This is a genomic window from Streptomyces sp. NPDC012466 (assembly GCF_042955215.1).
In the GTDB taxonomy this organism is placed as follows: domain Bacteria; phylum Actinomycetota; class Actinomycetes; order Streptomycetales; family Streptomycetaceae; genus Streptomyces.
Genome location: NZ_JBIBEQ010000016.1, coordinates 1 through 57671, shown reverse-complemented (window position 1 = coordinate 57671; position 57671 = coordinate 1). Strand labels below are relative to the sequence as shown.

Genomic DNA, 57671 nt, shown 5'->3' with positions numbered 1-57671 from the left:
GATGCCGACGATGGCCTTCTCGGCGAACTCCTCCAGGGAACCGGCACCGGCATAGGTGCAGGAGGAGCGGACGCCCGCGATGATCGAGTCGATCAGGTCCTCGACGCCCGGGCGGGCCGGGTCGAGGAACATGCGGGAGGTGGAGATGCCCTCCTCGAACAGCGCCTTGCGGGCCCGGTCGTACGCCGACTCCTCGGAGGTGCGGTTGCGCACGGCACGGGCGGACGCCATGCCGAAGGACTCCTTGTAGGCGCGCCCCTGGGCGTCGTGCTGGAGGTCGCCCGGGGACTCGTAGGTGCCCGCGAACCAGGAGCCGACCATCACGTTGGACGCGCCGGCCGCGAGGGCCATGGCCACATCGCGCGGGTGGCGGACGCCGCCGTCGGCCCACACGTGCTTGCCGTACTTCTTCGCCTCGGCGGCGCACTCCAGGACGGCGGAGAACTGCGGCCGGCCCACGCCGGTCATCATGCGCGTGGTGCACATGGCGCCGGGGCCGACACCGACCTTGACGATGTCCGCGCCCGCCTCGATCAGGTCGCGCACGCCCGCGGCGGCGACCACGTTGCCCGCGACGACCGGCACCTGCGGGTCGAGGTCGCGCACCAGCTTCAGGGCGCTGATCATCGACTCCTGGTGGCCGTGCGCGGTGTCGATGACGAGCGCGTCGACCCCCGCGTCCAGCAGCTGCTGCGCCTTGCCCGCGACGTCGCCGTTGATGCCGACGGCGGCGGCGATGCGCAGCCGCCCCCGGGCGTCGGTGGCGGGCGTGTAGAGCGTGGCGCGCAGGGCGCCCTTGCGGGTCAGGATGCCGGCGAGCGTGCCGTCCGGGTGGACCGCGGGGGCGTAGCGGCGGTTGGCGTGGTCGAGGGTGTCGAAGGCCTCGCCCGGGTCCTTGTCCGCGTCGATGAGCAGCAGGTCCCGGGACATGACCTCGGCGAGCTGCGTGAAGCGGTCGACGCCAGAGAGGTCGGAGTCGGTGACCACGCCGATGGGCTTGTGGTTCTCGTCGACGACGACACCGGCGTCGTGCGCCCGCTTGGGCAGCAGTCCCAGCGCGTCAGCGACGGTCTGGTGCGGGGACAGGATGATCGGGGTGTCCAGCACCAGATGGCGGCTCTTCACCCAGGAGACGACCTCGGTGACCACCTCGATCGGGATGTCCTGGGGTATCACCACGAGGCCGCCGCGGCGGGCCACGGTCTCGGCCATGCGGCGGCCGGCGATGGCGGTCATGTTGGCGACGACGAGCGGGATGGTGGTGCCCGTGCCGTCCGGGGAGCTGAGGTCGACGGCCTGCCGGGAGCCCACCGAGGAGCGGCTCGGCACCATGAAGACGTCGTCGTACGTCAGGTCGTACCCGGGCTGGATGTCATTGAGGAAACGCACGTGCTGCACATCCCAGTCGATCAGAGGTGACCCCCCGTACCGGTCGGCCAGGGGGAAAGAGCACGTACTTCATTCTCCCATGCCGGACACCCCGACGACCCCCGGCGGATCATCCAGGCTGGTCAGGGAGCCTCTCGGAGGATTCTCCAAGGCCGAGGGTCACGAACAGTCCCGGGCCACGGTCCGTCGCCTCGGCGAAGATCTCCTCGGCGACCTGCCACTCGTCGGGTTGCGTCTCGGCGTAGGTCCGCCAGCCCCGGACGACGACCAGCAGCCCCCGCTCTCCGGCCTCCTCGGGCCAGAGGGCGGGGTCGGCCAGGCAGTCGGCGAGGGCGTCCCAGTTGCGTCCGAACCAGTCGGGCAGGGCGAGGTCACGGGCGCAGCGGTCCATGAGGCCCGCCTTGTCCGTGACCCCGTCGAGATCCAGGACGAGCACGATCCGGCCCGCCGGGTCGTGCACTCCGTGCGCCTGGCCGGCCACCCGTCAGACCCCGTCCGGGTCGGACCTGTTGAGCGCGGACTTGGGCGCCGGTCCGGCCGTCATCAGGTAGTCCGCGGCCGAGGTGTCCGTCACCAGGCTGGTGACGAGCCCTGACCGCAGCACCGCGTCGATCGCGGGTCCCTTGCGCTGCCCGCCCGCGATCGCCACGACCTCGGGGATGCGGCGCAGCTGGTCGGCCTTCACCGTGATGCACCGCTCGCCCAGGTCCCGGCCGACCCGGCGGCCCTCGGCGTCGAAGAGGTGCGCGGACATCTCGGCGGCGACACCGAGGGAGGCGTAGTGCGCGCGCTCCTCGTCGCTGAGCATGTCGTGCACCGTGGAGATGCCCGGCTCCCAGGAACCGATGGAGACGCAGGCGACGGTGACCTTGTCGAAGTGCTCGAAGGCCCGGGCGATGCCCGTCTGGTTGCGCAGCGCCGCGGCCGTGGCCGCGTCGGGCAGCAGCATGGGCGCGTAGATGGGGTGGGCGTCTCCGCCGGCCACCTGGGCGGCGCGGCGTACGGCCTCGACCGAGCCGCGCTCGGCGGTCCCGGCGTCGTACACGCCGGTCAGCTGCACCACCGTGCACGGCGGCAGCCGGTCGAGCGCCGCCGCCATGTGGATGGTCGAGCGGCCCCAGGCCAGGCCCAGCACATCACCTTCGTCGACCAGTTCGCCGAGCAGGTCGGCGGCCACCTCTCCCAGGTTCTCGGGATCGGGCGACTCCTCGGCCTCGGCCGGGGACTCGACCACGACAGCGTGCCGCAGGCCGTAGCGGGCGCGGAGCGCGTCCGAGCGCTCGGCGTCCAGCTCGGCGGGCACACGGATCTCGATACGGACGAGATCCCGTTCGAGGGCGGTCTCCAGGACCCGGGCCACCTTGAAGCGGCTGACGCCGAACTCCTCCGCGATCTGGATCTTGGACTTGCCCTCCAGGTAGAAGCGGCGGGCCATGGCCGCCGCCTGCACCAGCTCAGCGGGTCCCATCCGCATGGCTGACCGGCCCGCCGACATACCCGACACGGCGTTCTCCTCACTGCTGTTCACACTCTGGATTCGCCGTTCATCCTTGCAGATCCGGCGCGGTTGATCAGCCCTGATGAGAGCCGTTCACTTTGCTGTGGCTCAGTGGTCGCAGGCCCACGAGGCCTTCGCCGTCGCCGCCTCCGCCTGTGTGCGTAGTGCACGTACCGCCTCGGCCGGGTCGTTTGCCCCGTAAACCGCCGATCCGGCCACGAAGACGTCGGCTCCGGCGTCGGCGCAGCGCTCGATCGTGGAAGCGGAAACTCCGCCGTCGACCTGGAGCCAGAGCTCCAGTCCGTGCTTGCTGATCAACTCGCGGGTGCGGCGAATCTTCGGAAGCATGATGTCGAGGAAGGCCTGTCCCCCGAAGCCCGGTTCGACCGTCATGATCAGCAGCATGTCGAGCTCGGGGAGCAGGTCCTCGTACGGCTCGATGGGGGTCGCGGGCTTCAGCGCCATGGAGGCGCGGGCGCCCTTGGCACGGATCTCCCGGGCGAGCCGGACCGGGGCGGCGGCGGCCTCGACATGGAAGGTGACGGAACCGGCCCCCGCTTCCACGTACTGGGGCGCCCACCGATCGGGGGCCTCGATCATCAGATGGCAGTCCAGCGGGGTGTCCGTCGCACGGGCGAGCGACTCTACGACCGGCACTCCGAGCGTGAGGTTCGGGACGAAATGGTTGTCCATGACGTCGACGTGGAGCCAGTCGGCTCCCTCCACGGCCTTCGCCTCGTCCGCGAGGCGGGCGAAGTCGGCGGAGAGGATGCTGGGGTTGATCTGCGCGGCCATGTCCTAAGACTGCCATGCCCCACGGGGGTTGTGGGCATCGGTCCCGGTTGGCCAGGGTGGTTCGTCGGCTGCGGACCGTTTGTGGCCGGTCGCGCGGTTACCCGCGCCCCTCGCGGGGCCCTGTCGCGGAGGGGGTTGCCGTGAAACATGGTGTCGCACACCTCGTCTGCGGGCGGCGGGCCAAGTGGCTGGTCCTGGGCCTGTGGGTGGTCGTACTGTTCGTCGCCGCCCCGTTCGCCCTGAAGCTGACCGACGCGCAGGACAACGACGCGGCGTCCTGGCTGCCGGGGTCCGCGGAGTCGACGCAGGTGCTGCAGATCTCCGAGGACTTCCGGCCGGAGCAGATCCCGGCGGTGGTGATCTACGCGCGGGAAAGCGGCCTGACGGCACAGGACCGGACGGAGATCGCCGAGGACGTGCGGCAGCTGAAGCAGCTGCGTGACCACGGCATCCTCGGTGAGCAGACGCGGGGGCCGGTGTTCGACCGGCAGGCCGATCCCCGGGCGGCCCAGGTCTTCGTGCCGATCATGATGGACGAAGAGGGCTGGGAGCGGATCTCCCCCGCCGTGGAGTCCATCCGGGACGACGTCGGCGAGGGCGGCGACGGACTGGCCGTGCACATCACCGGCCCGGGCGGCACGTCCGCGGACTTCTCCGAGGCGTTCGAGGGCATCGACTCGACCCTGCTGCTCTCGGCGATGGTGGTCGTCGTCGTCATGCTGCTCATCACGTACCGCAGCCTGACCCTGCTGCTGGTCCCCCTGGTCGCGGTGGTCTGCGCGCTGTTCACCGCCCAGGCGCTGATCTACCTGCTGGCCGAGCACGGCGGTCTGACGGTCAACGGCCAGAGCGCCGGCATCCTCACGGTGTTGGTCTTCGGGGCGGGGACGGACTACGCCCTGCTGCTGGTGGCCCGCTACCGGGAGGAACTGCGCCGGCACGAGGACCGGCACGAGGCGATGGCCTTGGCGCTGCACCGCGCCGGCCCGGCGGTGCTCGCCTCCGGCGCGACGGTCGTGCTGAGCATGCTGGTGCTGCTGGCCGCCGAGATGAACTCCACGAGCGGCCTGGGCCCGGTGGCCGCGATCGGCGTCGCGGTGGCCCTGCTGGCGATGATGAGCCTGTTCCCGGCCCTGCTGGTGATCTTCGGCCGGTGGATCTTCTGGCCGGTGATCCCGCACCACGGCACTCCGGACCCGACCGAGCGCGGCATCTGGGCCAGGACGGGCCGCCGTATCGCCCGGCGCCCGCGGGTGACCTGGATCGCGACGGCACTCGCGCTGGCGGTCTGCTCGCTGGGCCTGATCCAGTTGCGGGCGGAGGGCATCGGCAACGCGGACGCGTTCACCGGCAAACCGGACTCGATCACCGGCCAGGAGGTGTCGGCGCGCTACTTCCCGGCGGGCAGCGGTGACCCCCTGGTCATCGTCAGCGACCAGGCCCAGGCGGTGCAGGTGGGCCGCGCGGTCGCCGGAACACCGGGCGTGGTCCCCCAGTCCCTGGGCCTGCCGCCCGGCACCAAGCCGGCCTTCGAGGGCAAGGTCCTCTTCGAGGCCACCATGACCGCCCCGTCGGACAGCGAGGCCGCCAAACAGACGGTCGAGCGGGTGAGGGACGCCGTGCACGCGGTGCCGGACGCCGACGCCAAGGTGGGCGGCGGTACGGCTGCCCTGCTGGACATGGACGAGGCGACCACGCACGACAACGTGCTGATCATTCCGCTGGTGCTGGTGGTCGTCCTGCTGATCCTGTGCGCCCTGCTGCGCGCCCTGATCGCCCCGCTGCTGCTGATAGGGACGGTGATCCTGTCGTTCGCGGCGGCGCTCGGCATCAGCGCGCTCGCGTTCCGGCACGTCTTCGACTACGCGGGCGAGTCCACCGACTTCCCACTGTTCGTCTTCGTGTTCCTGGTCGCCCTGGGCATCGACTACAACATCTTCCTGACCACGCGCATCCGCGAGGAAGCAGCCCGCCAGGGCACCAGAGCGGGCGTCGTCACGGGCCTGGCCGCCACCGGAGCGGTCATCACCTCCGCCGGCCTGGTCCTGGCCGGCACCTTCGCCGCTCTCGGCACCCTCCCGATGGTCGCCTTCGCGGAGATCGGCTTCACGGTCGCCCTCGGTGTCCTCATCGACACCTTCATCGTCCGCTCGGTACTCGTGACGTCGCTGTTCCTGGACGTGGGGCCGAAGGTGTGGTGGCCGCACCGGCTGGCGCGCCAGGACGGCGACGCGCCGGACCGGGCGACCGTGGGAGCGGGCGTCAGCCGGTCCGGCGGATGAGCGCCAGGTACATCGCGTCGGTCCCGTGCAGATGCGGCCACAGCTGCACGTCGGGTCCGTCGCCCAGGTCCGGCACGCCGGGCAGCAGCGGCCGGGCGTCGACGAGGTCCGTGTCCGGGTGCTGCTTGAGCACGTCGGCGACGACGGCCCGGGTCTCGGCGAGGTGCGGCGAGCAGGTCGCGTAGCCCACGACACCGCCGACCCGCACCGACTCCAGGGCGGTGCGCAGCAGCCCGCGCTGCAGCGGCGCGAAGCCCTCCAGGTCCTCCGGACGGCGCCGCCAGCGCGCCTCGGGGCGGCGGCGCAGGGCGCCGAGGCCGGTGCACGGCACGTCGACCAGCACCCGGTCGAAGCTGCCGGGCCGCCACGCCGGGCGCGTCCCGTCCGCGGCGATCACCTGATACGGACCGGGGTTGCCGTCCAGCGCCTTCGCCACGAGGCCCGCCCGATGGGTCTGCTTCTCGGAGGCGACGAGCAGGGCACCCCGCTCGGCGGCCAGCGCGCCGAGCAGCGCCGCCTTGCCGCCGGGCCCCGCGCACCCGTCCAGCCAGCGCCGGTCGGGCCCGTCCAGGGGCGCGTTGGCGAGGGCGATCGCCACGAGCTGGCTGCCCTCGTCCTGCACACCCGCCCGCCCGTCCCGCACGGCCCCGATGGCACCCGGCTCCCCGCCCTCGGTCAGCCGCACCGCGTACGGCGACCAGTGCCCCCGTACCGCGGCGTCCTCCTCGAGCAGTTCCTCGGCGGTGGCCCGCCCGGGCCGCGCCACCAAGGTCACCTCGGGCCGTTCGTTGTCGGCACGCAGCAGCTCCTCGACGCCGGCCCTGCCGCCGCCCAGGGAGTCCCACAGCGCGGAGACGACCCACCTGGGGTGCGAGTGGACGACGGCGAGATGGTCCTCGGGGTCCTCGTCGTAAGGGGGCGCGACCTTCTCCAGCCAGCCCTCCAGATCGTGCTGCGCGACCTTGCGCAGCACGGCGTTGACGAACTTGGCCCGTCCGTCGCCGAGCACGACCCGCGCGAGTTCGACGGTCGCGGACACGGCCGCGTGCGTCGGGATCCGGGTGCCGAGCAGCTGGTGCGCGCCGAGGCTGAGCACGTCCAGCACCGGCGGGTCGACCTCTCTGAGCGGCCGGTCCACGCAGGTCGCCAGGACCGCGTCGTACGTCCCCTGCCGCCGCAGCGTCCCGTACACCAGCTCGGTGGCCAGAGCCGCGTCCCGGGTGTCGAACGACTCGGGGCCCTCCTTCTCCCGCGCCTTGCGCAACAGGGGCGGGAGAACGAGGTTGGCGTAGGCGTCCCGCTCGTCCACGGCCCTCAGCGCCTCGAAGGCGAGGATGCGGACGGGGTCCTTCTTGGGCCGGCGGTAGGGCTTGCCTGACGTGCGGGCTCGACGGGGCTGTTCGCTCACGAAAAAGGTGCTCCGGGTGTGAGAAGAAGTGCGTCGTCCAGCCTACGCCGCCGGGGGCGGCGGGGAACCGGCGGCGGGGCGTCGCACCGCGTCGCGGCACCGCCCCGGGCGGATGTCTAGCCGCCGAGCCGCTCGCCCTCGCCGATCCGCACCCCGCGCGCCCAGTCCGCCGCCCGCATCGGCTTCTTGCCCTGGGCCTGCACCCACAGCAGCTCGACGCCGTACGAGCCGGTGCCGACGTACACGTTGTTCTTCCCGGCGGCGATCTGCCCCGGGGCGAGGTCCGTCCGGTCGGGCGCGGGGGCGACCTGGATGAGCTTGAGCCGCTCACCGCGGAACGTGGTCCAGGCGCCGGGAGCCGGGGTGCAGCCGCGCACCATCCGGTCCACGCGCAGCGCGGGCGCGCTCCAGTCGAGGTGCGCGTCCTCGACGTTGACCTTCGGGGCGAGGCTGATTCCGTCGGCCGGCTGCGGTACGGCCTTCAGCGTGCCGTCCTCGATGCCGTCCATGGTCGCCGCGAGCAGCCCGGAACCGGCGAACGCCAGCCGCGTCAGCAGATCACCGCTGGTGTCGGTGGGCCGGATCTCCTCGGTCACCGTGCCGTACACCGGCCCGGAGTCGAGCCCTTCCTCGATCAGGAAGGTCGACGCCCCCGTGATCTCGTCGCCGGCCATGATGGCGTGCTGCACGGGCGCCGCGCCACGCCAGGCCGGCAGCAGGGAGAAGTGCAGGTTGACCCAGCCGTGCACGGGAACGTCGAGGGCGACCCGGGGCAGCAGCGCTCCGTAGGCGACGACGGGGCAGCAGTCCGGCCCGATCTCCCGCAGCCGCTCCAGGAACTCGGGGTCCTTCGGCTTCGCGGGCTTCAGCACCTCGATGCCGGCCTCCTCCGCCCGCTCGGCGACGGGCGACGCGACGAGCCTGCGTCCGCGTCCGGCCGGCGCGTCGGGCCGCGTGACGACGGCGGCCACCTCGTGCCGCCCGGAGGCGAGCAGAGCGTCCAGAGCGGGAACGGCGACCTCGGGTGTACCGGCGAAGACGAGCTTCATGGGGTGGTGGGGGCCTCTCGGGCGGGGGTCGATGACGGGCAGCACACAAGTCTATGAGCCGTGGGACGCAACGCCGCCGACGGCGCTCGGCCCCCGCGGGAGGGCCGGGCCGCCCGGTCGCACGGTCGCGGGCGGTGCGCGGCTGGAAGACCCCGCTGAAGGCCGAAGACCGAGGCGCGCATCCCGCGCAAACGGGCGCACGCATATGCCCCCGCGCCCCCACACCGTGACCCTCGGAGCGAATCCGCGTTGGTCAAGACAGAGTTGACCACAACGGGCCGCGATCGCGGCCCATTCCTTTCAACGCCGGTTCGAGAGGCTTGTTCATGGCCGACCACGCAACCCACGACGCCCAGGCTCGGGCCAGCCTGCACTTGCTGGTGCGGGACATCGAGCGGGTCCGCCGGCAGGTGGACGCACTGCGCACACTCACCGCCCAGTTGGGCAATGTCTACCGCCCGCGCCGCTCCGGCCCCTCCACGGGCTTCGTCGTCTACGGACGCGCCCCCGCCCCGACGGTACGTCTCGCCCAGGAGCTGCGGGACAGCGTCGAGACCCTGGTCACGGCGGCCGTGGACTTCGATCGCTCACTCGGCTTCTCGTGGGACGCGGTGGGCTCCGCGCTCGGAGTCACCAAGCAGGCGGTCCACCGCCGATACGGCGCCCGCCGGGCCACGGCCCAGGCGGTGCCCGAGCCGGAGCGCACCCCGGAGCCGTCGGGCAGCCGCTCGGTCAACGTGACCACCGGCCTCCCCACGGTCCCGACCGTCCCGGCGGCCCGCTCCATGCCCACGCAGCCGACGGCCGGCAGTCCGGCACTGCGCGAGGAGGTCAGGCCGACGGCCTTTCCCGGCCCGCGCAACGGCTGACCCACCCCGCCGCCCTGCCCTCTCGGAACACCTCCGGGAGGGCAGCCGCGTATCCGGCCGGTTCCCACCCGGACGTCGCCCACCGCCCGCCGCGGCTCACCCGATGTCGGCCGGATCGACCCGTACCCAGACGCCAGACCCGGTCCCGGCGCCCCCGCCACTCCCCCGCGCCATCCGCGCGGCCTGCGCCGCCTTGAGCGCGGCGGCCAGCGCGGCGCCCCTACCCGGCGGCACCCTCAGCAGCGCCCGATCCCACTGCTCCCCGGGCGGGGGCGCCCCCGCCCGCCGCGGCCGCCCCGCGGCCGGGACGGGCAACGGCACCGGGCCCAGCACCTCCGCCTCGGGCGGCAGCTCGGCCGTACGGAGGAAGTCGGTCACCGCCTCCGGCGGGCCCGACACCGCGGCCATCCGCGACACCGGCGGAAACCCCAGCTCGGCCCGCTCGGCGAGTTCCCGCACCGCGTGACCGACGGGGTCCCACCGCACGAGCGCCTGCACGGGCCGCAGCGTCGGCTCGGCCACGACCACCACCGTGCCGCCGGCCGACTGAGGCCGGACCAGGGACGCCGCCGCGATCCACCGCCGCAGCGCGTCCTCCCCGGCCCGTAGGTCGGGCCGCCCGAGCATGGCCCAGCCGTCCAGCAGCAGCGCCGCCGCGTACCCGCCCTCGGCGACGGGCTCGGCCCCCGGCGTGCTCACGACCAGCGCCGGCGCCCCCGGGACCGTGTCGAGCACGTGCTCCCGCCCCGAGGTGCGTACCGGCACGGCGGGGAAGGCCCGCCCGAGTTCCTCGGCGGTCCGCCGCGCCCCGACGACCGAGGCGCGCAGCCGGAAGGAACCGCACTCCGGGCAGTGCCAGCCGCTCTCCTCGCGTCCGCACCACCCGCAGTTCAGGGCACCGCCGTCCGGCGCCTCCAACGGCCCGGAGCAGTGCCGGCAGCGCGCGGGCGCCCGGCAGTCGGCACACGCCATGCGCGGCACGTACCCCCGGCGGGGCACCTGCACCAGCACCGGACCGTGGCGCAGGCCGTCCCTGACGGCCTGCCAGGCGAGGGACGGCAGCCGGGCGGCCCGGGCGGCCTCGTCCCGGGCCAGGTCCTGGTCCCCGACGGTCCGGACGAGCGGAGCGGCCCCCCGCACCTGGTCCCGGCCGGCGACGACCGGGCGGGCCCAGCCGCTCTCGACGAGTTGCGCGGCCTCCACCGTGCAGCCCCAGCTGCCCAGCAGGAAGCCGCACTTGTCCTGGGCGGCCCGCAGCAGGAGCACCTCGCGGGCGTGGGGCTGCGGGGCGTGCTGCTCGCTGTGGCTGTCGTCGCCGTCGTCCCACAGAGCGACCAGGCCGAGGTCCTGGACCGGCGCGAACATCGCGGCCCGGGTCCCGATCACGGCCCGGACGGAACCGCGCCGCACCGCGAGCCACTGCGCGTAGCGCTTCTCGGGCCCGGCGTCGGCGGTGAGCACCGCGTGCCGCCCCTCCCCCAGCAGGGAGGTCAGGGCGGCGTCGACCCGCGCGACGGCCCGCCCGTCGGGCAGGACGGCGAGCGCCCCGCGCCCGGAGGCCAGTGTCGCGGCGACGGCCCGGGCCAGCTCCTCGCTCCACTGCGGCCCGGGCAGCGCGTTCCACACGGCCCGGGGTGCTCCGCCGGAGGCCAGCGACTCCAGGAAGGCCGCTCCCCGCTCGTAACGCAGCCAGGAGCCCGGCTCGGGCGCCGGGGGCGGTGGCAGCGGGTCGGGCGAGGGCCGCTGCTCGGCTCGCGCGTTGCGCGGCGGTACGGCGAGTTGCAGGACGTCGGCGAGGCTGCCCGCGTAGCGGTCGGCGACCGCCCGGGCCAGCCCCAGCAGCTCCTCGCTCAGCACCGCCTCGGGCGAGACGACCTGGGCGAGGGCGGCCAGCGGTCCGGCGTAGTCGGACTCGGCCAGCCGCTCGACGAGGAATCCGTCGATGAGGCCGCCGCCCTCGCGTCGGCCCTCCCGCACCCGGTGCCGTCCGGCCCCGAACCGCACCCGCACGCGCACACCCGGCCGGGCGTCCGCGTCCAGCTCCTCGGGCACGGCGTAGTCGAAGTAGCGGTCGAGATGGAGCACGCCCTTGTCGACGAGGACGCGCGCGACGGGGAGCTCCTTGGCGAGGGCGGCCCCCCGCCAGGTCCGCGGCTTGGCCCGGGGGGTCTTGGCCTTGCGCACACTGTCCCGGATGAGCGCGAGCTGCTCGGGCGGAGCACCCTCGGCCCCGCCGCCCGCCTGTTCGTTCTCGCTGCTCACGCTTGCATTCTTACCAAACACCACTGACATACGGCGGTGCCCGGGAGGAGAGCCCGCCTCCGGGACACGGCAAAGCCCGGCCCCCCGAGGGAGCCGGGCCTCACATGCCGGGACTTACAGACCCGCAGCCTTGCGGAGCGCGTCCACGCGGTCCGTCCGCTCCCACGTGAAGTCGGGGAGCTCGCGGCCGAAGTGGCCGTAGGCCGCGGTCTGGGAGTAGATCGGGCGGAGCAGGTCGAGGTCGCGGATGATGGCGGCCGGGCGGAGGTCGAAGACCTCGTCGATCGCCTTCTCGATCCTGTCCGTGTCGACCTTGGCGGTGCCGAAGGTCTCGACGAACAGACCGACCGGCTCGGCCTTGCCGATCGCGTACGCGACCTGGACCTCGCAGCGGGTGGCGAGGCCCGCGGCGACCACGTTCTTCGCGACCCAGCGCATCGCGTACGCCGCGGAGCGGTCGACCTTGGACGGGTCCTTGCCCGAGAAGGCGCCGCCGCCGTGCCGGGCCATGCCGCCGTAGGTGTCGATGATGATCTTGCGCCCGGTCAGGCCGGCGTCGCCCATCGGGCCGCCGATCTCGAAACGGCCGGTCGGGTTGACCAGGAGACGGTAGTTCTCCGTGTCCAGCTTGATGCCCTCGTCCAGGAGCGCCTTCAGCTCCGGCTCGACCACGAACTCCTTGATGTCCGGAGCCAGCAGCGAGTCCAGGTCGATGTCCGAGGCGTGCTGCGAGGAGACCACGACGGTGTCCAGGCGGACCGCCTTGTCACCGTCGTACTCGATGGTGACCTGCGTCTTGCCGTCCGGGCGCAGGTAGGGGATCGTGCCGTTCTTGCGCACGTCGGACAGGCGCTTCGACAGGCGGTGGGCCAGGAAGATCGGCAGCGGCATCAGCGTCGGCGTCTCGTCCGTCGCGTAGCCGAACATCAGGCCCTGGTCGCCCGCGCCCTGCTTGTCGAGCTCGTCGTCGTCGCCCTCGACACGGGTCTCGTACGCCGTGTCCACACCCTGGGCGATGTCCGGGGACTGCGCGCCGATCGACACCGACACGCCGCAGGAGGCGCCGTCGAAGCCCTTCTTGCTGGAGTCGTAGCCGATTTCGAGGATCTTGCTCCGGACCAGCGTCGCGATGTCCGCGTACGTCTTGGTCGTGACCTCGCCGGCCACGTGCACCAGGCCGGTCGTGATCAGGGTCTCGACGGCGACCCGGGAGGACGGGTCCTCGCGCAGAAGCGCGTCGAGAATGGTGTCGCTGATCTGGTCAGCGATCTTGTCGGGGTGACCCTCGGTCACGGACTCCGAGGTGAACAGGCGACGGGACACAACGCTCCCTGGGGTTGCAGCGGCTGCTGGCTGATCATTGGCGGACGGCGGGGGCTGCACCCGGCGCCGTCCGTGGAACAGTTTACGGGTCACGCTTCGGCCACGGTCCCCCTGTCTCGCCACTCGGGAGTGCTGTGACCTGCGGCACGGGCATTCTGCCCAATGCCGAGCGGCGTTGGCCAGAGGCGCCACGCCCGGATCCAGCCGCTTTCGAGGGGTACGCGACGCCCGGACCTCAGCGGAGGCGCTCGGCCACCAGGTCCCACACCGTTTCGGCCAGGGCTTCCTTGGGGCCGTACGGCACCGCCGTCTCGCTGCCGTCCGCGCCGAGCACGACGGCCTCGTTCTCCTCGGAACCGAAGGTCTTGCGCTCCCCCACCTCGTTCACGACGAGCAGGTCGCAGCCCTTGCGCTTGAGTTTGGCGCGGCCGTTGGCGAGGACGTCGTCCGTCTCCGCGGCGAACCCGACGATCACCTGTCCGGCGCGGGCCCGGTCGGCGGAGATCTCCGCGAGGACGTCCGGATTCCGCACCAGGGTGATCGGCTCCGGCTCCTGGCCGTCCTTCTTCTTGATCTTCCCCGCCGCGTACGCCGCCGGGCGGAAGTCGGCGACCGCGGCCGCCATCACCACGGCGTCGGCTTCGGGGGCGGCCCGCAGCACCGCCTCGCGCAGTTGCACGGCGGTGCCGACCGGGACGACGTCGACGCCCGCCGGGGCCGGCAGGGTGCTGTTGGCCGCGATCAGCGTGACACGGGCGCCGCGGGCGGCGGCGGTGCGGGCGAGGGCGTAGCCCTGCTTGCCGGAGGAGCGGTTCCCGAGGAACCGGACGGGGTCCAGGGGCTCGCGGGTGCCGCCTGCGCTGACGAGGACGTGCCGGCCCTTGAGGTCGGGCTCGGCGATGCCCCGGGCCAGCACGCGGCGGCACACCTCGAAGATCTCGCCCGGGTCGGGCAGGCGGCCCTTGCCGGTGTCGACGCCGGTCAGACGGCCCACGGCCGGCTCGATGACGAGGGCACCGCGGCGGCGCAGCGTCGCCACGTTCTCCTGGGTGGCCGGGTGCTCCCACATCTCGGTGTGCATGGCGGGGGCGAAGACGACCGGGCAGCGGGCGGTGAGGAGCGTGTTGGTGAGGAGATCGTCGGCGAGGCCGTGGGCCGCCTTGGCGAGCATGTCGGCGGTGGCCGGGGCGACGACGACCAGGTCCGCGTGCTGCCCGATGCGGACGTGCGGGACCTCGTGCACGTCGTCCCACACCTCGGTGGAGACCGGGTTGCCGGAGAGCGCTGACCAGGTGGCGGCGCCGACGAAGTGCAGCGCGGAGGCGGTGGGCACCACCCGCACGTCGTGGCCCGACTCCGTCAGCCGCCGCAGCAGCTCACAGGCCTTGTACGCGGCGATGCCCCCGCTGACCCCCAGAACGACCTTCGGCTTGTCCACGTCTCTCCCCGGACCTCGGCAACCGGCACACCGTACGACTCCATGACACACCACAGGCCCGGCAGTCGGCCTGCCGGGCCTGTGGACAAGTCAGCGTGAAGCTGTAAATCCTATTACTGCGCCGGGCCCTCGACGGCCTCGGACGTCAGGAGCCCCGCGTTGATCTCGCGGAGGGCGATCGAGAGCGGCTTCTCGTGCACGTGGGTGTCGACGAGGGGACCGACGTACTCGAGGAGACCCTCGCCGAGCTGCGAGTAGTACGCGTTGATCTGGCGGGCACGCTTGGCCGCGTAGATCACGAGGCTGTACTTCGAGTCGGTGGCCTCGAGGAGCTCGTCGATCGGCGGGTTGATGATGCCCTCGGGCGCGGAGATGGAAGAGGACACGCTCTACCTTCCGATGGATGGGAAAGATTCTGTCGGGTTGATCAGCCGGCCGGAACGACCGGCGATGGTCACACGACGTCCATCAAGGCTAGCAGCTCACGAGCGACGTCCTCGACGGAGGTGTTGACCAGGGTGGTGTCGAACTCCGGCTCGGCCGCGAGTTCGATCTTCGCCGCCTCGAGCCGGCGCTCGATCACCTCGGGCGGCTCGGTGCCCCGCCCGGTGAGTCTGCGCACGAGCTCCTCCCAGGAGGGAGGAGCCAGGAACACCAGCTGGGCCTCGGACATCGACTCCCGGACCAGGCGGGCGCCCTGCAGGTCGATCTCCAGGAGTACGGGCTCGCCGTTCTCCAGGCGCTCCTGCACGGCAGCACGCGGCGTGCCGTAGCGGTTGCCGGCGAACTCGGCCCACTCCAGCAGCTCCCCGTTGGCGATCAGCTTGTCCATCTCGTCGTCGGAGACGAAGAAGTAGTGGACTCCGTGCTTCTCGCCGGGGCGCGGCTTGCGGGTCGTCGCCGACACCGAGAGCCAGACCTCGGGGTGTTCCTTGCGCATATGGGCGACGACCGTGCTCTTGCCGACCCCGGAGGGGCCGGAGAGCACGGTCAGCCGCGGACGTACGTCCGGGGGTACGGGGGTCGTCCCCCGGGGTGTTGCAGCCATGGAGCGATTATCCAGCAATCCCGGAGTGCCCGGGACTCGCTCCCCCGGATCAGGAGCCGGTGCTGCCGAACTCGCGCTCCAGGGAGGCGATCTGGTTGGAACCGAGACCACGCACACGGCGGCTCTCGGAGATACCGAGTCGCTCCATGATCTGCTTGGCGCGGACCTTGCCCACGCCGGGCAGCGACTCGAGGAGGGCGGAGACCTTCATCTTGCCGATGACGTCGTTCTCCTGGCCCTGCTTGATGACCTCGTGAAGGGAGGCGCCGGAGTGCTTGAGTCGATTCTTGACCTCGGCCCGCTCCCGGCGAGCCGCGGCGGCCTTTTCGAGCGCGGCTGCGCGCTGTTCAGGGGTAAGGGGCGGAAGAGCCACGCCTACGTCACCTCGGATGTCGAACTGTCGGATACGGACCGGTGAGGAACCTAGTCGCCCCACACCTGGGGAGCCACGAGCAACACACGCTTGCCCGTTCTCTCGTCGGAGACTAGCGGGCAAGTCCGCCAGAGTCAGCGAGAACAGCGGAAAAGTCCTGGTCAGCCTTCATCTGAACGGACATTTAGGACATACTGCCCCGGATTTGAGGATGTATTCAGACTCAAGCGGGTCCCGGGCCTCTCATCGGAGGTCTCGCGAGAAGGTCTGGACCGCCTCACGAGGACGTCACGACGTGACGGATCTCCTCCGCGAAGCGGTCGGCGGCGTCACGCAGAGCGACCGTGTCGGGACCGTGGCGTAGCACTCCCCGGCTGACGTTCGGCACGACGTTGCGCACGGACGCGCCGAAGACCCCGGGAAGATCGGCCGGCGTGGCACCCTGGGCGCCGATGCCGGGCGCGAGGAGCGGGCCGTTGATGTCCAGGTCGTACGTCGACAGATCACCGAGGGTGGCGCCGACGACCGCGCCGAAGGATCCGAGGGGCTCCTCCCCCGCGTTCTCGGCGGCCAGGTGCGCGAGCATGGTCGCTCCGACGTTCCGGCCGTCGGACCGCACGGCGTGCTGGACCTCGCCGCCCTCCGGGTTCGAGGTCAGAGCCAGCACGAACAGGCCCGCGCCGCTCTCCCGGGCCAGCGCGACGGCCGGGCCGAGCGATCCGTAGCCGAGGTACGGCGAGACCGTCAGCGCGTCGGAGAACAGCGGGGCGTCCTTGTGCAGGAAGGACTCGGCGTAGGCGGCCATGGTGGAGCCGATGTCACCGCGCTTGGCATCCATCACGACCAGCGCGCCGGCCGCCCGGGCCTCGGCGACCGACTTCTCCAGCACGGCGACGCCGCGCGAGCCGAAGCGCTCGAAGAAGGCGCTCTGCGGCTTGAGCACGGCCACCCGGTCGGCCACCGCCTCCACGACCGTGCGGCTGAACCGCTCCAGGCCCGCCACGTCGTCGTTCAGGCCCCACTCGGCGAGCAGGGAGGCGTGCGGGTCGATGCCGACGCACAGCGGACCGCGCTCGTCCATGGCCCGGCGCAGACGCGTGCCGAAGGGTTCCAGGGCACTCATGCCGTCTTCCTCACGTCGGCGCCCACCGCGTCGGCGAGCGTGGCGTACGGGCTCGTGCGCAGGCGCGCTGCGAGCCCCTTGTGGAGGTCGCGAGCGTAGAACGGGCCCTCGTAGATGAAGGCGCTGTAGCCCTGGACCAGGGTGGCACCGGCCAGGATGCGCTGCCAGGCGTCCTCGGCGTTCTCGATACCGCCGACGCCCACCAGGGTGATCCGGTCCCCCACGCGCGCGTAGAGACGGCGCAGGACCTCCAGGGAGCGTTCCTTCAGGGGCGCCCCGGACAGCCCGCCGGTCTCCTTGACCAGGGAGGGGTCCGACTTCAGGCCGAGCCCCTCGCGCGCGATGGTGGTGTTGGTGGCGATGATGCCGTCCAGCCCGAGTTCCACGGCGAGGTCGGCGACGGCGTCGACGTCCTCGTCGGCGAGGTCCGGCGCGATCTTCACCAGGAGCGGGACGCGCCGCGCGGACACCGTGCGGTCCGCGGCCTCGCGAACGGCGCTCAGCAGGGGGCGCAGCGCCTCCGTCGCCTGGAGGTTGCGCAGGCCGGGCGTGTTCGGGGAGGAGACGTTGACGACCAGGTAGTCGGCGTAGGGGGCCAGCCGCTCGGCGGACTTCACGTAGTCCGCGACGGCCTCCTCCTCCGGTACGACCTTGGTCTTGCCGATGTTGACGCCCACGACCGGATTGAAGACGGGCGTACGGGAGGCCAGGCGGGCGGCGACGCGGAGCGAGCCGTCGTTGTTGAAGCCCATGCGGTTGATCAGCGCCCGGTCCTTGACCAGGCGGAACAGCCGCTGCTTGGGGTTGCCGGGCTGCGGTTCGCCGGTGACCGTGCCGATCTCGACGTGGTCGAAGCCGAGCATGGCCATGCCGTCGATGCCGACGGCGTTCTTGTCGAAGCCCGCGGCGAGCCCGAAGGGGCCGTGCATGCGCAGGCCGAGGGCCTCGGTGCGCAGCTCCTTGTGGCGGGGCGCGAGGGCGGCCGCGAGGAAGGTGCGCAGCACGGGCACGCGGGCGGCCAGGCGGATCCAGCGGAAGGCCAGGTGATGGGCCTGCTCCGGGTCCAGCCGCTTGAAGACGAGACGGAAGAAGATCTTGTACATGGTGTCCTCACGAAGACATGGCGTCCTCACGAAGAGGGGGACACCGTTTCCGGTGTCCCCCTCGGGGCTGCTAGTCGCGGGCCGCGGTCAGGTGTTCCGCGTGTTCCTGGAGCGATCGGACGCTCACGTCGCCGCGGTTGAGGGCGTCGATGCCCTGGACCGCCGCCGCGAGGGCCTGGACCGTCGTCAGGCAGGGCACGGAGCGCGCCACGGCCGCCGTACGGATGTCGTAGCCGTCGAGGCGGCCACCGGTGCCGTAGGGGGTGTTGACGATGAGGTCGACCTCGCCGTCGTGGATGAGCTGGACGATGGTCTTCTCGCCGTTCGGGCCGGTGCCCTCGGACTGCTTGCGCACGACCGTGGCGTTGATGCCGTTGCGCTTGAGGACCTCGGCCGTGCCGGAGGTGGCCATCAGCTCGAAGCCGTGCGCGACCAGCTCGCGGGCCGGGAAGATCATCGAGCGCTTGTCGCGGTTGGCGACCGAGATGAAGGCGCGGCCCTTGGTCGGCAGCGGGCCGTAGGCACCCGCCTGCGACTTGGCGTACGCCGTGCCGAAGACGGAGTCGATGCCCATGACCTCGCCGGTGGAGCGCATCTCCGGGCCGAGGACGGTGTCGACGCCGCGGCCGTGGATGTCGCGGAAGCGCGACCACGGCATGACGGCCTCCTTGACGGAGATCGGCGCGTCGAGCGGGAGCTCACCGCCGTCGCCGTTCGCCGGGAGCAGGCCCTCGGCGCGCAGGTCGGCGATGGTCGCGCCGAGCGAGATCCGGGCGGCGGCCTTGGCCAGCGGCACCGCGGTCGCCTTCGAGGTGAAGGGGACGGTGCGCGAGGCGCGCGGGTTGGCCTCCAGGACGTAGAGGATGTCGCCGGCGAGCGCGAACTGGATGTTGATCAGGCCGCGGACCCCGACGCCCTTGGCGATGCCCTCCGTGGAGGCGCGCAGGCGCTTGATGTCGAAGCCGCCGAGCGTGATCGGGGGCAGGGCGCACGCCGAGTCGCCGGAGTGGATGCCGGCCTCCTCGATGTGCTCCATGACGCCGCCGAGGTAGAGCTCCTCGCCGTCGTAGAGGGCGTCGACGTCGATCTCGATCGCGTCGTCGAGGAACCGGTCGACCAGGACCGGCCGCGAGGGGCTGATCTCGGTCGATTCGGCGATGTAGGACTCCAGGCGGGTCTCGTCGTAGACGATCTCCATGCCGCGTCCGCCGAGGACGTAGGACGGGCGGACCAGGACCGGGTAGCCGATCTCGTCTGCGATGGCCTTGGCCTCGGCGAAGGTGGTGGCGGTGCCGTGCTTGGGGGCCGGGAGGCCGGCCTCCTTCAGGACCCGGCCGAAGGCGCCCCGGTCCTCGGCGGCGTGGATGGCCTCCGGGGAGGTGCCGACGATCGGCACGCCGTTGTCCTTCAGCGCCTGCGACAGGCCCAGCGGCGTCTGGCCGCCGAGCTGCACGATGACGCCCGCGACCGGTCCGGCCTGCCGCTCGGCGTGCACGATCTCCAGCACGTCTTCCAGCGTCAGCGGCTCGAAGTACAGGCGGTCGGAGGTGTCGTAGTCCGTGGAGACGGTCTCCGGGTTGCAGTTGACCATCACGGTCTCGTAGCCCGCGTCGCTCAAGGCGAAGGAGGCGTGGACGCAGGAGTAGTCGAACTCGATGCCCTGGCCGATGCGGTTCGGGCCGGAGCCCAGGATGATGACGGCCGGCTTCTCGCGGGAGGCGACCTCCGTCTCCTCGTCGTAGGAGGAGTAGAAGTACGGCGTCTTCGCGGCGAACTCGGCGGCGCAGGTGTCGACCGTCTTGTAGACCGGGCGGACGCCCAGCGCGTGCCGGACCTCGCGGACGACGTCCTCGCGCAGGCCGCGGATCTCGCCGATCTGCTGGTCGGAGAAGCCGTGCCGCTTGGCCTCGGCGAGCAGGTCGGTGGTCAGCTCGGGCGCCTCGGCCAGCTCGTCCGCGATCTCCTTGATCAGGAAGAGCTGGTCGACGAACCAGGGGTCGATCTTCGTGTACTCGAAGACCTCCTCGGGCGTGGCGCCCGCGCGGATGGCCTGCATGACCGTGTTGATCCGGCCGTCGGTGGGGCGGACCGACGCGCGCAGCAGCTCGTCCTTGTCGCCGGGGTCGCCGACGAAGGTGAACTGGCTGCCCTTCTTCTCCAGCGAGCGCAGCGCCTTCTGGAAGGCCTCGGTGAAGTTGCGGCCGATGGCCATGGCCTCGCCGACCGACTTCATGGTGGTGGTGAGGGTGGAGTCGGCGCTCGGGAACTTCTCGAAGGCGAAGCGCGGGGCCTTCACGACCACGTAGTCGAGCGTCGGCTCGAAGGAGGCCGGGGTCTCCTGGGTGATGTCGTTCGGGATCTCGTCCAGCGTGTAGCCGACGGCCAGCTTGGCGGCGATCTTGGCGATCGGGAAGCCGGTCGCCTTGGAGGCGAGCGCCGAGGAGCGCGACACACGCGGGTTCATCTCGATGACGATGACGCGGCCGTCCTCGGGGTTCACCGCGAACTGGATGTTGCAGCCGCCGGTGTCGACGCCGACCTCGCGGATGACGGCGATGCCGACGTCGCGCAGGGTCTGGTACTCGCGGTCGGTGAGCGTCATCGCGGGCGCGACCGTGATCGAGTCGCCGGTGTGCACGCCCATGGGGTCGAAGTTCTCGATGGAGCAGACGACCACGACGTTGTCGTTCTTGTCGCGCATCAGCTCCAGCTCGTACTCCTTCCAGCCGAGGATGGACTCCTCCAGGAGGACCTCGGTGGTCGGGGAGAGCGTGAGGCCCTGGCCGGCGATGCGGCGCAGCTCCTCCTCGTCGTGGGCGAAGCCGGAGCCGGCGCCGCCCATGGTGAAGGAGGGGCGGACGACGACCGGGTAGCCGCCGAGCGTCTCGACGCCGGCGAGGACGTCCTCCATGGAGTGGCAGATCACCGAGCGGGCGGACTCGCCGTGGCCGATCTTCCGGCGTACGGCCTCGACGACCTCCTTGAAGAGGTCGCGGTCCTCGCCCTTGTTGATGGCCTCGACATTGGCGCCGATCAGCTCGACGCCGTACTTCTCCAGCGTGCCCGCCTCGTGCAGCGAGATCGCGGTGTTGAGGGCCGTCTGGCCGCCCAGGGTGGGCAGCAGCGCGTCGGGGCGCTCCTTGGCGATGATCTTCTCGACGAACTCGGGGGTGATCGGCTCGACGTAGGTGGCGTCGGCGATCTCCGGGTCGGTCATGATCGTCGCCGGGTTGGAGTTCACCAGGACGACCCGCAGGCCCTCGGCCTTCAGGACGCGGCACGCCTGGGTGCCGGAGTAGTCGAACTCGGCGGCCTGGCCGATGACGATCGGGCCGGAGCCGATGACCAGGACGGACTGGATATCGGTGCGCTTAGGCACGCTGGCCCTCCATCAGGGAAACGAAGCGGTCGAACAGGTAGGCGGCGTCGTGCGGGCCGGCTGCCGCTTCGGGGTGGTACTGGACGCTGAAGGCGGGGCGGTCGAGGAGCTGGAGCCCCTCCACCACGTTGTCGTTCAGGCAGACGTGGGACACCTCGGCGCGGCCGAACGGGGTCTCGGAGACCTTGTCGAGGGGGGCGTCGACGGCGAAGCCGTGGTTGTGCGCGGTGACCTCGACCTTGCCGGTCGTCCGGTCCTGCACCGGCTGGTTGATGCCGCGGTGGCCGTACTTCAGCTTGTAGGTGCCGAAGCCGAGCGCGCGGCCCAGGATCTGGTTGCCGAAGCAGATGCCGAACAGCGGCGTGCCGCGCTCCAGGACGCCCCGCATGACGGAGACCGGGTGGTCGGCGGTGGCCGGGTCGCCCGGGCCGTTGGAGAAGAACACGCCGTCCGGGTTCACCGCGTACACGTCGTCGACGGTCGCGGTCGCCGGGAGCACGTGCACCTCGATGCCGCGCTCGGCCATCCGGTGCGGGGTCATGCCCTTGATGCCGAGGTCGACGGCGGCGACGGTGAACCTCTTCTCCCCGATCGCCGGGACGACGTACGGCTCGGTGGTGGCGACCTCGGCGGAGAGGTCGGCACCCTTCATCTGCGGGGCCTCATGGACACGTGCCAGCAGTGCGGCGTCGTCCTGGACGGCGTCGCCGCTGAAGATGCCGACGCGCATGGCGCCACGCTCGCGCAGGTGGCGCGTGAGGGCGCGGGTGTCGATGCCGCTGATGCCGACGACGCCCTGGGCGTCCAGTTCGTCGTCCAGCGTGCGCCGGGAGCGCCAGCTGGACGGCACGCGCGCGGGGTCACGCACGACGTAGCCGGAGACCCAGATCTTCCTGGACTCCATGTCCTCGTCGTTCACGCCGGTGTTGCCGACGTGCGGGGCGGTCATCACCACGACCTGGCGGTGGTAGGAGGGGTCGGTCAGGGTCTCCTGGTAGCCGGTCATGCCGGTGGAGAACACCGCTTCGCCGAAGGTCTCCCCCACGGCCCCGTAGGCGCGGCCACGGAAGATCCGGCCGTCCTCCAGGACGAGTACGGCGGGAGTTTTGGCGGCTCCCCTGGTGGAGGTGGTCATCGTTCGGCGCCTTCCCTGGTGTTCGTATCGATCATGGAGTTGATGGCCTCGACCCACTCGTTGTGCTCGGCAGCGTGGTCGGAGCGGAAGCCGGAGTCGATCAGCCGGTCGCCGTGCGCCCAGGTGACGACCAGCAGGCCGCCCTCGGTGAGCACCTTGCCGGCGATGCCCTTGTCGAGCCGGGCCTCGCGCAGCGCCGCGGCCGGGACGAAGAAGTCGCTCGCCCCGGGCCGTACGACGTCGAGGCCGGCGTCCGTCAGGGTCAGCTCGGCCCGGCTGCGGGTGCCCAGGCCGTGCGCGACGATGCGGTCGAGCCACTGGCCCGCGGTGGTGGAGCCGTGGTAGCGGCCGGTCATGGTGAGCTGGGCGGGGCCCGGGTCGTCCGGCGCGGCGGGCAGCTCGGGGAGGTCGCCCTGGAGGGTGCCGCGCCACTTCCAGCCCTCGCGCATCAGCCAGTAGACGAGCGCGACGAACAGGGCGAGGCCGACGACCCAGCCGATGCGGGCGGCCCAGTCGGTCACTTGCGCCGATTCCTTCTCGGCGGCCAGCAGGAGTACAGGTGTCACGTGAGCTTCCCGTCGACGAGCGTGGCCTTGCCCCGCAGCCACGTGTGCGTCACACGGCCCGGCAGCTCACGACCCTCGTAGGGGGTGTTGCGGCTGCGCGAGGCGAAGCCCGCGGGTTCCACGAGCCCACGGTATGCCGTGTCGACCAGGGTGAGGTTGGCGGGCTCACCTGCCGAGACGGGACGGCCGTGGCCGGTGGCCTGTCCGATCTGCGCGGGCTTGACGGACATCCGGTCGGCGACGCCGGCCCAGTCCAGCAGGCCCGTGTCGACCATGGTCTCCTGCACCACCGACAGCGCGGTCTCCAGGCCCACCATGCCCATGGCGGCCGCGGCCCACTCGCAGTCCTTGTCCTCGTGCGGGTGCGGGGCGTGGTCGGTGGCGACGATGTCGATGGTGCCGTCGGCGAGCGCCTCGCGCAGGGCCATCACGTCGCGCTCGGTGCGCAGCGGCGGGTTGACCTTGTAGACGGGGTTGTAGGTGCGGACCAGCTCGTCGGTGAGGAGCAGGTGGTGCGGGGTGACCTCGGCGGTGACGGCGATGCCGCGGGACTTGGCCCAGCGGACGATCTCGACGGAGCCGGCGGTCGACAGGTGGCAGATGTGGACGCGGGAGCCGACGTGGTCGGCGAGCAGGACATCCCGGGCGATGATCGATTCTTCGGCCACCGCGGGCCAGCCCCCGAGGCCCAGCTCGGCGGAGACGACGCCCTCGTTCATCTCGGCGCCCTCGGTCAGCCGCGGCTCCTGCGCGTGCTGCGCGACGACACCGCCGAAGGCCTTCACGTACTCCAGGGCCCGGCGCATGATCACGGCGTCGTGGACGCACTTGCCGTCGTCGGAGAAGACGGTGACGCCGGCGGCCGACTCGTGCATGGCGCCCAGCTCGGCGAGCTTCCTGCCCTCCAGGCCGACGGTGACGGCACCGATCGGCTGGACGTCGCAGTAGCCGTGCTCCTTGCCGAGCCGCCAGACCTGCTCGACGACGCCGGCGGTGTCGGCGACCGGGAAGGTGTTGGCCATGGCGAAGACGGTGGTGTAACCGCCGGAGGCGGCGGCCCGGGTGCCGGTGAGGACGGTCTCGGAGTCCTCGCGGCCGGGCTCGCGCAGATGAGTGTGCAGGTCGACCAGGCCCGGCAGCAGCACCTTGCCCTCGGCCTCGACGACCTCCGCGCCCTCGGTGCTCAGGCCGGTCCCCACCTCGGCGATGGTCCCACCGTCGATCAGCACGTCCTGCGGCTCGCCGCCGAGCACCTTCGCACCACGGATCAGGATCTTGCTCATCTGTCTTACTTCTCCTCGGTACGGGGGTGGGTGACGGCGGGCTCGTTGCCACCGAGCAGCAGGTACAGAACGGCCATCCGGATGGACACTCCGTTTGCGACCTGCTCGACGACGGTGCAGCGGTCGGAGTCGGCGACCTCGGCGGTGATCTCCATGCCGCGGACCATCGGGCCGGGGTGCATCACGACGGCGTGCTCGGGCATGCGCGCCATGCGGTCGCCGTCGAGGCCGTAGCGCCGGGAGTACTCGCGCTCGGTCGGGAAGAACGCGGCGTTCATCCGCTCGCGCTGGACGCGCAGCATCATCACCGCGTCGGATTTGGGCAGCGTGCTGTCGAGGTCGTACGACACCTCGCAGGGCCAGTTCTCGACACCGACCGGCACCAGCGTGGGCGGCGCGACGAGGGTGACCTCGGCACCGAGGGTGTGCAGCAGGTCGACGTTGGAGCGGGCGACCCGGCTGTGCAGGACGTCGCCGACGATGGTGATGCGCTTGCCTTCGAGGTCCCGGCCCAGTCCGGCGTCCGGGCCGACCAGACGGCGGCGCATGGTGAAGGCGTCCAGCAGGGCCTGGGTCGGGTGCTGGTGGGTGCCGTCGCCGGCGTTGACCACGGCCGCGTCGATCCAGCCGGAGTTCGCCAGGCGGTACGGGGCTCCGGAGGCGCCGTGCCGGATGACGACGGCGTCGACGCCCATGGCCTCCAGGGTCTGGGCGGTGTCCTTCAGGGACTCGCCCTTGGAGACGCTGGAGCCCTTGGCGGAGAAGTTGATGACGTCCGCGGACAGCCGCTTCTCGGCGGCCTCGAAGGAGATCCGGGTCCGGGTGGAGTCCTCGAAGAAGAGGTTGACGATCGTGCGGCCGCGCAGGGTCGGCAGCTTCTTGATCGGCCGGTCGGCGACCCGGGCCATCTCCTCGGCGGTGTCGAGGATCAGGACGGCGTCGTCGCGGGTGAGGTCGGCGGCCGAGATGAGATGACGCTGCATCTGTCAGGCTCCGTAAGGCAGTTCAAACGGGAGATTCGGGGCAGACGGGCGCGCGTATGCGCGCACTGAGCCGGCGTACGACGGCGGCGTACGCCTGAAGCGCTACTGGGCGGCCGGCTTGGCACCGAGCAGCACGGTGTCGCGACCGTCCTCCTCGGCGAGCTGGACCTTGACCGTCTCCCGCAACGACGTGGGGAGGTTCTTGCCGACGTAGTCGGCGCGGATGGGCAGTTCGCGGTGTCCGCGGTCGACGAGGACGGCGAGCTGCACCGCGCGCGGGCGCCCGATGTCGTTCAGGGCGTCGAGGGCGGCGCGGATGGTGCGGCCGGAGAAGAGCACGTCGTCGACGAGGACGACGAGCTTGCCGTCGAGACCGTCACCGGGGATCTCGGTGCGGGCCAGGGCACGCGGCGGGTGCATGCGCAGGTCGTCGCGGTACATGGTGATGTCGAGCGAGCCGCACGGAACCTTGCGCTCGGTGATCTGCTCGAGCTTGTCCGCGATCCGGCGGGCGAGGAAGACGCCCCGGGTCGGAATGCCGAGGAGCACCACGTCGTCGGCGCCCTTGGCGCGTTCGACGATCTCGTGGGCGATGCGGGTCAGTACCCGCGCGATGTCGGGCCCTTCGAGAACGGGCCGGGCATCGGAGTGCGTGTCGTGCGAGTCCATAAGAAACGGACCTCCTTCTCCGCCTCACGGGACGGACCTTAAAGGACGTCGGGATTGCGCCATACACGGTAGCAGGTCTCCGTGGTCGCCCGTTTGGCCCCCTCGAATCACCTACTCGGCCTAACGGAACGCCGATACCACGGAAGAGTCGGTGCGGACCATTCGGCTTGACGCGGCAGAGTAACGCTGCGTAACCTCACAGTGAGTTACCAGCCGCGCGGCCTGGCACCCACGCCAGACGCGTCGACACAGTGCCGGGGAGCTATATGTCCAGCGAATACGCCAAACAGCTCGGGGCCAAGCTCCGGGCGATCCGCACCCAGCAGGGCCTTTCCCTCCACGGTGTCGAGGAGAAGTCCCAGGGACGCTGGAAGGCGGTCGTGGTCGGTTCGTACGAGCGCGGCGACCGTGCCGTGACCGTACAGCGCCTTGCCGAGCTGGCGGATTTCTACGGCGTTCCGGTGCAGGAGCTGCTTCCGGGCACGACCCCGGGCGGCGCCGCCGAGCCGCCGCCGAAGCTGGTCCTGGACCTGGAGCGGCTGGCCACGGTGCCGGCCGAGAAGGCGGGCCCCCTTCAGCGCTACGCGGCCACGATCCAGTCGCAGCGCGGTGACTACAACGGCAAGGTGCTGTCGATCCGCCAGGACGACCTGCGCACACTCGCCGTCATCTACGACCAGTCCCCCTCCGTGCTCACGGAGCAGCTGATCAGCTGGGGTGTCCTGGACGCGGACGCGCGCCGCGCGGTGGCGTCCCACGAGGACGCCTGACCCGTCCGCGGGTCCAGCAGAAACGTGCCGCCGGGGTGGCCGAAACCGTAGGGTTCTCGGCCACCCCGGCGGCGTTGTGAGGGCCTTGGTGCGGCCCTTGCGGTGCTGGGCCGCACAAGAATGAGCGGGGCACGTACGGAAGACGCCGGAGGGCCCGCAGCGGTGACGCTGCGGGCCCTCCGGCGTTTTGGTCGGTCTCAGACCTCGTCGCGGCGGAGCGAGGGCTTGAGTTCCTTCAGCCGGCCGAGCAGACCGTTCACGAACGAGGGCGACTCGTCCGTGGAGAACTCCTTCGCCAGCTGCACCATCTCGTCGAGGACGACGGCGTCCGGCGTCGCATCGACCCAGATCAGCTCGTAGGCGCCGAGCCGCAGGATGTTGCGGTCGACGACGGGCATCCGGTCGAGCGTCCAGCCGACGGAGTACTGCGCGATCAGCTCGTCGATGCGCTTCGCGTGCACCGCGTAGCCCTCGACCAGCTCCATCGTGTACTCGCTGACCGGCGGCTGCCGGGTGTCCGCCCGGGAGAGCCGGATCCAGTCCGCGAGGACGGTCAGCACCTCGGCACCGCGCTGGTCCCCCTCGAAGAGGATCTGGAAGGCGCGCTTACGGGCCGTGTTGCGGGCAGCCACGGTTAGCTGTTCACCCGGCCGAGGTAGTCGCTGGTGCGGGTGTCGACCTTGATCTTCTCACCGGTGGTGATGAAGAGGGGCACGTTGATCTGGTGACCGGTCTCCAGGATGGCGGGCTTGGTGCCGCCGGTGGAGCGGTCGCCCTGGACGCCCGGCTCGGTCTCCTGGATGACGAGCTCGACGGCGGCCGGCAGCTCGACGAAGAGCACCTCGCCCTCGTGCTGCGCGACGGTGGCGGTGAAGCCCTCGATCAGGAAGTTCGCGGCGTCACCGACGGCCTTGCGGTCGACGTGCAGCTGGTCGTAGGTCTCCATGTCCATGAAGACGAAGTACTCGCCGTCCATGTAGGAGAACTGCATGTCGCGCTTGTCGACGGTGGCCGTTTCGACCTTGACGCCGGCGTTGAAGGTCTTGTCGACGACCTTGCCGGAGAGCACGTTCTTGAGCTTGGTGCGCACGAAGGCCGGGCCCTTGCCGGGCTTGACGTGCTGGAACTCGACGACGGACCAGAGCTGGCCGCCTTCGAGCTTGAGCACCATGCCGTTCTTGAGGTCGTTCGTGGAAGCCACGGTTGCGGAATCTCCTGGACTGACGTACGACCCCGGTGCACGCACCTGCCTACCTACAGGGCGAGCAGCTCCTTGGTCGTGATGGTGAGTAGCTCGGGTCCGCCGTCCGCCTCGGGGCGGACGACGAGCGTGTCATCGATCCGGACACCGCCCCGGCCCGGGAGGTGGACCCCCGGTTCGACGGTGACCGGCACGCAAGCGTCCAGTTTACCCATGGCCGCGGGACTCAATTGAGGGTCCTCGTCGATTTCGAGCCCGACACCGTGTCCGGTCAGGATCGTGAGGCCCTCCGTGTACCCCGCGGAGTCCAGGACCTGGCGGACGGCGCGGTCGACGTCCCGGCAGGCGGCGCCGGGCACCAGGCTCTCACGCCCGGCTCGCTGGGCGGCGAAGACCAGGTCGTAGAGCTCGATCTGCCAGTCCGCGGGAGCGGTGCCGATGACGAAGGTGCGGCCGATCTCGCAGCGGTATCCGCGGTAGGTCGCGCCGAGGCAGACGGAGAGGAAGTCGCCCTCCTCGACGCGGCGGTCGCTGGGCCGGTGGCCGGGGCGGCCGGCGTTCGGGCCGGTGGCGACGGACGTGGGGAAGGCCGGCCCGTCCGCCCCGTGATCGACGAGCCGTCTCTCGAGTTCGAGCGCGAGATGGCGTTCGGTACGGCCCACGAGAATCGACTCGAGCAGTTCGCCGAGGGCCTGGTCGGCGATCTCGGCGCCGATGCGCAGACAGGAGATCTCCTCCTCGTCCTTGACGACCCTGAGCTGCTCGACGGCGCTGCCGAGGTTGGTCAGGCGCAGCCGGGGGGCGACCGAGCCGAGGGCTCGGTGCCGGGTCACGGTGAGGTGGTGCTCCTCCACGGCGAGGGAGTCGGCGCCCTGGCCCGCGGCGACGCCGGCGGCCGCGACGGCCGGGTCACCGCCGCCGATACCGGGCAGGGCCTGTACGCGCAGGGCCTCGTCGGGACGTTCCTGCGTGGGGCGGTCGGCCGTGGGGCCGGCACACACCAGGAAGTCCTGTTCCTCGGTCCTGCCCAGCAGGAGAACGGCGCCGGGCGGGGCCGCGCCCGCGAGATAGCGCACATTGGCGGGGCGGGAGACCAGCGCCGCCGCGCTGCCGCCCGCGTTGCAGTAGTCCCTCAGACGCGTCCGGCGGGCCGCGTACACCTCTGACATGACCCGAGCGTATGAGCTCCGCGGGTTCGGCGCCGTTCGGGAGAGGCCGAGTGGGGCAGCCGGACATCCGTCGTACGAGTCGTGGGCGCAGGTCGCGCGGTCCCCGGCGTCCCTACGGGGCGCTCACCACTGGGGTGGGCTGGCGATGGAGCGGGCCAGGACGTCGTCCAGGACGCGCGCCGTCTCCGGGACGTCCATCTGCGAGTTGTCGATGATCGGCAGGCCGGACCCGTACCAGCCGGCCATGCGGCCGTGGATGCGGGCGACCTCCTCGTCCGACAGCCGCCGGTTCCCCGAGCGCTCCGCGTTGCGTTCCAGGACGATGTCCAGCCCGGGCAGGAGGACGACCGGCAGCAGGCCGGGGCCCACGTGACGCTTCCAGCCGCCGAGGCCGACGACCGGACGGTCGGGGAAGACCGCGTCGTCGAGGATGCACGAGATGCCGTTGGCCAGGAAGTTCCGCGCGGCGAAGCCGCAGGTGCGGCGGGCCAGGCGGTACTGGGCCTCGGAGTGGTCGTTCCACCCGGACTGGGGGTCGGCGAAGCCGGAGCGGACCCACTCGCGTACGTCGTCGAGGCTGATGTGGGCCGTGGGGACCCGGCGGTGGTCCGCCCAGAACTTGGCGACGCTGGTCTTGCCCGCGCCCGCGGGGCCGATGAGCAGCACCGCGAGCGTCGTGGCGGCGGGGTCGGGAACCGCCGCGGCGGGCGGGGTCATCGGCATGGCGACCGGGCCGCCGGGTGGCAGCGGCACGTGGCCGGTGGTCTCCGGTGCGGGCGGGCCGGAAGCGAGGGGCGGGGCCGCGGCCGGTCCGGGCGGGGGCGCCGGATATCCCGGCGCCGGGGGTGGCGGGGGCACGGGCACGGAGCCCTGGTGCGCGCCCGGGTTCGGCGGAACCGGGTGATGTGCGGCCGGCGACCAGCCGGTGGCCGGTCCGTGCCCCGGCTGATGGGGCGGCGGCAGCGGAGAACCCACTGCGTGCTGCATCCGGTGCCACTCCGTCTCGTACAGGCGATGGGCGCTGACAGCGGGGGCGGAACCCGCTGCTACCGAACGGTACCGCCCCCGGTCGTCGATGTGTGAACGGCCGGGGACGGCCCGAAGTGCCCGGTCCCGTAAGGTGATTTCGGGCGGAAGGCGCGCCGGAGGACTTACTGGCCCACTTCGCCGTACGCGGCGAGCAGCACGGCCGGGTCGGGCCCCTCCAGGACCGTGGGCTTGGCCAGACCGTCGAGGACGATGAAGCGCAGCAGGTCGCCGCGGGACTTCTTGTCGACCTTCATGGTCTCCAGCAGCTTGGGCCACTGGTCGTGCCGGTAGTGCAGGGGCAGCCCGACCGCTTCGAGGATCGTGCGGTGACGGTCGGCCGTCGCGTCGTCCAGCCGGCCCGCCAGACGGCCCAGTTCGGCGGCGAAGTGCATGCCGACCGAGACCGCCGCGCCGTGGCGCCACTTGTAGCGCTCGTTCTTCTCGATGGCGTGGCCGAGTGTGTGGCCGTAGTTGAGGATCTCGCGCAGTCCCGACTCCTTCAGGTCCGACGACACCACGTCGGCCTTGACCCGGATGGAGCGCTCGATGAGCTCGGCGGTGTGCGGGCCGGCCGGGGTGCGGGCGGCCTCGGGGTCGGACTCGATGAGGTCCAGGATCACCGGGTCGGCGATGAAGCCGGCCTTGATGACCTCGGCCAGCCCGGAGACGTAGTCGTTGACCGGCAGGGAGTCCAGCGCGGCCAGGTCGCAGAGCACACCGGCGGGCGGGTGGAAGGCACCGACGAGGTTCTTGCCCTCGGCGGTGTTGATGCCGGTCTTGCCGCCGACTGCCGCGTCCACCATGGCGAGCACGGTGGTCGGGATGGCGATCCAGCGGACGCCGCGCAGCCAGGTGGCGGCCACGAACCCGGCGAGGTCCGTCGTCGCGCCGCCGCCGACGCCGACGATGACGTCCGTGCGGGTGAAGCCGGACTGGCCGAGCGCCTTCCAGCAGTAGGCGGCGACCTCGGCGGTCTTGGCCTCCTCCGCGTTGGGCACCTGGATGGCGACCGCCTCGTAACCCTGCCCGGCCAGGTCGGCACGCAGCGCGTCACCGGTCTCGGCCAGCGCCTCGGGGTGGAGGATCGCGACCCGCTTGGCCTTGCCGCCGATCAACCCGGCGAGTTCGCCGAGCAGTTGGCGGCCCACCAGGACCTCGTACGGCTCGGTGCCCGCCGTGCCGCCGACCTGGATCCGCGTCACTGCCTCGCTCATGCTTCCTTCAACTCCAGTGCGTCCAGGGCGGCTTCGGTGACCTCTTCGGGGGTCCGGCCGTCGGTGGCGACCACTGCCGTGGCCACCTCCTCGTACAGGTGGCGGCGGGCCTCCATCAGCTCGCGCCACTGCTTGCGCGGGTTGACCGCGAGCAGCGGCCGGGCCGTGTTGAGTCCGGTGCGCTTGACCGCCTCCTCGACGTCCATCGACAGGTACGCCACCCGCTGCCCGGCGAGCAGCGCCCGCGTGTCGGCGTCGAGGATCGCGCCGCCGCCCAGGGCCAGGATCCCGTCGTGCTCGGTGACGGCCCGGCGCACGGCCGCCTTCTCGATCGCCCGGAAGGCCGACTCGCCGTCGTCGACGAAGATCTCGGCGATGGTCCTGCCCTGCTCGGTGACGATGTCGTCGTCGGTGTCCCGGTAGGAGACGCCGAGCCGCTCGGCCAGAAGCTGCCCGACGGTGGACTTGCCCACGCCCATCGGGCCGACCAGGACGACCAGGGGGCCGCTCATCGGATGGCGAGGTTGTCGAGGTACGACGTGACGTTGCGGCGGGTCTCGGTCACCGAGTCGCCGCCGAACTTCTCCGCCACGGCGTCCGCGAGGACCAGGGCCACCATGGCCTCGGCTACGATGCCGGCGGCCGGGACGGCGGACACGTCGGAGCGCTGGTGGTGGGCCTGCGTCGCCTCGCCGGTGGTGACGTCCACGGTCTGCAGGGCGCGCGGCACGGTCGCGATCGGCTTCATCGCGGCGCGGACCCGCAGCAGCTCACCGGTGGTCAGGCCGCCCTCGGTGCCGCCGGAGCGGCCGGAGGTCCGGCGGATGCCCTCGTCGGTCTTCACGATCTCGTCGTGCGCCTTGGAGCCGGGCACCCGCGCCAGCTCGAAACCGTCACCGATCTCGACGCCCTTGATCGCCTGGATGCCCATGAGCGCACCGGCGAGCCGGGCGTCCAGCTTGCGGTCCCAGTGCACATGCGAACCGAGTCCCACCGGCACGCCGTACGCCAGGATCTCGACCACGCCGCCGAGGGTGTCACCGTCCTTGTGGGCCTGGTCGATCTCGGCGACCATCGCCTTCGACGCGTCCGCGTCCAGGCAGCGCACGGGGTCGGCGTCCAGCTTCTCGACGTCGGCCGGGGTCGGGTACACGCCCCGCGGGGCCTTCGCGGAGGCCAGCTCGACGACGTGGCTGACGATCTCGACGCCGGTCGTCTCCTTGAGGTACGACCGGGCGACCGCGCCCAGCGCGACACGGGCGGCGGTCTCCCGCGCGGAGGCGCGCTCCAGGATCGGCCGGGCCTCGTCGAAGCCGTACTTCTGCATGCCGGCGAGGTCGGCGTGGCCGGGCCGCGGGCGGGTCAGCGGGGCGTTGCGGGCGAGCCCGGCGAGGATCTCCGGGTCGACCGGGTCGGCGGCCATGACCTGTTCCCACTTGGGCCACTCGGTGTTGCCCACCATGATCGCGACCGGGGAGCCGAGGGTGAGGCCGTGCCGGACGCCGCCGAGGAAGGTGACCTCGTCGCGCTCGAACTTCATCCGGGCACCGCGCCCGTAGCCCAGGCGCCGCCTCGCGAGATGGTCCGCCACCATGTCCGTGGTGATCGGCACGCCGGCGGGAAGACCCTCCAGCGTCGCGACGAGTGCGGGACCGTGGGACTCCCCCGCGGTCAGCCAGCGCAACCTGCTCAACGGTGCTCCTCAGTGCTCGCGCTCTGGTACTGCCCTGCGTACGCGCCTCGTCGCGTACGGCGACGGCACGACCGGGTGCGCGGCCCGGTCCGCCATCTCCGATCCTCCCACGCCGGGGCCCTCACCCCGGCGGCCGGTCCATCAAGCGGACGCGTTCGCGGACGGACCGTCGCCCTGCCGCTGCTGCGGCGCGTACGCCCCGAGGAAATCGGCACCGCTCGGCTGCGGCTCGGGCCGGGCCTGCTGCGGGGCGTACGCCCCCAGGTGGTCGGCACCGCTGCCCTGCTGCTGGGCCGGCTGGGTCTCCTGCGACGCGTACTGCCCCAGGTAGTCCGCTCCGCGCCCCTGCCCGTACTGGGCCGCCGCGTGCACCGGCTGCCCGGTGCGGACGGCACGCCGGTAGGCGATCTTGCGCTTGATCTTGACGACCCACGACGCCACGACGGCGAGCACGATCAGGGCGAGCACCGTGATCTGCACCCAGTCGGGCAGGAAGCCCAGCAGGGACTCGAATATCTGCGACTTGACGGACGCCTGAGACAAGCCTGTGGACATGACGGACGTTCCCCTCCCCTGTTCCGCCCCCTGCGGAACCGAGTGCGGATCTTATCGGTCCGCGAGAGCCCGCTCGCCCGCTTTTCGCATGGCCCCCAGGGGCGCCGGGGCGAGCCCCGTCATCAGCTCGACCTGGAGCACGGCCTGGTGGACCAGCAGGTCGAGGCCGCTGACGACGGCACCGCCGTACGTCGACCAGCGGGCGGCGAGGTCGGTCGGCCAGGGGTCGTAGAGGACGTCGAAGAGGGCCGCCGGCCGCTCCGGCACGGACCGGGCGAGGGCGTCGGTGACACCGGCCGGGGTGGTGCTGATCACCAGGGGCGCGCGCAGGGCCTGCTCGGCGTCCGCCCAGTCGGCGATGCGGACGGCGACGTCGAGCCGCTCGGCCCACCGCCGCATTTCGGCGGCCCGGGCCTCGCTGCGCACGTAGACGGCGATCTCGCCCGGGCAGATCCGGGACAGCGCGGCCAGCGCGGAGGAGGCGGTGGCGCCGGCGCCGAGGACGGCGGCGGCGTCGACCTTGTCGATGCCGTGCTCGCGCAGAGCCGCGACCATGCCGGGGATGTCGGTGTTCTCCCCGACCCTGCGGCCGTCCTCGGTGGTGACGACGGTGTTGACGGCGTCGACCGAGGCGGCGGTCTCGCTGATCTCGTCGAGCAGCGGGATCACGGCCCGCTTCAGCGGCATGGTCAGCGAGAGCCCGGCCCACTCGGCGCCGAGCGTCTCGAAGAACGCGGGCAGCCCGGCCTCGTCCACCTCGAACCTGTCGTACGTCCAGCCGGCCAGGCCCAACTCCTGGTAGGCGGTGCGGTGCAGGACCGGGGAGAGCGAGTGGGCGATCGGGGAGCCGAGTACGGCGGCCCGGCGTGGTACTGCCATCAGGGTCTTCCTCAGTTGTTCCGCGAGGCGTTGAACTGGTCGACCAGCTTCTGGTGTTCGGCGTTCGTCTTCGTGAACTTGCTGGTCTTGCCGTCGAGCGAGATGAAGTAGTACCAGCCGTCGTCCGTCGGGTTGAGGGCGCCCTTGATGGCGTCCTCGCCCGGGTTGTCGATCGGACCGGGCGGCAGTCCCTTGTGGAAGTACGTGTTGTACGGGTTGTCGTAGTTCCGCAGCTCGCTCAGGCTCAGGTCGATCTTGCTCTGGTTCTTGATGTAGTTGTAGGTGGAGTCGAACTCCAGCATGCCGTTGGTCTGCGGGTTCCCGGGCTTCATGCGGTTGTAGACGACCTCGGCCATCTTGCGGAAGTCGTCGTGACTGGTGCCCTCGGCCTGGACCAGGCTGGCGACGGTGACCAGCTGCCACGGGTCTTCGAGTCCGAGGCTCGCGGCCTTCTTCTCGACCCCGAGCTTCGCGTACGTCGCGGTGGCCCGCTTGACCATCTGCTTCAGGACGGCCTCGGGCTTCTGCCCCTCGCTCACGCCGTAGCTGGAGGGGTAGAGGAAGCCCTCCAACGGGTCCTTGACGTCGGCGTGGTTCTGCGCCCAGGCGGGCAGGCCGAGCTTCTTGTAGTCCTTCTCGGCGACCGCGGCGGTGGTGCCGGCCTTCACCTTCAGGCGCTTGTCGATGAGCCGGTAGATGTCGGCGTTGCGCTTGCCCTCGGCGATGATCAGGTTGTCGCGGCTCTTCGGACTGAGCATCAGTTCGACCGCACTCTTGGCCGACATTTGCTTCTGCAGCGTGTAGACGCCGTCCTGGATGCCCTTGCCGTTCGGGTTCTCCTCCTGGGCCGCGACGAACGCGTCGACGCTCTTGACGACCCCCGCGCTCTTCAGCACCTGGCCGATCTTGTACCCGAGCGCTCCCTCGGGGATCTCGACGGACACCTGCTGTCCGTTGCCGTCGCCCGCGAAGTCCGGGGCGTCGCCGAAACGATCCTGGTAGAACTGGTAACCGAAGTAGCCGACGCCGCCCAGGACGCCGCCGAGCGCCACGACGACCAGCAGGCAGGCCGTGCCGCTGCGGCGCTTCTTCGGTTTGCCGCCGCCCCGCCCTCGCTTGTCCTCGCGCGAGCGGCGCTCCCTCGGCTCGTCGCCGTCGCCGTCGTCGTCCCCGCCCGCGAAGAAGGCGTGTTCACCCTGGTCCGGGCCGGGATCCCAGTCCGTCTCCGGTTCCGGCGCGGGCTCTGCCCCCCGCCGGCCGGGCGGCTCGGGGGGCGGATACGCCTCAGGCGTGCCGTAGTAGTCCTGCTGGCCCCCGCCGTACGTACCGGTCTGCTGCGCGTACGGATCCTGGGGATCTCCGGGGTACGCGACCTGCTGGTGCGGGTCGTTCGTCCAGCCGCTGTTGTCGTACTGCTGCTGGTGGTAACCCTGAGCCGGGTGTTGTCCGTGGTCCTGCTGGCCGGGGTACTGCTGGTGGCCTTGGTCCGGTGCCGCGTACTGCTGGTCGTACGGGTACTGCTGCTGCGCCTGGCCGTACCCGGCCTGGTCACCGGTGCCCCAGTCGCCGTACTGCGGCTGCTGCGGCTGCTGCGACTGCTGCGACTGCTGCGGGTAGTGCTGCGGCTGGCCGCCGTAAGGGGACTGCTGACCCTGGTGGGCCTGCTGTCCATCCCATCCGCCGTCCCCGTACAACGGGTCCTCCGGATGCCACGGTTCGGAGCCTTGGCCCCGGCCATACTCAGTCATCGATCCCCTAGAGCCGCGAGGCGGCGGTCGCGCGGCTTCCGGCCCGGCTCCCGTTCCGCCTCTTGCTGTGCGGCGGCTGTTCGAACGCCGCCGCATCGCGCGGAACGTTACCGTATCGCGATCAGATGACCACTTCGACGCCTTCGCCGGGTGCTTTACCTGACACCCGTTCAGATTCGAGGGCCTGTTGCAGGATGATCACGGCCGCTGCCTGGTCGATGACGGACCGGCCCTTCTTGGATTTCACGCCCGAGGCGCGCAGTCCCTGACTGGCCGTCACCGTCGTCATGCGTTCATCGACGAGTCTCACCGGAACCGGGGAGATCATGCGGGCCAGTTCCTGGGCGAAGCCCCGGACCTTGACCGCGGCCGGGCCCTCGCCTCCCTTGAGGGAGCGCGGGAGACCGACCACCACCTCGATGGGCTCGTACTCCTCGACGAGTTGCTTCAATCGCCGCTGAGCTGCGGGGATGTCGCGCCCCGGGACCGTCTCCACCGGGGTGGCGAGGATCCCGTCGGGGTCGCACGAGGCGACCCCGATGCGGGCGTCCCCGACGTCGATCGCGAGTCGACGTCCTCTGCGCATGCTTTTCCGACCCGTCTCTTACTTGGCGGTCTCGGTGACCAGGCGCTCCACGGCGTCCACGGCGTCCCCGATGGCGGCCGGGTTCTGGCCACCGCCCTGGGCGACGTCCGGCTTGCCGCCACCGCCGCCACCGAGGGTCTTGGCAGCCGTACGCACCAGGTCGCCGGCCTTCAGGCCGCGCTCGCGGGCGGCCTCGTTGGTGGCGATGACCGTCAGCGGCTTGCCGTTCGCCACCGTGAAGAGGGCGACGACGGCGGCCCGTCCGCCCTGGATCCGTCCGCGCACGTCAAGGACCAGCTTGCGCAGGTCGTCGGCGGTCGTGCCGTCCGGGACCTGACCGGTCACGACAGCAATGCCACGGATGTCCTTGGCGGACTCGGCGAGACCGCCGGCGGCCTGGAGGACCTTCTCGGCGCGGAACTTCTCGATCTCCTTCTCGGCGTCCTTCAGCTTGCCGAGCATGGCGGAGACCTTCTCGGGGAGCTCCTCCGGACGCCCCTTGATCAGCTCCTGGAGCTGGGCGACGACCGTGTGCTCCCGGGCGAGGAAGTTGTAGGCGTCCACGCCGACCAGGGCCTCGATGCGGCGGACACCGGAGCCGATGGACGATTCGCCGAGCAGCTTCACCAGGCCGAGCTGGGCGGTGTTGTGCACGTGCGTGCCGCCGCACAGCTCCTTGGAGAAGTCGCCGATGGTCACGACGCGCACGCGCTCGCCGTACTTCTCGCCGAACTCGGCGATGGCGCCCTGCTTCTTGGCCTCGTCGATGCCCATGACGTCGGCGCGTACGTCGAGGTCGCGGGCGAGCACCTCGTTGATCTTCTGCTCGACGTCGGTCATCACGGCCGTCGGAACGGCGGACGGGGAACCGAAGTCGAAGCGGAAGCGGCCGGGCTGGTTCTCGGAACCGGCCTGGGCGGCCGTCGGGCCGAGGGCGTCGCGCAGGGCCTGGTGGGTGAGGTGCGTGGCCGAGTGGGCACGGGCGATGGCCTTGCGGCGGCGGTCGTCGATCGAGGCGTGGGCCTTGGCGCCGACGGTCACCTCGCCGACCTGGACGACGCCCTTGTGGACGTAGACGCCCGGGACCGGCTTCTGGCAGTCGCGGATCTCGATGACGGCACCGGTGTCGACCTTGATGCGGCCGGTGTCGCCGATCTGGCCACCGCCCTCGGCGTAGAACGGGGTGCGGTCGAGGACGATCTCGACCTCGTCGCCCTCGGTGGCGGCCGGGGAGGAGGCGCCGTCGACGAGGATGCCGACGATCGTGGACTCGCTCTCGGTGTCGGTGTAACCGATGAAGTCGGTGGCACCGGCCTGGTCGGCGATCTCGCGGTAGGCGCCGGCGCCGGCGTGCCCGGTCTTCTTGGCCTGGGCGTCGGCCTTGGCGCGCTCCCGCTGCTCCTTCATCAGGCGCCGGAAGCCGTCCTCGTCCACGGAGAGGCCCTGTTCGGCGGCCATCTCCAGGGTGAGGTCGATCGGGAAGCCCCAGGTGTCGTGGAGCAGGAAGGCCTTGTCGCCGGGCAGGACGGTGCCGCCGGCGGCCTTGGTGTCGGTGACGGCCGTGTCGAGGATGTTGGTGCCGGCCTTCAGCGTCTTGAGGAAGGCGTTCTCCTCGGCGACGGCGACCTTCTCGATGCGCTCGCGGTCGGTGATGAGCTCGGGGTACTGCTGGCCCATCATCTCGATCACGGTGTCGATCAGGTCCTTCACGACCGGACCGGTGGCGCCGAGCAGGCGCATGTTGCGGATGGCGCGGCGCATGATGCGGCGCAGCACGTAGCCGCGGCCCTCGTTGCCGGGGGTGACGCCGTCGCCGATGAGCATCACGGAGGTGCGCATGTGGTCGGTGACCACGCGCAGGGAGACGTCCGAGCCGTGGGCGTCGCCGTAGCGGACGCCGGTCAGCTCGGTGGCCTTGTTGATGACGGCCATCGAGGTGTCGATCTCGTACATGTTCTGCACGCCCTGCAGAATCATGGCGAGGCGCTCGAGGCCGAGGCCGGTGTCGATGTTCTTGCTGGGCAGGTCTCCGAGGATCTCGAAGTTGTCCTTGCCGATGCCCTCGCCCCGCTCGTACTGCATGAAGACGAGGTTCCAGATCTCCACGTACCGCTCGTCGTTGACGGCGGGGCCGCCCTCGGCACCGAACTCGGGGCCGCGGTCGTAGTTGATCTCGGAACACGGGCCGCAGGGGCCGGGGACGCCCATGGACCAGTAGTTGTCCTTCATGCCGAGGCGCTGGATGCGCTCCTTCGGCACACCGACGACCTCGTGCCAGATGCGCTCGGCCTCGTCGTCGTCCTTGTAGACGGTGATCCACAGGCGCTCGGGGTCGAGGCCGTAACCGCCCTTGTCCTGGGGGCCGGTGAGCAGCTCCCAGGCGAGCTTGATGGCGCCTTCCTTGAAGTAGTCGCCGAAGGAGAAGTTGCCGCACATCTGGAAGAACGTGCCGTGGCGGGTGGTCTTGCCAACCTCTTCGATGTCGGGCGTACGCACGCACTTCTGCACGCTGGTGGCGCGGCTGAAGGGCGGCTTGACCTCACCCAGGAAGTAGGGCTTGAACGGCACCATGCCGGCCGGGACGAGGAGCAGAGTCGGGTCGTCCGCGATGAGCGACGCCGAAGGGACGACGGTGTGACCGCGCTCCTCGAAGAAGCTCAACCAGCGGCGGCGAATCTCAGCCGACTCCATCAGTGGTCCTCATTCCGGTTGTACGGGTACGTCTGGTACGTCGAACCCTCGACGTACTTCGGGTGGTTGCGGTTCTCGATGGCCGTGTGACGCCGGGGGCCGGGAAGCTCGGGATTCTCGTTGATCCCGAGGGCGTCGCCCAGCTCGGCCTCCCGCACGGCCATGTTGTCCCGGACGTCGAGCGCGAAGCCCACGGCACGGTCCTTGATGCGGTGACCGGCCTCGATCGCCTTGTTGCCCGCGGTTCTGGCGAGGCTCTCGGGGGTCAGCTGCTTCAGCTTGCGATTGACCTTGGTGGTGGCCCAGACACCGGCGGCGACACCCGTGCTGAACCAGAAGGTACGGCGGAACATCGCTGGCTCTCAGTCCCTCTTCCCTCGGGCGCTGCGACGGGTGACCGTGCGGCCCACGATCACGGTACGCCTGGGCGCCTTGGCGGGCACGTCCTCCTTGCGGCCGCCGAGGGCCCGGCGCACGCCGTAGCCGAAGGCCGCGACCTTGACCAGGGGGCCGCCGAAGGTGGAGGCGACGGTGGTCGACAGCGCCGAAGCGTTCGACGTGACCTCCTGGACGTCGGAGGCGATCGAGTCGACCCGGTCGATCTGGGTCTGCGCGGAGCGCACCGCCGCGGAGGCGTCGGCCAGCAGCGGGACGGCCTGATCGGTCACGTCCGCCACGAGCTTGGTGGTCGCCTTGAGCGTCTGGGCCATCCTCGCCAGCGCGACGGCGAGGAAGGAGACCAGGATCGCCCAGAAGACGGCCACCAGGATCCCGGCAACCTCTCCACCGGACACTGTGTGCACCCGCTCCCTGAAACGTGCCTGAACATCGAAAAAGTCGTGCGACGAGCCTATCGCGACCGCGACGGCACTCCGTACCGGATTCCGCTCCGGCGGGCGGGCGCGGCGCCGGGGCGGGGTGCGCGGGGCCCGGCGCCGGGGCGGGCGGTGTCAGTCCACGGCGCGGGCTGCGGCGAGCTGGTCCCGCTTCTCCTCGCGCACGGCGGTCAGGGCCGACTCGTTCCGCGCGATGAGCTTTTTCTGGTAGGCGACTTCGACCCGGTACCAGATGCCGGTGACGTCGGTGCGCGCCTTGCAGGCGACGTCCGCCGTGGCGACCTCGATCTCCAGCGGCACGGGCGTGTTGCCCTGGAACCGCTTGTCGTTCATGACGTCCATCGGGTCGGAGTAGGAGAAGTCCCGCTCCTTCATGCACCGGGACCACGCGCGGAAGGCCTCGACGACGCGGGGGTCGGCCCGGGTGTCGTTGAAGCTGCGTCCGTTGAGGTCCTGCGCCAGGTCGCTCGATCCGAGCCGGCCCGTTCCGACGATCTTGCGTTGGGCCTCCCCCGCGCACCCGCGGACCGGTACGCGCACGCCGTTCACCTCGGTGGGCCGGCCCGTCCCGGCGATCACTTTCAGGGCCTGGCCGGTGGGAGGGGTCCGCTCGGGGAGCGGGTGGGTGCGGGGGTCGCGGTCGCCGAGGTGGTAGCCGGTGGTGCGGGCCGCGCGCGCGTCGGTCAGTCCGTAGCGGCGGTCGGTGAGGCTGCGCGGGCCCATCGCCGGGGGCGGCGGGCCGAAGTCGTGGGTGACCTTGTAGCGGCGCATGCACTCCTCGGTGAGGGTGCGCATGGCCTGCTTGACGGTGCGCAGGTCGGCGTCCGAGAAGAGGTAGTCCTGCAAGGGCAGACGCAGACCGACGCTGGGGCGCAGGGTCGGCGCCGCCCCGGCGTCCGGTGTCACCTGCCCGGTCGCGGGGTCCGCGGAGCATCCGGTGAGCAACACCAGGGAGGCGCCCAGGACACCCAGGGCGCCTCCCCGTCTGCCGAAGGTCAGAGCACCCACGTGAGGGACGCGTTGTTGTTGTAGGTGTTCTTCAGGTTGCGGGCGGTGCCGGCGTCGACGTCGTCGTAGGCGCCGCTCCAGTTCGAGTTGAAGAAGATCCGCGCGGTGGGCCAGGTGTCGCCGGTGAAGCTGCGGTAGTTCCGGGCGGACGCGGCGTTGTTCTTGACCGGCTGGCCGGAGCCGGCGCCCGCCGAGGTGAAGACGTCTCCGGCGAAGTTGTCCGAGCCGTACACGTAGCAGGCGGAGGCGCCCGCCTGGTTGGAGTTGTAGTAGAGCCGCAGGCCGTGCTCGCACCCGGCGGCGCTGGCCGGGGTGCCGGCAAGGCCCACCGCGGCGGCCGCGAGCGCGACGGCGGCAGCGGACATCACACGCATCTTCACTTGTTGTCTCCCCTGTGGTGGCCCGTCGGAGGACGGAGCTCGATGATCACCACTCGAAAGTATGACCACACAAGATCGTCACAACAAGTGGATTTCTGCCGCGAGTTGGGGGCTCGTACACAAGCACGGGACGTGGGCGGAAGCAGAAAAAACCCGCTGCCTCCCACCGTGACGGTGGGAGGCAGCGGGCTCGGCGTGAAGCCGGTGGTACCGCGTCGCCGATGAAGATCAGCGGGCGTAGTACTCGACGACGAGCTGCTCGTCGCAGATCACCGGGATCTCCTTGCGGTTCGGCTCGCGGTCCAGGCGGAACGCCAGGGCCTTGAGGTTCACCTGGAGGTAGCGCGGGGTCTCACCGTCGGGGGCGAAGCCACCCTCACGAGCGATCGTGAAGAGGGTCTTCTCCTTGGAGCGCTCGCGGACCTGCACGACGTCGTCCGGACGGACACGGAAGGAGGGCTTGTCGACCTTCTTGCCGTTGACGGCGATGTGGCCGTGCACGACCATCTGGCGGGCCTGGTAGATCGTGCGGGCGATGCCCGAACGCAGAACCAGGGCGTCGAGACGGCGCTCGAGCTCGATGATCAGGGCCTCACCGGTCTTGCCCTGGACCTTGGAGGCACGCTCGTAGGCGCGGACGAGCTGGCGCTCGGACACGTCGTACTGGGCGCGCAGACGCTGCTTCTCGAGCAGACGGACCTTGTAGTCCGAGTTCTGCTTGCGGCCACGGCCGTGCTCACCCGGCGGGTAGGGGCGGGCCTCGAAGTACTTGACGGCCTTCGGGGTCAGCGCGATGCCGAGGGCACGCGACTTCTTGACCTTGGGGCGGGACTGGTTCGCCACTGTTTTTCGCTTTCCTTGTATCGGCTTGTCAGGGTTGAGGGAGGTCGCATCCGCAGCCGGGGAAACCCGCCTCGGTCCTGGTGGACCTCGGTGGGCAGCCGCTCCCCTGGTCTGGGCACATACGTGCAGCACGCGAGTGGCCCACCGACCGGTTCCGTCCTGCGACGGGTGGTGGTGGGCTGCCCGCGACACCGTTCGACGGTGCGCGACGCTCCTGGAGCCGATCCCGGAGGATCGGGACTCCGGCCGACTGCCCCGTTCTGACTGCACGGGACGCGGCACTCCGAGCGAGTTTACAGGGTGCTCAGGACCGCTTACGACCGAGGTTCTTCCGGGTCCACTCCACCGCGTCCGCGTAGCGGGCCTCCGCGCCGTGCCGGGTCGGCTCGTAGTACTCGCGGTCCTTCAGCTCGTCCGGGGCGTACTGCTGGGCCGCGATGCCCTCGGGCAGGTCGTGCGGGTAGACGTAGCCCTGGCCGTGGCCCAGCTTGGTCGCACCCTTGTAGTGGCTGTCGCGCAGGTGGGCGGGCACGGGTCCGGCCAGTCCCTTGCGGACGTCCTCCAGGGCGGCGCCGATCGCGGTGGTCGCGGCGTTGGACTTGGGTGCCAGGGCGAGGGCGATCGTGGCGTGGCTGAGGGTGAGGGCGGCCTCGGGGAAGCCGATCATGGCGACGGCCTGGGCCGCGGCGACCGCCGTCTGCAGAGCGGTCGGGTCGGCCAGGCCGATGTCCTCGCTGGCGGAGATCATCAGGCGCCGGGCGATGAAGCGGGGGTCCTCGCCGGCCTCGATCATCCGGGCCAGGTAGTGCAGGGCGGCGTCGACGTCGGAGCCCCGGATGGACTTGATCAGGGCGCTGGCCACGTCGTAGTGCTGGTCGCCGTCGCGGTCGTACTTCACGGCCGCCCGGTCGACCGTCTCCTCCAGGGTCGTCAGGCCGATCTCCGCCTCGCCCTTGTCGAGGGCGGCCCCGGCGGCCGCCTCCAGGGCGGTGAGGGCGCGGCGGGCGTCACCGCCGGCGATGCGCAGGAGGTGGCTCTCGGTCTCCTCGGGGAGGGTGACGGCACCCTTGAGGCCGCGCTCGTCGGTCAGGGCGCGGCGGATGAGACTCCTGATGTCCTCGTCCGTGAGCGGTTCGAGGGTGAGCAGCAGGGAGCGGGACAGCAGGGGCGAGATGACCGAGAAGTACGGGTTCTCCGTGGTCGCCGCAATGAGCGTCACCCAGCGGTTCTCGACGGCGGGGAGCAGGGAGTCCTGCTGGGCCTTGCTGAAGCGGTGGATCTCGTCGAGGAAGAGGACGGTCTCCTTGCCGTACCCGCCGGCGGCGCGGCGGGCGCCGTCGATGACCGCGCGGACCTCCTTGACGCCGGCCGTGATCGCCGACAGCTCCACGAAGCGGGCGTCGGTCGCCTTGGAGACGACGTACGCCAGGGTGGTCTTGCCGGTTCCGGGCGGGCCCCACAGGAGGACCGAGGAGGGTCCGGCCGGGCCGGAGGCCTCCCCGACCAGTCTGCGCAGGGGTGAGCCCGGCTTCAGAAGATGCTGTTGGCCCACGACCTCGTCGAGGGTGCGCGGGCGCATCCGCACGGCCAGGGGGCTGCTGGACGGCTCCTTCTCCTGGCGTTCTTCGGCTGCGGCGGTGAACAGGTCGGGCTCCACGTCCAAAACCCTAAATCACGGCACCGACAATCCGGCCGGGCCCCTGCATCCCGGGCTCAGGCGGTCCAGAAATCCCACCAGCGGGTCAGGACCAGCATGCCGATGATGCCGATGTGCAGCACGGGCATGACCCAGGTGAACTCGCCGAAGAAGCTCTTGAGCCAGCTCGGGGCGGGCAGGAAGCCCTTGCGGATGTTGAACGACGTCACGTACCAGAACATCAGGATCGTGGCGACCCAGGCCAGGCTGCACCACAGGCAGAGCGCGTTGATCCGGTACAGGGACTGGAACATCAGCCAGGCGCAGAAGCTCACGCCGAAGAGGCAGCCGGCGTTGAAGGTGAGCCAGTACCAGCGCGGGAAGCGGGCGCGGGCGAGCAGGCTCACGCCGACACCGATGACGATGCCGTAGGCGACGAGGCCGAGCATCGGGTTCGGGAAGCCGAAGACCGCGGCCTGCTTGCTCTCCATGACGCTGCCGCAGGAGACGACGGGGTTGAAGCTGCAGCCGGGTGTGAACGTCGTGCCCGCGACCTTGGCTTCGAGGATCTTGAACTTGTCGATCGTGATGACCCACGCGGCGAGCAGTCCGGCCGCGCCGGTGATCACCAGCAGCAGGGCCAGGGCCCGGCTGCCGCCCTCCGCGCGGGGCACGATCTCGGCGCGCTCCGGCTCGGGCTCGGTGGAGACGTCCTTGACTGTCGTCTTGCTCATCACGCCGATTCCGTCACTTGAGACCTGAACATCTTCGGGCAGGGCCATTGTGCCGCACGGGTGCCGGTGTCCACCGTTCAGTGGACATAAGGATGTCCAGCCGGTCGTCCCCGAGGGGCGTGTTCCGGCCGACGCTCGTCGCATGACAGCACAGGGGTACGAACTCGCCGTGGAGGTGCGGGGGCTGAGCAAGCGCTACGGGGGTGTGACCGCCCTCGACGGCATCGATCCCGGCATCCGGCGGGGCGAGGTGTTCGGCCTGCTCGGACCCAACGGCGCGAGCAAGAGCACCACGGTGGAGATCCTCCAGGGCAACCGGGACCGGGACGCGGGCGAGGTGTCCGTGCTCGGGTCGGATCCGTCGGTCGGCACGCGCGCTTGGCGTTCACGTGTCGGAATCGTCCGGCAGGACGAATCGGCGCCCGCCGAGTTGACGGTCCGGGAGACGGTGCGGCACTTCGCCCGCTACTACCCCCGGCCGCGCGACCCGCGGGAGGTCATCGCCCTGGTCGGCCTGGAGGCGAAGGCGGACAGCCGGATCAAGGCCCTGTCCGGGGGCCAGCGCCGGCGCCTGGACGTGGCGCTCGGCGTCATCGGGGCCCCGACCTGCTGCTCCTGGACGAGCCGACGACCGGGTTCGACCCTGCGGCCCGCAGGCAGTTCTGGTCGCTGATCCGCGCCCTGGCCGACGACGGCACGACCATCCTGCTGACCACGCACTACCTGGAGGAGGCGGAGGCCCTCGTGCACCGGCTCGCCGTCGTCGCCGGGGGCCGGATCGTCGCCGAGGGCGAACCCGGAATCCTGCGGGAGCGCTACGGCACCGAGGCCACCGTCGCCTGGACCGAGCCGGACGGCACCCCGCGCGCGGTGCGCACCGGGACGCCGACCCGGACCGTCGCCGGGCTCACGCGCCGTTTCGGCGGCGAGATCCCGGGCTGACGGTGAGCCGCCCCACGCTGGAGGACGTCTACCTCCGGCTGACCGGACAGTCCGAGGAGGAGGCACGGTGAGCACGACCGTCGTACGGGAGCGCGGCGAGGTCGGCGTCGGACGGCTGCCTGGTGCGTGGGGGCTCGGGCTGCGGCGGGGCGCCCTGGAGATCCGGCAGTTCTTCCGCCAGCGCGACCAGGTGGTGTTCACGTTCGCCTTCCCGGTGGTTCTGCTGTTCCTGTTCGCCTCGATCTTCCGGGACGACGTGGAGGGCGCGGGCGTCACCGCCTCGCAGCTGTACGTGCCGGCGATGATGGCCGCCGGGATCATGTCGACGAGCTTCCAGGCGCTCGGCATCTCGATCGCCATCGAGCGGGAGGACAAGGTGCTGCGCCGGCTCCGGGGCACGCCGATGCCGCCGGCGGCCTACTTCCTCGGCAAGATCTGGCTGGTTCTCTTCACCGGTCTGCTGGAGACGGCGATCCTCCTTCTCGTCGGCACGACCTGCTACGGCGTGGACCTGCCCGCGGACGCGGGCCGGTGGTTCGACCTGGCGTGGATCTTCGTGCTGGGCATCACGGCCTGCGTTTTCACTGCTCCAGTAGTCCCAGCCGTATGGCTCCGGTGACGGCGACGGTCCGGTCGGTCAGGCGCCTGCGCCGCCGGCAGGAACACCCCGCGCAGCCCCTGGCACATCCACTTCAACGGGAACAGCGCCCCGACGGTCAGCATCCAGTCGGGGATGGTGCCGATGGCGATGTACACACCGGAGATGAACTGGAGCACCAGGAAGGGCAGGACGACCACCGAGCTCGCACTGTTCGCGGATTTCGGGACCGAGCCGATCGCGAAGCCGAGCAGGGCCGCCCCCACCGCACCCACGCAAGGCATCGAAGTGACCGGGCGGTTATGAGGGACCGACCGGGCCGCCGCCGTCGCGGGCGCGATGCGGTGCGGGCTGCTGGAGCGATGAGGAAGGCGCCGGACAACCGGCGCCTTCCCGGTGTGCGGGGGTGTCTCAGCCGAGCCGGGCTTCCAGCTCTGCCACGATCTCGTTCACGCCCACCGCCGTCTGCTCGCCCGACTCCATGTCCTTGAGCTGGACGACGCCCTCGGCGAGGTCGCGTTCGCCGGCGACGACCGTGTAGCGGGCGCCGCTGCGGTTGGCGTTCTTCATGGCGCCCTTGAGGCCCTTGCCGCCGTAGGAGAAGTCGGCCGCGATGCCGTTCTTGCGCAGTTCGGTGACCTTGGCGAACAGGACCCGGCGGGCCTCCTCGCCGAGCGGGACGGCGAACACGCTGGTGGTGGCCGGCAGTTCCAGCTCGATGCCCTCCGCCTCCAGCGCGAGGACCGTGCGGTCGACGCCGAGGGCCCAGCCGACGGACGGCAGCGCGGGGCCGCCGATCATCTCGGACAGACCGTCGTAGCGGCCCCCGCCGCCCACGGCGGACTGCGAGCCGAGGCCGTCGTGGACGAACTCGAAGGTGGTGCGGGTGTAGTAGTCCAGGCCGCGGACCAGCTTCGGGTCGTCCTCGAAGGCGACGCCCGCCGCCGTGATCAGCTCGCGGACCTCCTCGTGGTACGCCTTGCACGCGTCGCACAGGTAGTCACGCAGCAGCGGCGCGTCCCCCAGCTGCTTCTGGACGGACTCGCGCTTGTCGTCCAGGACGCGCAGCGGGTTGATCTCCGCACGGCGCAGGGTGTCCTCGTCCAGGTCCAGGCCGCGCAGGAACTCCTGAAGCGCCGACCGGTAGACGGGGCGGCACTCCTGGTCGCCCAGGCTGTTCAGCAGGATCCGGAAGTCCCTCAGGCCCAGCGAGCGGTACGCCTGGTCGGCCAGGATGATCAGCTCGGCGTCCAGCGCCGGGTCCTCCGCGCCGATCGCCTCGGCACCGACCTGGGAGAAGTGGCGGTAGCGGCCCTTCTGCGGACGCTCGTAGCGGTAGTACGAGCCGGAGTACCAGAGCTTGACCGGGAGGTTGCCGGCCTTGTGCAGGTTGGCCTCCAGCGCCGCGCGCAGGACGGAGGCCGTGCCCTCGGGGCGCAGGGCGAGCCTGTCGCCGCCCTTGGTCTCGAAGGCGTACATCTCCTTGGTCACGATGTCGGTGGACTCACCGACCCCGCGCGCGAAGAGCTCGACGTTCTCGAAGCCGGGCGTCTCGATGTAGCCGTAGCCGGAGTTGCGCAGCGGCGCGGCGATGGCCTCGCGGACCGCGAGGTACTTGGCGCTGTCCGGCGGGATCAGGTCGTACGTGCCCTTGGGGGCCTTGAAGGTGCTCACGGAAGGTCTCGTCACATTCCTCGTCGGGGAGCCTCGAAGGCTCCCTGGCCGGCCGCCACCTGCCGCAGATACGGGTTGGCGGCGCGCTCCTGGCCGATGGTCGTCTGGGGGCCGTGGCCGGACAGCACCACGGTCGAGTCGTCGAGCGGCAGGCACACGCGGGCCAGCGAGTCGAGCATCTCGGCCATGTCACCGCCGGGCAGGTCGGTGCGTCCGATGGAGCCGGCGAACAGCAGGTCGCCCGAGAAGAGGATCGGCGGGATGTCCGCCGCCTCGGGCATGCCGAAGGTCACCGACCCCTTGGTATGGCCGGGCGCGTGCGCGACGGACAACTCCAGGCCCGCCAGCTCCAGCTTCGCCCCGTCGGCCAGTTCCTTGACGTCATCGGGCTCTCCCACGGTCAGCTCGCCCATCAGCGGCATCCCGATGGAACGGCCGAGCGCCTTCTCTGGGTCGCTCATCATGTACCGGTCGTCGGGGTGGATCCAGGCCGGCACGTCGTGGGCGCCGCACACCGGGACGACCGAGGCCACATGGTCGATGTGGCCGTGGGTGAGGACGACGGCGACCGGCTTGAGCCGATGCTTGGCGATCGCTTCCGCGACGCCGTCGGCGGCCTGATGGCCGGGGTCGATGATCACGCACTCCTCACCGGCGGCGGGGGCGACGAGGTAACAGTTCGTCCCCCAGGCCCCGGCGGGGAACCCGGCAATGAGCACGATCGTCCTTCGTTGTGTCGATACGGGCGGCTACGGCTGCTCACAGAGCCTACCGGCGCTGCCGATTCCTCAGCGAACCCATATACGGTACGGGGCACACGCAGGCGCTCGGCACACAGGACGCACGCGTACCGGTCGACGTTCGAGACCCATGAGGAGAGAACCCGGTGGTCAGCCAGGAACAGCGGCGGCGTCAGCTCGCCCGGGAGAAGTTCTTGCGGCAGCAGCAGCGACGCACGGACGCGCGACGCAAGGCCCGTATCCGCAACTCCGTGATCGCCTCGGCTCTCGGCGTGATCGTGGTGCTCTCGGTGACGGTCTTCCTGACCAAGCCGTTCGAGGACAACGGCAAGACGGAGAACGCCAACGCGGACGTCACGCCCAGCGCCACGCCCAGCAAGGCCCCGGACCCGTGCGAGAAGCCGGCCCCGGGCAAGGTCAAGTCGGAGACCTGGAAGAAGGAACCGGCGCTGACCATCGACAAGTCGGCGAAGTACACGATGAAGCTGGACACGACCTGCGGCGAGATAGACGTCGCGCTGAAGGCGTCGGCCGCGCCGCACACCGTCAACTCGTTCAACTTCCTTCTCGGCAAGGGCTACTTGGACCACAGCAAGTGCCACCGGCTCACGGACCAGAACATCTACGTCCTGCAGTGCGGCGACCCGCAGGGCACCGGCATGGGCGGACCGGGCTACACCATCCCGGACGAGAACCTCAAGGACAAGAGCCTCAAGGGCGGGGTGTACCCGGCGGGCACGGTCGCGATGGCGAACCAGTACAACGCGCAGACGAAGCAGGGCCGCAACAGCGGCGGCAGCCAGTTCTTCCTCGTCTACCGGGACAGCCAGTTGCCGCCCGACTACACACCGTTCGGCACGGTGTCGGAAGCGGGCATGAAGATTCTGCAGAAGATCGCCAAGGCCGGAGCGCAGGCTCCCGACCCTCAGACGGGCAATACCGCGCCCAACGCGACGGTCGTGATCAACAAGGCCACGATCAGCGAATCCTGACCCCCAACTGCGAAATTTCGGTCGCGCGGGATGCGGACAGGCCCCCCGCCGGTCGCCTATGTTGGCCGTGACGAAACTGTGGACGATGCCCGGGGGAGCTACAGGCCCCTCGCAGGCATCATGTGGAGGAGGCGCTGTGAGCAGCGACCCGTGGGGCCGCGTCGACGAGACGGGGACCGTGTACGTGCGTACGGCCGACGGCGAGCAGGTCGTCGGTTCCTGGCAGGCGGGCTCCCCCGAGGAGGCGCTGGCCTACTTCGAGCGCAAGTACGAGGGCCTGGTTGTCGAGATCGGCCTCCTCGAGAAGCGAGTGAAGACCACCGACCTGTCGGCGAAGGACGCCCAGGCCGCCATCGACCACATCCGGGAGCAGGTCGACGCGCATCACGCGGTGGGCGACCTGGACGCCCTGCGGGTCCGGCTGGACAAGCTCGTGGAGCTGGTGGAGGCGCGCCGTGAGGAGCGCAAGGCGCAGCGGGCGAAGCAGTCCGACGAGGCCCGCCACGCCAAGGAGGCGCTGGTCGCCGAGGCGGAGGAGCTGTCGCAGTCCGACCAGTGGCGGGCGGCCGGTGAGCGGCTGCGGGCCCTGGTGGACACCTGGAAGGGCCTGCCGCGGCTGGACCGCAAGTCCGACGACGAGCTGTGGCACCGGTTCTCGCACGCCCGGTCGGCGTTCTCCAAGCGGCGCAAGCAGCATTTCGCGCAGCTGGACGCGCAGCGCGAGGAGGCCCGCAAGACCAAGGAGCGGCTGGTCGCCGAGGCCGAGGCGCTGTCGAACTCGACGGACTGGGGCGTGACGGCGGCGCGTTACCGCGAGCTGATGTCCGAGTGGAAGGCCGCGGGCCGTGCCCAGCGCGAGCACGAGGACGACCTGTGGAACCGCTTCCGCGGCGCCCAGGACGTCTTCTTCGCGGCCCGCAGCTCGGTCTTCGCGGAGCGGGACGCGGAGCAGACGGAGAACCTCAAGCTCAAGGAGGAGCTGGCCGAGGAGGCCGAGAAGCTCCTGCCGATCACGGACCTGAAGGCGGCCCGCGCCGCGTTCCGGAACGTGAACGAGCGCTGGGAGGCCATCGGCCATGTGCCGCGCGACGCCCGGCCCAAGGTCGAGGGCCGGATGCACGCGGTCGAGCGGGCCATCCAGGAGGCCGAGGAGGCCGAGTGGCGCCGGACGAACCCGGAGGCACGCGCGCGTGCCGAGGGGCTGACCGGTCAGCTCCAGGCCGCCGTGGACAAGCTGCGGGGCCAGATCGAGCAGGCCCGGGCGCAGGGCAACAACGCCAAGGCCGACAAGCTCCAGCGTGAGCTCGACGGCCGCCAGGCGCTGCTGGACCAGGCGCTGAAGGGTCTGCAGGAGTTCGGCGGCTGAGCAGTCGGTCGAAAAGGGGCTCCCGTACACGGTGTACGGGAGCCCCTTTCGTGTGGTCCTGCGACGACCGGTTACGACCTGCTGCGCGCCGACGTCACCCGGTACACGTCGTAGACGCCCTCCACGCCCCGGACCGCCTTCAGGACGTGGCCGAGGTGCTTCGGGTCGCCCATCTCGAAGGTGAAGCGGGAGGTGGCGACGCGGTCCCGGGAGGTCTGGACGGCCGCGGACAGGATGTTGACGTGCTGGTCGGACAGCACGCGGGTGACGTCGGACAGGAGCCGGGAGCGGTCCAGGGCCTCGACCTGGATGGCGACCAGGAAGACCGAGGACTGGGTGGGCGCCCACTCGACGTCGAGGATGCGCTCGGGCTCCCGGGACAGCGAGTCGACGTTCACACAGTCGCTGCGGTGGACCGATACGCCGCTGCCGCGGGTGACGAAGCCGATGATGGGGTCGCCCGGGACGGGTGTGCAGCAGCGGGCCAGCTTGACCCACACGTCGTCGACGCCCTTGACGACGACGCCCGGGTCGGCGCTGGAGCGGCGCTTGCGGCTGCGTCCGCGGGCCGGCGGGACCGACTCGTCGATCTCCTCGGTGGCGGCCTCCTCGCCGCCCAGGGCCTGGACCAGCTTCTGCACGATGTTCTGCGCGGAGACATGGCCCTCGCCGATCGCCGCGTACAGCGCGGAGATGTCGGCGTAGCGCATCTCGTGCGCGAGGGTCACCAGGGAGTCGCCGGTCAGGATGCGCTGGATCGGCAGGTTCTGCTTGCGCATGGCGCGGACGATGGCGTCCTTGCCCTGCTCGATCGCCTCGTCGCGGCGCTCCTTGGAGAACCAGGCGCGGATCTTGTTGCGGGCCCGCGGTGACTTGACGAAGCCGAGCCAGTCGCGGGAGGGCCCGGCGCCGGCCGCCTTGGAGGTGAAGACCTCCACCAGGTCGCCGTTGTCGAGGGTGGACTCCAGCGGGACCAGCCGGCCGTTGACGCGGGCGCCTATGGTGCGGTGGCCGACCTCGGTGTGCACCGCGTAGGCGAAGTCGACCGGGGTGGCACCGGCGGGGAGCGCTATGACGTCGCCCTTGGGGGTGAAGACGAAGACCTCGTTGCGGGAGAGGTCGAAGCGCAGGGACTCCAGGAACTCCCCCGGGTCCTCGGTCTCCTTCTGCCAGTCCAGGAGCTGGCGCAGCCACGCCATGTCGTTGAGGTGGTCGTCCTTGCCCTTGCCGGACGACTTGGGGGCGTCGCTGCGCACCTTGGAGGCGCCGGCGACGGCCTCCTGCTTGTACTTCCAGTGCGCGGCGATGCCGTACTCGGCGCGGCGGTGCATGTCGAAGGTGCGGATCTGCAGCTCGACCGGCTTGCCGCCGGGGCCGATGACCGTCGTGTGCAGCGACTGGTACATGTTGAACTTGGGCATCGCGATGTAGTCCTTGAACCGGCCGGGGACCGGGTTCCATCGCGCGTGCACCGTGCCGAGGGCCGCGTAGCAGTCGCGGACGGTGTCCACGAGGACGCGGATGCCCACCAGGTCGTAGATCTCCGCGAAGTCACGGCCGCGGACGATCATCTTCTGGTAGACGCTGTAGTAGTGCTTCGGACGGCCGGTGACGGTCGCCTTGATGCGGGCCGCGCGCAGGTCCTGCTGCACCTCGTCGGTGACGATGGCCAGGTACTCGTCGCGCTTCGGCGCCCGCTCGGCCACCAGCCGGACGATCTCGTCGTACATCTTGGGGTAGAGGATCGCGAAGGCGAGGTCCTCCAGCTCCCACTTGATGGTGTTCATGCCCAGGCGGTGGGCGAGCGGCGCGTAGATCTCGAGGGTCTCGCGCGCCTTCTTCTCCTGCTTCTCGCGCTTGAGATAGCGCATGGTGCGCATGTTGTGCAGGCGGTCTGCCAGCTTGATGACCAGGACGCGCGGGTCCTTGGCCATGGCGACGACCATCTTGCGCACGGTCTCCGCCTGCGCGGCCTCGCCGAACTTGACCTTGTCCAGCTTGGTGACGCCGTCGACGAGCAGGGTGACGACGTCGCCGAAGTCGCGGCGCAGGTCCTCCAGGCCGTACTCGGTGTCCTCGACCGTGTCGTGCAGCAGGCCCGCCATCAGCGTGGCCGGATCCATGCCCAGCTCGGCGAGGATGGTCGTGACGGCGAGGGGGTGCGTGATGTACGGGTCGCCGCTCTTGCGCTTCTGGCCGCGGTGCCAGCGCTCGGCGACCTGGTAGGCGCGCTCGATCTGGCGGAGGGTGGCCGTCTCGATCTTCGGGTCGTTGCTGCGCACTATCCGCAGCAGCGGCTCCAGCACCGGGTTGTAGGGGTTCGCGCGCTGCACACCGAGCCGGGCCAGACGGGCGCGGACGCGGTTGGAGGAGCCGGAGCGGGCCGGCTGTCCGGCGGCCTGGCGCACCGCGGGCGGCGGGGTGGGCTTGGGCCGCGACTGCTCCTCCGGCTTGTCGACCGGCGCCGCCTGGGCGTGTTCGACCGGCCCGCGGGTGTCGTTCTTCGCGTGGGGCGCGTTCGGCGCGGGCTTCGCCGCGGCCGCCGAGGCGGACTCGGGCTTGGCGGCGGTCAGGTGCTGGGCCTCGTCTGGCAAGAGGACTCCTCGTGCGCGATCCGGGTCCCCCGGTCAGGCTCCGGACCCCCATGGTAGCGATCCTGAGCTCCAGGATCGCCTTCAGGCCAATGTGAGGACCGTCTACCCCGGAAACGCACGAGGCGGGCACCGGATTCCTCCGGGCCCGCCTGCGCGATGTGGTGCCGGTGTCCCCGGGCCGCCACGGGGTCGCTAGACCGTGAGCAGCGCCTCCAGCGGGGCGCCGTTCAGCGCCGGCTCCAGGCGGGCGCGGCCGCTCAGGAAGCCGAGCTCCATCAGGACGGCGAGACCGGCCACCTCGGCGCCGGCCCGGCGGATGAGCTGGACCGAGGCCTCGGCGGTGCCGCCGGTGGCGAGAACGTCGTCCACGATCAGGACGCGGTCGCCCGCGTTCAGGTCCTCGGCGTGCACCTCGATCTCCGCCGAGCCGTACTCCAGGTCGTAGGCCTGGGCGAGGGTGGCTCCGGGGAGCTTGCCCGCCTTGCGTACGGGGATGAAGCCGAGGCCGGCTCGGACGGCGACCGGGGCGCCGAGGATGAAGCCCCGTGCTTCCAGGCCGACGACCTTGGTGGCGCCGGCGCGCTCGGCGATCTCGGCGAGGGCGTCGGTCAGTGCGGTGAACGCCGCCGGGTCCGCCAGGAGCGGGGTGATGTCCTTGAACATCACGCCCGGCTCCGGGTAGTCGGCCACGTCACGGATGCGGCTGAGCAGCAGCTCCCTGATGTCGGTCATCGGCGCTTCCCCGAGGGACGGCCACGGCCGCGGTTGCGGGAGGCGGGCTGGTTGCGGGGGCCGACGACCGCGGGTGCGCCGTCCTCGGGCTCGTCGGCGTACGCCTCCTCGCCGCCCTGCACGTCGGGCGTCTCACCCTTGGCGGCGGACTGGGCCCGCTTGGCCAGCACGCGCTTCTTCAGGGCCTTCATCGCCGGCTCGCGCTCCTTGAGGTCGGCGACGAGCGGGGTGGCGATGAAGATCGAGGAGTAGGCACCGGCGGCGAGGCCGACGAACAGCGACAGCGAGATGTCGTTCAGCATGCCGGCGCCGAGGACACCGCCACCGATGAACAGCAGGCCCGCCACCGGCAGCAGCGCGACCACCGTGGTGTTGATGGAGCGCACCAGAGTGCTGTTGATCGACCGGTTGGCGACGTCGCTGTAGGTCCAGCGGGTCTGCTTGGTGAGGTCCCTCGTCTGTTCCTTGAGGCTGTCGAAGACCACGACCGTGTCGTAGAGCGAGTAGCCGAGGATGGTCAGCAGACCGATCACCGTGCCCGGGGTGACCTCGAAGCCGACGAGGGCGTAGATGCCGACCGTGATGGTGATGTCGTGGATCAGCGCGACGAACGCGGCCAGGGCCATGCGCCACTCGAAGGCGATCGCCAGATAGATCACCACCAGGACCAGGAAGATCCCGAGGCCCTGCCAGGCCTTGTTCGCGATCTGCTCACCCCAACTGGGGCCGACCAGTTCGGCGTTGATCTGCTCCGCGTCGATCTTGAGGTCGTCGGCGAGCGTGTTCTTGATCTGGTTCGCCGCGCCGGTGTCGATGCCGGCGACCTGGATGCGCAGGCTGCCGTCGCCGAGCTTCTGGACGATCGCGTCGTGGCCGGAGGCCTCTTCCGCGTACTCCTCCGCCTGGGACACCGATGCGCTGGTGTTCTTCGGGGTGTTGAAGACGGCGCCGCCCTGGAACTCGATGCCCATGTTCAGGCCCCGGACCGCCAGGCCGACGATGGCCGTGATGGTGATCAGGATGGAGAGGCCGTACCAGATCTTGCGGTTCTTGACGAAGTCGTAGCCGACCTCGCCACGGTGCAGTCGGGCGCCGAGGGTGCCGAGTTTCGACATCTCAGGCCTCCTTGGGGTCGACGGGGGCGGCGGGGCGGCGGGTGCGGCGCAGCGGCGGCTGGGCACCCAGGCTCTTCGGGTCGAGGCCGGACCACTTGTGGCCGTTCGCGAAGAACGGGCGGCGGGCCATCAGGGTCAGCAGCGGCTTGGTGAAGAGGAACACGACGACCACGTCGAGCAGGGTGGTCAGGCCGAGTGTGAAGGCGAAGCCCTGGACCTTGCCGACGGTGACGATGAAGAGCACCGCGGCGGCGAGGAAGGACACGAAGTCGGAGACCAGGATGGTGCGCCGGGCGCGCGGCCAGGCCCTCTCGACGGCGGGGCGCAGGGTGCGGCCCTCGCGGATCTCGTCGCGGACGCGTTCGAAGTACACGATGAACGAGTCCGCGGTGATGCCGATCGCGACGATGGCACCGCACACGGCCGGCAGGTTCAGCGCGAAGCCGATGGCCGGGCCGAGGAGGGCCATGAGCGTGTAGGTGAGGGCGGCCGAGACCAGCAGCGAGAGGATCGCGATGAACGACAGGCCGCGGTAGTAGGCCAGCAGGTAGATGACGACCAGCGCGAGACCGATGGCGCCGGCGATCAGTCCGGCCTTCAGCTGGTCACCGCCCAGCGCGGCGGTCACGGTCGTCATGCTGTCCACCTTGAAGGTCAGCGGCAGCGCGCCGTACGACAGCATGTTGGCGAGGCTCTTGGCCTCCTCCTGGGTGAAGCTGCCGGAGATCTGCGCGTTACCGCCGCTGATGGCGGTCTGGACGAACGGGTGGGAGACGACCTCACCGTCCAGAACGATCGCGAACTCGTTCTGCGGGGTGGTCTGCTGCGCCAGCTTGCCGGTGATGTCGGCGAACTTCTTGCCACCGGCGGAGTTGAAGGTCATGTCGACCTGCCAGCCTGCGGCGCCCTGGGTGTCGAAGCTCGCCTGGGCCTTGTCGATCTGTGTGCCGTCGACGTCGACCGGACCCAACAGGAACTTGCTCCACTCCTTGCCGTCCTGGCCACAGGCGACGGTGGGCTGGTCGTTCTTGGCTTCCTTGCCCGCGGTGGCTCGCTGCTTCGGATCGGTGCAGTTGAGGGCCGCGTACTTCTTCTCCAGCTCGCTGGTCGGAGAGCCGGCGGTGCTGGACGGCGAGGGACTGCCGGAGGTCTCGGGGCTGTTGCTCGCGGACGGCGTGGCGTCCGCCTTCAGCGCGTCGGTGACGGCGCGGCCCTGCGAGGTGGCGGTGGCCGACGGGCTGGCGGAGCCGGGCGCCGCAGACTCGTTGGCCTTGTCGGTGCTGGACGCGCTCGGGGAGGCGCTCCCGCTGGGGGGCGCGCTCGGGGTGGGTGTCGCCTCGCCGGGGGCGGCCTCGCGCTGCAGGACCGGGCGGAAGTAGAGCTTGGCGGTGGTGCCGACCTGCTTGCGGGCCTGCTCCGAGTTGGTGCCCTTGGGAATGTTGACGATGATGTTTTCCCGGCCCTGCGTCTGGACCTCGGACTCGGAGACGCCCAGACCATTGACACGGCGCTCCATGATGGAGACGGCCGTGTCCATGTTGGTCTTGTTGATCGCCGCCTCGTTGCCGGCCTCGGGGACCGCGCGGAGCGTGATGCTCGTACCGCCGGCAAGGTCGATGCCGAGACGGGGCTTCGTGTGCCCCGTGGCGAACATCCCACCGGTGAGCGCCGCGATGGCGATCAGGATCAGGGCCAGCGAGCGCCCCGGCTTGCTCTGGGCGCTCGCGTTCCTGCCCTTTTTAGGTGTGGCCACCTTCTCGTACTCCCTCTCGGGCCACCTCGCTCCGGATCGGCGGACGGGCGGCCATGACATGGTGTCGGGATTCCGTGCGAGCTGGGCGTGTGCCCGGGGGGGGGGGGGGGGGGCCCCCCCCCCCCCCCCCCCCAAAAAAAACGGGGGGGGGGGGGGCCCCCCCCCCCCCCCCCCCCCCCCGGGGGCCCGCCCCCCCCCCCCCCGGGGGGGGGCCCGGC

The 57671-nt window shown here is 70.9% G+C and carries 50 protein-coding genes and 3 pseudogenes (1 of these 53 running past the window's edge); 7 read left to right on the top strand and 46 right to left on the bottom strand.

Annotation, left to right across the window (positions count from 1 at the left end; all coding sequences use genetic code 11):
- The 4 genes from ACFY9E_RS38230 to rpe form a co-directional block, all read right to left on the bottom strand.
- A protein-coding gene (locus tag ACFY9E_RS38230) for a GuaB1 family IMP dehydrogenase-related protein (RefSeq protein WP_390992816.1) crosses the window boundary here: on the bottom strand, positions 1-1389 show its 5' portion. Its footprint begins 54 nt before the window's first position; the window shows 1389 of its 1443 coding nt (coding positions 1-1389); its start codon is at positions 1387-1389; the stop codon falls past the left edge of the window.
- A gap of 109 nt (positions 1390-1498) precedes the next feature.
- Positions 1499-1870 (bottom strand): barstar family protein, encoded by a 372-nt coding sequence (locus ACFY9E_RS38225; protein ID WP_390992813.1) that lies wholly within the window; start codon positions 1868-1870, stop codon positions 1499-1501.
- A gap of 3 nt (positions 1871-1873) precedes the next feature.
- Positions 1874-2917, bottom strand: a complete 1044-nt coding sequence (locus tag ACFY9E_RS38220) for a sugar-binding domain-containing protein (RefSeq protein WP_390992811.1) — start codon at positions 2915-2917, stop codon at positions 1874-1876.
- A 78-nt stretch (positions 2918-2995) separates the two neighbouring features.
- Positions 2996-3682 carry a ribulose-phosphate 3-epimerase gene (gene rpe / locus ACFY9E_RS38215; RefSeq protein WP_031138926.1) on the bottom strand — a complete coding sequence of 229 codons (687 nt, stop codon included), beginning with the start codon at positions 3680-3682 and terminating at the stop codon, positions 2996-2998.
- 140 nt (positions 3683-3822) lie between these two features.
- Between rpe and ACFY9E_RS38210 the strand changes: the two genes are divergently transcribed.
- On the top strand, positions 3823-5964 hold the full coding sequence (locus ACFY9E_RS38210; protein WP_390992808.1) for an MMPL family transporter: 2142 nt from the start codon (positions 3823-3825) through the stop codon (positions 5962-5964).
- Here ACFY9E_RS38210 and ACFY9E_RS38205 read toward each other — a convergent pair.
- Both ACFY9E_RS38205 and fmt read right to left on the bottom strand, forming a co-directional pair.
- Positions 5945-7372, bottom strand: a complete 1428-nt coding sequence (locus ACFY9E_RS38205) for a transcription antitermination factor NusB (protein WP_390992805.1) — start codon at positions 7370-7372, stop codon at positions 5945-5947. The two genes, ACFY9E_RS38210 and ACFY9E_RS38205, sit on opposite strands and share 20 nt — an antisense overlap.
- Positions 7373-7488: 116 nt before the next feature.
- Entirely contained in the window at positions 7489-8421 is a 933-nt protein-coding gene (gene fmt / locus ACFY9E_RS38200; protein ID WP_390992803.1) for a methionyl-tRNA formyltransferase, read from the bottom strand.
- Positions 8422-8747: 326 nt separating this feature from the next.
- Here fmt and ACFY9E_RS38195 point away from each other — a divergent pair, with 326 nt between their 5' ends.
- A complete protein-coding gene (locus ACFY9E_RS38195; RefSeq protein WP_390992801.1) occupies positions 8748-9290 on the top strand; it encodes a hypothetical protein in 543 nt (180 codons plus the stop codon).
- A 96-nt stretch (positions 9291-9386) separates the two neighbouring features.
- Here the strand turns inward: ACFY9E_RS38195 and ACFY9E_RS38190 are convergent, their stop codons facing one another.
- The 14 genes from ACFY9E_RS38190 to pyrR form a co-directional block, all read right to left on the bottom strand.
- A complete protein-coding gene (locus ACFY9E_RS38190) occupies positions 9387-11552 on the bottom strand; it encodes a primosomal protein N' (RefSeq protein WP_390992798.1) in 2166 nt (721 codons plus the stop codon).
- Positions 11553-11666: 114 nt separating this feature from the next.
- Positions 11667-12875, bottom strand: a complete 1209-nt coding sequence (metK, locus tag ACFY9E_RS38185) for a methionine adenosyltransferase (RefSeq protein ID WP_390992795.1) — start codon at positions 12873-12875, stop codon at positions 11667-11669.
- Positions 12876-13110: 235 nt separating this feature from the next.
- A complete protein-coding gene (coaBC, locus tag ACFY9E_RS38180) occupies positions 13111-14313 on the bottom strand; it encodes a bifunctional phosphopantothenoylcysteine decarboxylase/phosphopantothenate--cysteine ligase CoaBC (protein ID WP_390992793.1) in 1203 nt (400 codons plus the stop codon).
- A gap of 113 nt (positions 14314-14426) precedes the next feature.
- On the bottom strand, positions 14427-14699 hold the full coding sequence (rpoZ, locus tag ACFY9E_RS38175) for a DNA-directed RNA polymerase subunit omega (protein WP_003988945.1): 273 nt from the start codon (positions 14697-14699) through the stop codon (positions 14427-14429).
- Between the two features lie 68 nt (positions 14700-14767).
- Entirely contained in the window at positions 14768-15361 is a 594-nt protein-coding gene (gene gmk, locus ACFY9E_RS38170; RefSeq protein ID WP_390992789.1) for a guanylate kinase, read from the bottom strand.
- Positions 15362-15410: 49 nt separating this feature from the next.
- Positions 15411-15734, bottom strand: a complete 324-nt coding sequence (locus tag ACFY9E_RS38165; protein ID WP_003977346.1) for an integration host factor — start codon at positions 15732-15734, stop codon at positions 15411-15413.
- 277 nt (positions 15735-16011) lie between these two features.
- Positions 16012-16857: an orotidine-5'-phosphate decarboxylase gene (gene pyrF / locus ACFY9E_RS38160; RefSeq protein ID WP_390992785.1), complete on the bottom strand. Its 846-nt coding sequence runs from the start codon at positions 16855-16857 to the stop codon at positions 16012-16014.
- Positions 16854-17960, bottom strand: a complete 1107-nt coding sequence (locus ACFY9E_RS38155) for a quinone-dependent dihydroorotate dehydrogenase (RefSeq protein WP_390992782.1) — start codon at positions 17958-17960, stop codon at positions 16854-16856. The genes pyrF and ACFY9E_RS38155 overlap by 4 nt, the downstream gene beginning before the upstream one ends.
- A gap of 70 nt (positions 17961-18030) precedes the next feature.
- Positions 18031-21339, bottom strand: coding sequence for a carbamoyl-phosphate synthase large subunit (gene carB, locus ACFY9E_RS38150; RefSeq protein ID WP_390992780.1), 3309 nt, complete (start codon positions 21337-21339; stop codon positions 18031-18033).
- Positions 21332-22474 carry a glutamine-hydrolyzing carbamoyl-phosphate synthase small subunit gene (gene carA, locus ACFY9E_RS38145; RefSeq protein WP_390992776.1) on the bottom strand — a complete coding sequence of 381 codons (1143 nt, stop codon included), beginning with the start codon at positions 22472-22474 and terminating at the stop codon, positions 21332-21334. Before carA ends, carB begins: the two co-directional genes overlap by 8 nt.
- Positions 22471-23040, bottom strand: a complete 570-nt coding sequence (locus ACFY9E_RS38140; protein WP_390992773.1) for a hypothetical protein — start codon at positions 23038-23040, stop codon at positions 22471-22473. Before ACFY9E_RS38140 ends, carA begins: the two co-directional genes overlap by 4 nt.
- The gene (locus ACFY9E_RS38135) at positions 23037-24323 is read right to left on the bottom strand and encodes a dihydroorotase (protein ID WP_390992770.1); all 1287 of its coding nucleotides are present in this window, start codon (positions 24321-24323) and stop codon (positions 23037-23039) included. The genes ACFY9E_RS38140 and ACFY9E_RS38135 overlap by 4 nt, the downstream gene beginning before the upstream one ends.
- Positions 24324-24328: 5 nt before the next feature.
- Positions 24329-25306, bottom strand: a complete 978-nt coding sequence (locus ACFY9E_RS38130) for an aspartate carbamoyltransferase catalytic subunit (protein ID WP_390992767.1) — start codon at positions 25304-25306, stop codon at positions 24329-24331.
- Between the two features lie 102 nt (positions 25307-25408).
- Positions 25409-25975, bottom strand: a complete 567-nt coding sequence (pyrR, locus tag ACFY9E_RS38125) for a bifunctional pyr operon transcriptional regulator/uracil phosphoribosyltransferase PyrR (protein ID WP_390992764.1) — start codon at positions 25973-25975, stop codon at positions 25409-25411.
- A gap of 266 nt (positions 25976-26241) precedes the next feature.
- Between pyrR and bldD the strand changes: the two genes are divergently transcribed.
- On the top strand, positions 26242-26745 hold the full coding sequence (gene bldD / locus ACFY9E_RS38120; protein WP_006131213.1) for a transcriptional regulator BldD: 504 nt from the start codon (positions 26242-26244) through the stop codon (positions 26743-26745).
- A gap of 197 nt (positions 26746-26942) precedes the next feature.
- Here the strand turns inward: bldD and nusB are convergent, their stop codons facing one another.
- The 19 genes from nusB to ACFY9E_RS38025 all read right to left on the bottom strand — a co-directional run bounded on the left by nusB (position 26943) and on the right by ACFY9E_RS38025 (position 44947).
- Entirely contained in the window at positions 26943-27377 is a 435-nt protein-coding gene (gene nusB, locus ACFY9E_RS38115) for a transcription antitermination factor NusB (protein ID WP_390992760.1), read from the bottom strand.
- A gap of 2 nt (positions 27378-27379) precedes the next feature.
- The gene (efp, locus tag ACFY9E_RS38110) at positions 27380-27946 is read right to left on the bottom strand and encodes an elongation factor P (protein WP_031138970.1); all 567 of its coding nucleotides are present in this window, start codon (positions 27944-27946) and stop codon (positions 27380-27382) included.
- A 53-nt stretch (positions 27947-27999) separates the two neighbouring features.
- Positions 28000-29115 carry a M24 family metallopeptidase gene (locus ACFY9E_RS38105; RefSeq protein WP_390992756.1) on the bottom strand — a complete coding sequence of 372 codons (1116 nt, stop codon included), beginning with the start codon at positions 29113-29115 and terminating at the stop codon, positions 28000-28002.
- Positions 29116-29238: 123 nt separating this feature from the next.
- Positions 29239-30102, bottom strand: coding sequence for a Pro-rich N-terminal domain-containing protein (locus ACFY9E_RS38100; RefSeq protein ID WP_390992753.1), 864 nt, complete (start codon positions 30100-30102; stop codon positions 29239-29241).
- A gap of 164 nt (positions 30103-30266) precedes the next feature.
- Entirely contained in the window at positions 30267-31358 is a 1092-nt protein-coding gene (gene aroB, locus ACFY9E_RS38095) for a 3-dehydroquinate synthase (protein WP_390992750.1), read from the bottom strand.
- Complete coding sequence (locus ACFY9E_RS38090) at positions 31355-31870, bottom strand: shikimate kinase (RefSeq protein WP_390992747.1); 516 nt, start codon at positions 31868-31870, stop codon at positions 31355-31357. Before ACFY9E_RS38090 ends, aroB begins: the two co-directional genes overlap by 4 nt.
- Positions 31867-33051 carry a chorismate synthase gene (gene aroC, locus ACFY9E_RS38085; protein ID WP_390992744.1) on the bottom strand — a complete coding sequence of 395 codons (1185 nt, stop codon included), beginning with the start codon at positions 33049-33051 and terminating at the stop codon, positions 31867-31869. Before aroC ends, ACFY9E_RS38090 begins: the two co-directional genes overlap by 4 nt.
- A gap of 141 nt (positions 33052-33192) precedes the next feature.
- A complete protein-coding gene (locus tag ACFY9E_RS38080) occupies positions 33193-33606 on the bottom strand; it encodes a hypothetical protein (protein ID WP_390992741.1) in 414 nt (137 codons plus the stop codon).
- A gap of 51 nt (positions 33607-33657) precedes the next feature.
- On the bottom strand, positions 33658-34485 hold the full coding sequence (locus tag ACFY9E_RS38075; RefSeq protein WP_390992738.1) for a shikimate dehydrogenase: 828 nt from the start codon (positions 34483-34485) through the stop codon (positions 33658-33660).
- Between the two features lie 11 nt (positions 34486-34496).
- The gene (gene mltG / locus ACFY9E_RS38070; RefSeq protein ID WP_390992735.1) at positions 34497-36233 is read right to left on the bottom strand and encodes an endolytic transglycosylase MltG; all 1737 of its coding nucleotides are present in this window, start codon (positions 36231-36233) and stop codon (positions 34497-34499) included.
- A gap of 121 nt (positions 36234-36354) precedes the next feature.
- A complete protein-coding gene (gene ruvX / locus ACFY9E_RS38065) occupies positions 36355-36819 on the bottom strand; it encodes a Holliday junction resolvase RuvX (protein ID WP_020272915.1) in 465 nt (154 codons plus the stop codon).
- Between the two features lie 18 nt (positions 36820-36837).
- Complete coding sequence (gene alaS, locus ACFY9E_RS38060; protein WP_390992732.1) at positions 36838-39510, bottom strand: alanine--tRNA ligase; 2673 nt, start codon at positions 39508-39510, stop codon at positions 36838-36840.
- A complete protein-coding gene (locus tag ACFY9E_RS38055) occupies positions 39510-39863 on the bottom strand; it encodes a hypothetical protein (RefSeq protein WP_390992729.1) in 354 nt (117 codons plus the stop codon). The genes alaS and ACFY9E_RS38055 overlap by 1 nt, the downstream gene beginning before the upstream one ends.
- A gap of 9 nt (positions 39864-39872) precedes the next feature.
- The gene (locus ACFY9E_RS38050) at positions 39873-40313 is read right to left on the bottom strand and encodes a DUF948 domain-containing protein (RefSeq protein ID WP_390992726.1); all 441 of its coding nucleotides are present in this window, start codon (positions 40311-40313) and stop codon (positions 39873-39875) included.
- Between the two features lie 147 nt (positions 40314-40460).
- The gene (locus ACFY9E_RS38045) at positions 40461-41354 is read right to left on the bottom strand and encodes a hypothetical protein (protein ID WP_390992723.1); all 894 of its coding nucleotides are present in this window, start codon (positions 41352-41354) and stop codon (positions 40461-40463) included.
- Positions 41342-41719 carry a peptidase M23 gene (locus ACFY9E_RS38040; RefSeq protein WP_390992720.1) on the bottom strand — a complete coding sequence of 126 codons (378 nt, stop codon included), beginning with the start codon at positions 41717-41719 and terminating at the stop codon, positions 41342-41344. Before ACFY9E_RS38040 ends, ACFY9E_RS38045 begins: the two co-directional genes overlap by 13 nt.
- Before the next feature lie 243 nt (positions 41720-41962).
- On the bottom strand, positions 41963-42577 hold the full coding sequence (rpsD, locus tag ACFY9E_RS38035) for a 30S ribosomal protein S4 (protein WP_010046470.1): 615 nt from the start codon (positions 42575-42577) through the stop codon (positions 41963-41965).
- Between the two features lie 304 nt (positions 42578-42881).
- Positions 42882-44234 (bottom strand): AAA family ATPase, encoded by a 1353-nt coding sequence (locus ACFY9E_RS38030; RefSeq protein WP_390992717.1) that lies wholly within the window; start codon positions 44232-44234, stop codon positions 42882-42884.
- Between the two features lie 56 nt (positions 44235-44290).
- The gene (locus ACFY9E_RS38025; RefSeq protein ID WP_390992714.1) at positions 44291-44947 is read right to left on the bottom strand and encodes a vitamin K epoxide reductase family protein; all 657 of its coding nucleotides are present in this window, start codon (positions 44945-44947) and stop codon (positions 44291-44293) included.
- 142 nt (positions 44948-45089) lie between these two features.
- Between ACFY9E_RS38025 and ACFY9E_RS38020 the strand changes: the two are divergent.
- Both ACFY9E_RS38020 and ACFY9E_RS38015 read left to right on the top strand, forming a co-directional pair.
- Positions 45090-45960: pseudogene (locus ACFY9E_RS38020) on the top strand (ABC transporter ATP-binding protein).
- A pseudogene (locus tag ACFY9E_RS38015) lies at positions 45957-46496 on the top strand (ABC transporter permease); the annotation flags it as partial. The pseudogenes ACFY9E_RS38020 and ACFY9E_RS38015, both read left to right, overlap by 4 nt.
- A gap of 47 nt (positions 46497-46543) precedes the next feature.
- On the opposite strand, the pseudogene ACFY9E_RS38010 reads toward ACFY9E_RS38015, so the two are convergent.
- The 3 genes and pseudogenes from ACFY9E_RS38010 to ACFY9E_RS38000 all read right to left on the bottom strand — a co-directional run.
- Positions 46544-46750, bottom strand: a pseudogene (locus ACFY9E_RS38010) (ABC transporter permease); the annotation flags it as partial.
- Between the two features lie 148 nt (positions 46751-46898).
- Entirely contained in the window at positions 46899-48161 is a 1263-nt protein-coding gene (gene hisS / locus ACFY9E_RS38005; protein ID WP_390992711.1) for a histidine--tRNA ligase, read from the bottom strand.
- Positions 48162-48172: 11 nt separating this feature from the next.
- The gene (locus tag ACFY9E_RS38000; RefSeq protein WP_390992709.1) at positions 48173-48880 is read right to left on the bottom strand and encodes an MBL fold metallo-hydrolase; all 708 of its coding nucleotides are present in this window, start codon (positions 48878-48880) and stop codon (positions 48173-48175) included.
- Positions 48881-49047: 167 nt separating this feature from the next.
- Here ACFY9E_RS38000 and ACFY9E_RS37995 point away from each other — a divergent pair, with 167 nt between their 5' ends.
- The gene (locus ACFY9E_RS37995) at positions 49048-49893 is read left to right on the top strand and encodes a peptidylprolyl isomerase (protein WP_390992706.1); all 846 of its coding nucleotides are present in this window, start codon (positions 49048-49050) and stop codon (positions 49891-49893) included.
- 136 nt (positions 49894-50029) lie between these two features.
- Positions 50030-51259, top strand: coding sequence for a DUF349 domain-containing protein (locus tag ACFY9E_RS37990; protein ID WP_390992703.1), 1230 nt, complete (start codon positions 50030-50032; stop codon positions 51257-51259).
- Between the two features lie 71 nt (positions 51260-51330).
- On the opposite strand, the gene relA is transcribed toward ACFY9E_RS37990, so the two are convergent.
- From relA to secD, 4 genes are all read right to left on the bottom strand, one after another.
- The gene (relA, locus tag ACFY9E_RS37985) at positions 51331-53853 is read right to left on the bottom strand and encodes a GTP pyrophosphokinase (RefSeq protein WP_390992700.1); all 2523 of its coding nucleotides are present in this window, start codon (positions 53851-53853) and stop codon (positions 51331-51333) included.
- A gap of 192 nt (positions 53854-54045) precedes the next feature.
- Complete coding sequence (locus tag ACFY9E_RS37980) at positions 54046-54585, bottom strand: adenine phosphoribosyltransferase (protein WP_390992697.1); 540 nt, start codon at positions 54583-54585, stop codon at positions 54046-54048.
- A complete protein-coding gene (secF, locus tag ACFY9E_RS37975) occupies positions 54582-55700 on the bottom strand; it encodes a protein translocase subunit SecF (protein ID WP_390992694.1) in 1119 nt (372 codons plus the stop codon). The genes ACFY9E_RS37980 and secF overlap by 4 nt, the downstream gene beginning before the upstream one ends.
- 1 nt (position 55701) lies before the next feature.
- Positions 55702-57453, bottom strand: a complete 1752-nt coding sequence (gene secD / locus ACFY9E_RS37970) for a protein translocase subunit SecD (protein ID WP_390992691.1) — start codon at positions 57451-57453, stop codon at positions 55702-55704.
- Positions 57454-57671 lie beyond the last annotated feature (218 nt).

What these genes read in the sequence shown, in the direction of transcription:
- rpe (WP_031138926.1), bottom strand. Translation starts at nt 3,682, where the DNA reads ATGGCCGCGCAGATCAACCCCAGCATCCTCTCCGCCGACTTCGCCCGC.
- fmt (WP_390992803.1), bottom strand. Translation starts at nt 8,421, where the DNA reads ATGAAGCTCGTCTTCGCCGGTACACCCGAGGTCGCCGTTCCCGCTCTG.
- ACFY9E_RS38195 (WP_390992801.1), top strand. Translation starts at nt 8,748, where the DNA reads ATGGCCGACCACGCAACCCACGACGCCCAGGCTCGGGCCAGCCTGCAC.
- gmk (WP_390992789.1), bottom strand. Translation starts at nt 15,361, where the DNA reads ATGGCTGCAACACCCCGGGGGACGACCCCCGTACCCCCGGACGTACGT.
- pyrF (WP_390992785.1), bottom strand. Translation starts at nt 16,857, where the DNA reads ATGAGTGCCCTGGAACCCTTCGGCACGCGTCTGCGCCGGGCCATGGAC.
- ACFY9E_RS38155 (WP_390992782.1), bottom strand. Translation starts at nt 17,960, where the DNA reads ATGTACAAGATCTTCTTCCGTCTCGTCTTCAAGCGGCTGGACCCGGAG.
- carA (WP_390992776.1), bottom strand. Translation starts at nt 22,474, where the DNA reads ATGACCACCTCCACCAGGGGAGCCGCCAAAACTCCCGCCGTACTCGTC.
- ACFY9E_RS38135 (WP_390992770.1), bottom strand. Translation starts at nt 24,323, where the DNA reads ATGAGCAAGATCCTGATCCGTGGTGCGAAGGTGCTCGGCGGCGAGCCG.
- ACFY9E_RS38130 (WP_390992767.1), bottom strand. Translation starts at nt 25,306, where the DNA reads ATGCAGCGTCATCTCATCTCGGCCGCCGACCTCACCCGCGACGACGCC.
- pyrR (WP_390992764.1), bottom strand. Translation starts at nt 25,975, where the DNA reads ATGGACTCGCACGACACGCACTCCGATGCCCGGCCCGTTCTCGAAGGG.
- bldD (WP_006131213.1), top strand. Translation starts at nt 26,242, where the DNA reads ATGTCCAGCGAATACGCCAAACAGCTCGGGGCCAAGCTCCGGGCGATC.
- ACFY9E_RS38105 (WP_390992756.1), bottom strand. Translation starts at nt 29,115, where the DNA reads ATGTCAGAGGTGTACGCGGCCCGCCGGACGCGTCTGAGGGACTACTGC.
- ACFY9E_RS38100 (WP_390992753.1), bottom strand. Translation starts at nt 30,102, where the DNA reads ATGCAGCACGCAGTGGGTTCTCCGCTGCCGCCGCCCCATCAGCCGGGG.
- aroB (WP_390992750.1), bottom strand. Translation starts at nt 31,358, where the DNA reads ATGAGCGAGGCAGTGACGCGGATCCAGGTCGGCGGCACGGCGGGCACC.
- ACFY9E_RS38090 (WP_390992747.1), bottom strand. Translation starts at nt 31,870, where the DNA reads ATGAGCGGCCCCCTGGTCGTCCTGGTCGGCCCGATGGGCGTGGGCAAG.
- ACFY9E_RS38080 (WP_390992741.1), bottom strand. Translation starts at nt 33,606, where the DNA reads ATGTCCACAGGCTTGTCTCAGGCGTCCGTCAAGTCGCAGATATTCGAG.
- ACFY9E_RS38075 (WP_390992738.1), bottom strand. Translation starts at nt 34,485, where the DNA reads ATGGCAGTACCACGCCGGGCCGCCGTACTCGGCTCCCCGATCGCCCAC.
- mltG (WP_390992735.1), bottom strand. Translation starts at nt 36,233, where the DNA reads ATGACTGAGTATGGCCGGGGCCAAGGCTCCGAACCGTGGCATCCGGAG.
- ruvX (WP_020272915.1), bottom strand. Translation starts at nt 36,819, where the DNA reads ATGCGCAGAGGACGTCGACTCGCGATCGACGTCGGGGACGCCCGCATC.
- alaS (WP_390992732.1), bottom strand. Translation starts at nt 39,510, where the DNA reads ATGGAGTCGGCTGAGATTCGCCGCCGCTGGTTGAGCTTCTTCGAGGAG.
- ACFY9E_RS38055 (WP_390992729.1), bottom strand. Translation starts at nt 39,863, where the DNA reads ATGTTCCGCCGTACCTTCTGGTTCAGCACGGGTGTCGCCGCCGGTGTC.
- ACFY9E_RS38040 (WP_390992720.1), bottom strand. Translation starts at nt 41,719, where the DNA reads ATGTCCGCTGCCGCCGTCGCGCTCGCGGCCGCCGCGGTGGGCCTTGCC.
- ACFY9E_RS38025 (WP_390992714.1), bottom strand. Translation starts at nt 44,947, where the DNA reads ATGAGCAAGACGACAGTCAAGGACGTCTCCACCGAGCCCGAGCCGGAG.
- ACFY9E_RS37980 (WP_390992697.1), bottom strand. Translation starts at nt 54,585, where the DNA reads ATGACCGACATCAGGGAGCTGCTGCTCAGCCGCATCCGTGACGTGGCC.
- secF (WP_390992694.1), bottom strand. Translation starts at nt 55,700, where the DNA reads ATGTCGAAACTCGGCACCCTCGGCGCCCGACTGCACCGTGGCGAGGTC.